General features: G+C 68.6%; 52 protein-coding genes and 1 tRNA gene (2 of these 53 only partly in view). 20 read left to right on the forward strand and 33 right to left on the reverse strand.

Going from position 1 to position 55,541, the window contains the following annotated elements; all coding sequences use genetic code 11:
* On the reverse strand, positions 1-344 hold the 5' portion of the coding sequence (gene fsa, locus E3U25_RS21755; protein WP_036751998.1) for a fructose-6-phosphate aldolase. 310 nt of this gene lie to the left of the window's left edge; the window shows 344 of its 654 coding nt (coding positions 1-344); its start codon is at positions 342-344; the stop codon falls past the left edge of the window.
* A gap of 251 nt (positions 345-595) precedes the next feature.
* On the opposite strand from fsa, the gene E3U25_RS21760 reads away from it, so the two are divergent.
* Positions 596-2,797 carry a primosomal protein N' gene (locus E3U25_RS21760; protein ID WP_116223078.1) on the forward strand — a complete coding sequence of 734 codons (2,202 nt, stop codon included), beginning with the start codon at positions 596-598 and terminating at the stop codon, positions 2,795-2,797.
* Between the two features lie 493 nt (positions 2,798-3,290).
* Here E3U25_RS21760 and katG read toward each other — a convergent pair whose 3' ends face one another.
* From katG to E3U25_RS21815, 11 genes are all read right to left on the reverse strand, one after another.
* Positions 3,291-5,462: a catalase/peroxidase HPI gene (gene katG / locus E3U25_RS21765; protein ID WP_116223077.1), complete on the reverse strand. Its 2,172-nt coding sequence runs from the start codon at positions 5,460-5,462 to the stop codon at positions 3,291-3,293.
* Between the two features lie 253 nt (positions 5,463-5,715).
* Positions 5,716-5,982, reverse strand: coding sequence for a hypothetical protein (locus E3U25_RS21770; RefSeq protein WP_036751990.1), 267 nt, complete (start codon positions 5,980-5,982; stop codon positions 5,716-5,718).
* Positions 5,939-7,393: a cytochrome D1 domain-containing protein gene (locus E3U25_RS21775; RefSeq protein ID WP_116223076.1), complete on the reverse strand. Its 1,455-nt coding sequence runs from the start codon at positions 7,391-7,393 to the stop codon at positions 5,939-5,941. The genes E3U25_RS21770 and E3U25_RS21775 overlap by 44 nt, the downstream gene beginning before the upstream one ends.
* On the reverse strand, positions 7,368-8,591 hold the full coding sequence (nirJ, locus tag E3U25_RS21780) for a heme d1 biosynthesis radical SAM protein NirJ (protein ID WP_036751984.1): 1,224 nt from the start codon (positions 8,589-8,591) through the stop codon (positions 7,368-7,370). Before nirJ ends, E3U25_RS21775 begins: the two co-directional genes overlap by 26 nt.
* 12 nt (positions 8,592-8,603) lie before the next feature.
* Complete coding sequence (gene ahbB, locus E3U25_RS21785; RefSeq protein ID WP_036751981.1) at positions 8,604-9,086, reverse strand: siroheme decarboxylase subunit beta; 483 nt, start codon at positions 9,084-9,086, stop codon at positions 8,604-8,606.
* A complete protein-coding gene (locus tag E3U25_RS21790; RefSeq protein ID WP_116223075.1) occupies positions 9,083-9,556 on the reverse strand; it encodes an Lrp/AsnC family transcriptional regulator in 474 nt (157 codons plus the stop codon). The genes ahbB (E3U25_RS21785) and E3U25_RS21790 overlap by 4 nt, the downstream gene beginning before the upstream one ends.
* Positions 9,553-10,527: a siroheme decarboxylase subunit beta gene (gene ahbB / locus E3U25_RS21795; RefSeq protein WP_116223074.1), complete on the reverse strand. Its 975-nt coding sequence runs from the start codon at positions 10,525-10,527 to the stop codon at positions 9,553-9,555. Before ahbB (E3U25_RS21795) ends, E3U25_RS21790 begins: the two co-directional genes overlap by 4 nt.
* Before the next feature lies 1 nt (position 10,528).
* Entirely contained in the window at positions 10,529-11,680 is a 1,152-nt protein-coding gene (locus tag E3U25_RS21800) for a cytochrome D1 domain-containing protein (protein ID WP_114535023.1), read from the reverse strand.
* Entirely contained in the window at positions 11,677-11,988 is a 312-nt protein-coding gene (locus E3U25_RS21805; protein ID WP_036751969.1) for a c-type cytochrome, read from the reverse strand. Before E3U25_RS21805 ends, E3U25_RS21800 begins: the two co-directional genes overlap by 4 nt.
* Positions 11,981-12,841: a uroporphyrinogen-III C-methyltransferase gene (cobA, locus tag E3U25_RS21810; protein ID WP_072461155.1), complete on the reverse strand. Its 861-nt coding sequence runs from the start codon at positions 12,839-12,841 to the stop codon at positions 11,981-11,983. Before cobA ends, E3U25_RS21805 begins: the two co-directional genes overlap by 8 nt.
* 64 nt (positions 12,842-12,905) lie before the next feature.
* Positions 12,906-14,696, reverse strand: coding sequence for a nitrite reductase (locus E3U25_RS21815; RefSeq protein WP_116223073.1), 1,791 nt, complete (start codon positions 14,694-14,696; stop codon positions 12,906-12,908).
* Between the two features lie 126 nt (positions 14,697-14,822).
* Between E3U25_RS21815 and E3U25_RS21820 the strand changes: the two genes are divergently transcribed.
* From E3U25_RS21820 to E3U25_RS21855, 8 genes are all read left to right on the forward strand, one after another.
* A complete protein-coding gene (locus tag E3U25_RS21820) occupies positions 14,823-16,868 on the forward strand; it encodes a NosR/NirI family protein (protein ID WP_116223286.1) in 2,046 nt (681 codons plus the stop codon).
* A complete protein-coding gene (locus E3U25_RS21825; protein WP_116223072.1) occupies positions 16,865-17,791 on the forward strand; it encodes an FAD:protein FMN transferase in 927 nt (308 codons plus the stop codon). Before E3U25_RS21820 ends, E3U25_RS21825 begins: the two co-directional genes overlap by 4 nt.
* A 74-nt stretch (positions 17,792-17,865) precedes the next feature.
* Complete coding sequence (locus E3U25_RS21830; protein WP_116223071.1) at positions 17,866-18,318, forward strand: c-type cytochrome; 453 nt, start codon at positions 17,866-17,868, stop codon at positions 18,316-18,318.
* A 12-nt stretch (positions 18,319-18,330) separates the two neighbouring features.
* The gene (locus tag E3U25_RS21835) at positions 18,331-19,719 is read left to right on the forward strand and encodes a cbb3-type cytochrome c oxidase subunit I (RefSeq protein WP_036751959.1); all 1,389 of its coding nucleotides are present in this window, start codon (positions 18,331-18,333) and stop codon (positions 19,717-19,719) included.
* 3 nt (positions 19,720-19,722) lie between these two features.
* Positions 19,723-20,535, forward strand: a complete 813-nt coding sequence (locus tag E3U25_RS21840) for a CbbQ/NirQ/NorQ/GpvN family protein (RefSeq protein ID WP_036751956.1) — start codon at positions 19,723-19,725, stop codon at positions 20,533-20,535.
* Positions 20,536-20,549: 14 nt separating this feature from the next.
* Positions 20,550-22,466 (forward strand): nitric oxide reductase activation protein NorD, encoded by a 1,917-nt coding sequence (locus tag E3U25_RS21845; protein WP_181180842.1) that lies wholly within the window; start codon positions 20,550-20,552, stop codon positions 22,464-22,466.
* Entirely contained in the window at positions 22,466-23,002 is a 537-nt protein-coding gene (locus E3U25_RS21850; protein WP_072461085.1) for a cytochrome c oxidase subunit 3, read from the forward strand. Before E3U25_RS21845 ends, E3U25_RS21850 begins: the two co-directional genes overlap by 1 nt.
* 3 nt (positions 23,003-23,005) lie before the next feature.
* Positions 23,006-23,239, forward strand: coding sequence for a cytochrome C oxidase subunit IV family protein (locus E3U25_RS21855; protein ID WP_036751948.1), 234 nt, complete (start codon positions 23,006-23,008; stop codon positions 23,237-23,239).
* A 12-nt stretch (positions 23,240-23,251) separates the two neighbouring features.
* On the opposite strand, the gene E3U25_RS21860 is transcribed toward E3U25_RS21855, so the two are convergent.
* The 7 genes from E3U25_RS21860 to E3U25_RS21890 all read right to left on the reverse strand — a co-directional run bounded on the left by E3U25_RS21860 (position 23,252) and on the right by E3U25_RS21890 (position 29,841).
* Positions 23,252-24,358, reverse strand: coding sequence for a helix-turn-helix transcriptional regulator (locus E3U25_RS21860; protein WP_116223069.1), 1,107 nt, complete (start codon positions 24,356-24,358; stop codon positions 23,252-23,254).
* A gap of 198 nt (positions 24,359-24,556) precedes the next feature.
* Entirely contained in the window at positions 24,557-25,162 is a 606-nt protein-coding gene (locus E3U25_RS21865) for a hypothetical protein (protein WP_116223068.1), read from the reverse strand.
* Positions 25,163-25,323: 161 nt separating this feature from the next.
* On the reverse strand, positions 25,324-25,998 hold the full coding sequence (locus E3U25_RS21870; RefSeq protein WP_036751943.1) for a Crp/Fnr family transcriptional regulator: 675 nt from the start codon (positions 25,996-25,998) through the stop codon (positions 25,324-25,326).
* A 93-nt stretch (positions 25,999-26,091) separates the two neighbouring features.
* Positions 26,092-27,216, reverse strand: a complete 1,125-nt coding sequence (nagA, locus tag E3U25_RS21875) for an N-acetylglucosamine-6-phosphate deacetylase (RefSeq protein WP_116223067.1) — start codon at positions 27,214-27,216, stop codon at positions 26,092-26,094.
* Positions 27,216-28,241, reverse strand: a complete 1,026-nt coding sequence (locus E3U25_RS21880) for an SIS domain-containing protein (RefSeq protein WP_116223066.1) — start codon at positions 28,239-28,241, stop codon at positions 27,216-27,218. Before E3U25_RS21880 ends, nagA begins: the two co-directional genes overlap by 1 nt.
* Complete coding sequence (locus E3U25_RS21885; protein WP_036751936.1) at positions 28,241-29,008, reverse strand: GntR family transcriptional regulator; 768 nt, start codon at positions 29,006-29,008, stop codon at positions 28,241-28,243. Before E3U25_RS21885 ends, E3U25_RS21880 begins: the two co-directional genes overlap by 1 nt.
* Entirely contained in the window at positions 29,008-29,841 is an 834-nt protein-coding gene (locus E3U25_RS21890) for a glucosamine kinase nucleotide-binding domain-containing protein (protein ID WP_072461080.1), read from the reverse strand. Before E3U25_RS21890 ends, E3U25_RS21885 begins: the two co-directional genes overlap by 1 nt.
* Here E3U25_RS21890 and E3U25_RS21895 point away from each other — a divergent pair.
* From E3U25_RS21895 to E3U25_RS21920, 6 genes are all read left to right on the forward strand, one after another.
* Positions 29,840-29,998, forward strand: coding sequence for a hypothetical protein (locus tag E3U25_RS21895; protein ID WP_166435616.1), 159 nt, complete (start codon positions 29,840-29,842; stop codon positions 29,996-29,998). The genes E3U25_RS21890 and E3U25_RS21895 overlap by 2 nt on opposite strands.
* On the forward strand, positions 29,995-30,873 hold the full coding sequence (locus E3U25_RS21900; RefSeq protein ID WP_116223065.1) for an N-acetylmuramic acid 6-phosphate etherase: 879 nt from the start codon (positions 29,995-29,997) through the stop codon (positions 30,871-30,873). Before E3U25_RS21895 ends, E3U25_RS21900 begins: the two co-directional genes overlap by 4 nt.
* A gap of 48 nt (positions 30,874-30,921) precedes the next feature.
* On the forward strand, positions 30,922-32,181 hold the full coding sequence (locus tag E3U25_RS21905; RefSeq protein ID WP_036751928.1) for an ABC transporter substrate-binding protein: 1,260 nt from the start codon (positions 30,922-30,924) through the stop codon (positions 32,179-32,181).
* A gap of 151 nt (positions 32,182-32,332) precedes the next feature.
* Positions 32,333-33,250, forward strand: a complete 918-nt coding sequence (locus E3U25_RS21910) for a carbohydrate ABC transporter permease (RefSeq protein ID WP_036751925.1) — start codon at positions 32,333-32,335, stop codon at positions 33,248-33,250.
* A gap of 10 nt (positions 33,251-33,260) precedes the next feature.
* A complete protein-coding gene (locus E3U25_RS21915) occupies positions 33,261-34,100 on the forward strand; it encodes a carbohydrate ABC transporter permease (RefSeq protein ID WP_036751922.1) in 840 nt (279 codons plus the stop codon).
* Positions 34,101-34,125: 25 nt separating this feature from the next.
* Positions 34,126-35,118, forward strand: coding sequence for an ABC transporter ATP-binding protein (locus E3U25_RS21920; protein ID WP_036751919.1), 993 nt, complete (start codon positions 34,126-34,128; stop codon positions 35,116-35,118).
* Here the strand turns inward: E3U25_RS21920 and E3U25_RS21925 are convergent.
* The 7 genes from E3U25_RS21925 to E3U25_RS21955 all read right to left on the reverse strand — a co-directional run bounded on the left by E3U25_RS21925 (position 35,115) and on the right by E3U25_RS21955 (position 45,323).
* Positions 35,115-36,002: a cation diffusion facilitator family transporter gene (locus tag E3U25_RS21925; protein WP_072461077.1), complete on the reverse strand. Its 888-nt coding sequence runs from the start codon at positions 36,000-36,002 to the stop codon at positions 35,115-35,117. The two genes, E3U25_RS21920 and E3U25_RS21925, sit on opposite strands and share 4 nt — an antisense overlap.
* 109 nt (positions 36,003-36,111) lie before the next feature.
* Entirely contained in the window at positions 36,112-36,369 is a 258-nt protein-coding gene (locus E3U25_RS21930) for a hypothetical protein (RefSeq protein ID WP_147304544.1), read from the reverse strand.
* A gap of 175 nt (positions 36,370-36,544) precedes the next feature.
* Positions 36,545-41,077: a glutamate synthase large subunit gene (gene gltB / locus E3U25_RS21935; RefSeq protein ID WP_114535038.1), complete on the reverse strand. Its 4,533-nt coding sequence runs from the start codon at positions 41,075-41,077 to the stop codon at positions 36,545-36,547.
* A 14-nt stretch (positions 41,078-41,091) separates the two neighbouring features.
* A complete protein-coding gene (locus E3U25_RS21940) occupies positions 41,092-41,874 on the reverse strand; it encodes a hypothetical protein (RefSeq protein WP_243700100.1) in 783 nt (260 codons plus the stop codon).
* A gap of 9 nt (positions 41,875-41,883) precedes the next feature.
* The gene (locus tag E3U25_RS21945) at positions 41,884-43,377 is read right to left on the reverse strand and encodes an NAD(P)-dependent oxidoreductase (protein ID WP_036751906.1); all 1,494 of its coding nucleotides are present in this window, start codon (positions 43,375-43,377) and stop codon (positions 41,884-41,886) included.
* A gap of 153 nt (positions 43,378-43,530) precedes the next feature.
* A complete protein-coding gene (locus E3U25_RS21950) occupies positions 43,531-44,334 on the reverse strand; it encodes an undecaprenyl-diphosphate phosphatase (RefSeq protein WP_181180843.1) in 804 nt (267 codons plus the stop codon).
* Positions 44,331-45,323 (reverse strand): complex I NDUFA9 subunit family protein, encoded by a 993-nt coding sequence (locus E3U25_RS21955; protein WP_114535040.1) that lies wholly within the window; start codon positions 45,321-45,323, stop codon positions 44,331-44,333. Before E3U25_RS21955 ends, E3U25_RS21950 begins: the two co-directional genes overlap by 4 nt.
* 577 nt (positions 45,324-45,900) lie before the next feature.
* On the opposite strand from E3U25_RS21955, the gene E3U25_RS21960 reads away from it, so the two are divergent.
* Positions 45,901-45,985: transfer RNA gene (locus E3U25_RS21960), tRNA-Leu, on the forward strand.
* A 208-nt stretch (positions 45,986-46,193) separates the two neighbouring features.
* Positions 46,194-46,634, forward strand: coding sequence for an NUDIX domain-containing protein (locus E3U25_RS21965; protein WP_116223062.1), 441 nt, complete (start codon positions 46,194-46,196; stop codon positions 46,632-46,634).
* Positions 46,635-46,645: 11 nt separating this feature from the next.
* Here E3U25_RS21965 and E3U25_RS21970 read toward each other — a convergent pair whose 3' ends face one another.
* Positions 46,646-47,917: a PP2C family protein-serine/threonine phosphatase gene (locus E3U25_RS21970; RefSeq protein ID WP_036751898.1), complete on the reverse strand. Its 1,272-nt coding sequence runs from the start codon at positions 47,915-47,917 to the stop codon at positions 46,646-46,648.
* Between the two features lie 119 nt (positions 47,918-48,036).
* Here E3U25_RS21970 and E3U25_RS21975 point away from each other — a divergent pair, with 119 nt between their 5' ends.
* Entirely contained in the window at positions 48,037-48,387 is a 351-nt protein-coding gene (locus E3U25_RS21975) for an Hpt domain-containing protein (RefSeq protein WP_036751896.1), read from the forward strand.
* A gap of 7 nt (positions 48,388-48,394) precedes the next feature.
* Here E3U25_RS21975 and ilvA read toward each other — a convergent pair whose 3' ends face one another.
* Together ilvA and E3U25_RS21985 are read right to left on the reverse strand one after the other, a co-directional pair.
* On the reverse strand, positions 48,395-49,633 hold the full coding sequence (ilvA, locus tag E3U25_RS21980; protein ID WP_116223061.1) for a threonine ammonia-lyase IlvA: 1,239 nt from the start codon (positions 49,631-49,633) through the stop codon (positions 48,395-48,397).
* A gap of 78 nt (positions 49,634-49,711) precedes the next feature.
* On the reverse strand, positions 49,712-50,554 hold the full coding sequence (locus tag E3U25_RS21985; RefSeq protein WP_116223060.1) for a hypothetical protein: 843 nt from the start codon (positions 50,552-50,554) through the stop codon (positions 49,712-49,714).
* Between the two features lie 50 nt (positions 50,555-50,604).
* Between E3U25_RS21985 and E3U25_RS21990 the strand changes: the two genes are divergently transcribed.
* Positions 50,605-51,831 carry an argininosuccinate synthase gene (locus E3U25_RS21990; RefSeq protein ID WP_116223059.1) on the forward strand — a complete coding sequence of 409 codons (1,227 nt, stop codon included), beginning with the start codon at positions 50,605-50,607 and terminating at the stop codon, positions 51,829-51,831.
* Between the two features lie 50 nt (positions 51,832-51,881).
* Positions 51,882-52,415 carry a molybdopterin adenylyltransferase gene (mog, locus tag E3U25_RS21995; RefSeq protein ID WP_116223058.1) on the forward strand — a complete coding sequence of 178 codons (534 nt, stop codon included), beginning with the start codon at positions 51,882-51,884 and terminating at the stop codon, positions 52,413-52,415.
* Here mog and E3U25_RS22000 read toward each other — a convergent pair.
* The 4 genes from E3U25_RS22000 to E3U25_RS22015 form a co-directional block, all read right to left on the reverse strand.
* Positions 52,405-53,004 (reverse strand): nucleoside/nucleotide kinase family protein, encoded by a 600-nt coding sequence (locus tag E3U25_RS22000; protein ID WP_116223057.1) that lies wholly within the window; start codon positions 53,002-53,004, stop codon positions 52,405-52,407. The two genes, mog and E3U25_RS22000, sit on opposite strands and share 11 nt — an antisense overlap.
* A 62-nt stretch (positions 53,005-53,066) precedes the next feature.
* Positions 53,067-53,861: an ATP-binding cassette domain-containing protein gene (locus E3U25_RS22005; RefSeq protein WP_208021261.1), complete on the reverse strand. Its 795-nt coding sequence runs from the start codon at positions 53,859-53,861 to the stop codon at positions 53,067-53,069.
* Positions 53,858-54,931, reverse strand: coding sequence for an ABC transporter permease (locus tag E3U25_RS22010; protein ID WP_072461070.1), 1,074 nt, complete (start codon positions 54,929-54,931; stop codon positions 53,858-53,860). Before E3U25_RS22010 ends, E3U25_RS22005 begins: the two co-directional genes overlap by 4 nt.
* A 90-nt stretch (positions 54,932-55,021) precedes the next feature.
* Positions 55,022-55,541: the 3' portion of a sugar ABC transporter substrate-binding protein gene (locus E3U25_RS22015; protein ID WP_036751878.1), read on the reverse strand. Its footprint extends 500 nt past the window's final position; the window shows 520 of its 1,020 coding nt (coding positions 501-1,020); its start codon lies beyond the right edge, outside the window — the gene reads right to left on this strand; the stop codon is at positions 55,022-55,024.

Consider the following 55,541-nt stretch of genomic DNA (forward strand, 5'->3'; position numbering starts at 1 on the left):
GCCTGCGCGGCGCTGAAGCACAGCGTCACGTTGACCTTGTGGCCCTGCGAGGACAGTGCCTTGCAGGCTTTCAGCCCGTCCCAGGTCAGCGGCACCTTGACGGTGATGTTCGGGGCGATCTTCACTAGGTGTTCGCCCTCGCGGATCATGTCCTCGGCCTTGGCGGCGACGACCTCGGCGCTGACCGGACCCTCGACGATGTCGCAGATCTCCTTGGTGACTTCCAGGATGTCGCGGCCCGATTTCAGGATCAGCGACGGGTTGGTGGTGACGCCGTCCACCATGCCAAGGTCGTTCAGCTCGCGGATGGCGGCGACGTCGGCGGTATCGACAAAGAATTTCATGCGGGGAAGCCCTTCTTGCGGTTTTGCCGTGGGTTTAGCGCATAACAGCCCGCGCGTGAAGTCCGGGCCGCGCGGCTTGCGGGGCAGAGGTCTTGCATGCCACTATCCCCGCCGCATGCAACCGGAGAATGACTTGGAAGCCTTTCAGCCCGATCTCGTCGCCCTGTTGCCGGCCCTGGCCGCCGGACCGTTGCTGGTGGGCAACTGGCCGCTGCTGCTGCTGATCGGCTGGGCCTCGCTGCCGGTCTGAGATGTCCCCGCCGCTTTTCTATTCCCATGGCGCGCGCATCGCGGTGCTGACGCAAGAGGTGGTCGGGGTCCTGGACTATCTCGCGCCCGAGGGCGGCGTGCGGCTGGGCCAGCTGGTGGTGGTGCCGCTGGGTCCGCGCCGGGTGATGGGTGCGGTCTGGGGGCCGGGTGTCGGCGATTTCGACGCGGCGCGGCTGCGGCCGGTGGCACGGCTGGTCGATGCGCCGCCGCTGGCGCCGGGGATGATCGAGTTCCTGACCCGCATGGGCGAATACACGCTGACGCCGCTGCCCTCGCTGTTGCGCATGGCGACGCGGGCGCCGGACCTGGACCAGCCGCCCTCGGCCCGGCGCATCATCCATCGCGCCGGGCCGGTGCCCGCGCGCATGACCGATGCCCGCGCCGCCGTGCTGCGGGTGATCGAGGATCACGGCGGCGCCGGCTTTGCGCCCGGCGAACTGGCGCAGCTGGCCGGGGTCAGTCCGGGCGTGGTGCAGGGGCTGGTCAAGGCCGGCACGCTGGCCGAGGTGCTGGCGCCGCGCGACACCCCCTATCCGCAGCTGGACCCCGCCTTGCCGGGCAAGCCGCTGGCTGCCGACCAGGCCGAGGCGGCCGAGGCCCTGCGCGACGCCTTGCGCAGCCGCGCCTATGGCACCACGCTGCTGCGCGGCGTCACCGGCTCGGGCAAGACCGAGGTCTATCTGGAAGCCGTGGCGGAATGCCTGCGGCAGGGCCGGCAGGCGCTGGTGCTGCTGCCCGAGATCGCGCTTTCGGCCGAGTTCCTGGACCGGGTCGAGGCGCGTTTCGGCGCCCGGCCCGGCGAATGGCATTCCGGCATCACCCGCAGCGAGCGGCGGCGGCTCTGGACCATGGCGGCGCAGAACCATGTCGGGCTGGTGGTCGGCGCGCGCTCGGCGCTGTTCCTGCCCTTTGCCGACCTGGGCCTGATCGTCGTCGATGAGGAGCACGATTCCAGCTACAAGCAGGAGGATGTCGTCTATTACAGCGCCCGCGACATGGCGGTGCTGCGCGCCAGCGTCGAGCAGGCGCAGGTGGTGCTGGCTTCGGCCACGCCCTCGGTCGAAAGCTGGGTGAATGCGGCCACCGGCAAATATCGCCGCCTGGACCTGCGCGCCCGCTACGGCACGGCGGACCTGCCCGAGATGGGCACCATCGACCTGCGCCAGCAAGAGATGGAGAAGGGACGCTGGATCAGCCCCCGCCTGGCCGCCGAGATCGCGGCGCGCCGCGACAGGGGCGAGCAGTCGCTCTTGTTCCTGAACCGGCGCGGCTATGCGCCGATCACCGCCTGCCGCGCCTGCGGCCAGCAGATCGGCTGCGACCATTGCGACGCCCGCATGGTCGAGCATCGCTTCCAGAACCGCCTGGTCTGCCACCAATGCGGCGCGACCAAGCCGATCCCGGTGGCCTGCCCCAGCTGCGGGGTCGAGGGCAAGATGACCGCCATCGGGCCGGGGGTGGAACGGCTGGCCGAGGAAGTGGCCGAGCGCTTCCCCGAGGCGCGGTCGACGGTGCTGTCCTCGGACCTGTTCCATTCGGCGCGGGCCTTGAAGGAGGCGATCGCCGAGATCGGCGCGGGCGGCACCGACATCATCATTGGCACGCAGATCGTCGCCAAGGGCCACAACTTCCCGCGCCTGACGCTGGTGGGCGTGATCGACGCCGACCTGGGCCTGCAAGGCGCCGACCTGCGCGCGGCCGAGCGCAGCTTCCAGCTGATGCGGCAGGTCGCCGGCCGCGCCGGGCGCGAGGGCGGCGATGCGCGGGGGATGGCGCTGTTGCAGACCTACCAGCCCGACCACCCGGTGATCCGCGCCATCCTGTCGGGCGAGGACGAGGCGTTCTGGGATGCCGAGGCGGCGGCGCGCCAGGCGGCGGGGATGCCGCCCTTCGGCCGGCTGGCGGGGATCATCCTGTCGCATCCCGACCAGCCCGTGGTCGAGGATTACGCCCGCGAGCTGGCCCGCCGCGCCGAGCCCCTGCGCGCCATCGGCGCCGAGCTTTTCGGTCCCGCGCCCGCGCCCATCGCCCGCATCCGCGCGCGCTACCGGGTGCGGATGCTGATCCGGGCGCCGCGGCAGGCGCCCTTGCAAGGTGCGATCTCGCAATGGCTGGGCCTGGCGCCGAAGCCGCCCACAAACCTGCGGCTGGCGGTGGACATCGACCCGCAAAGCTTTCTGTAAGCGCAAGCCGCGCCCCGGCCCTGCGGCGGCTCGCATGACCGGCGCAAGCGGCTGGCCGATGCAGCGCCCCGCCCGCATCTTCTTCGCATGGCTGGGCCTGGCGCGGAAATCGTCCACGAACCTGCGGCTGGCGGTGGACATCGACCCGCAAAGCTTTCTGCAAGCGCAAGCCGCGCCCCGGCCCTACGGCGGCTCGCATGACCGGCGCAAGCGGCTGGCCGATGCAGCGCCCCGCCCGCATCTTCTTCGTTCTGCAAATACTCCCCGCGAGCTTTCCTGCAGCGCCGAGATCGCGGATCGGGGCCCGGCCGCGAAAGACCGGCGAGCCTGCATGATCTCCGGCTCCAGATGGGCCGGACCGGGCGGGCGCGGGGGTCGCACCGATCGCGGCATGAAAAATCCCCAGGGACCGTCGGTCCCTGGGGCTGCAATCGTTACCACTACCGAACCCCTGGGCAAGCGTCGCCGGGCGCCGCCCAGGGGTTTAGTCCGGTTACGACCGCAGATCGAAGCGGTCGGCCTCCATCACCTTCACCCAGGCGGCGATGAAATCGGCGACGAACTTGCCGCCGTTGTCGTCCTGGGCATAGACCTCGGCATAGGAGCGCAGGATCGAGTTCGAGCCGAACACCAGATCCAGCCGCGTCGCCGTCCATTTCACCACGCCGGTCTTGCGGTCGCGGATCTCGTAGTGGTCGCCGGCCTTGGCCCAGGTATTGGCCATGTCGGTCAGGTTCACGAAGAAATCCGTGGTCAGCGCGCCTTCGCGGTCGGTGAAGACGCCGTGGCGGGTGCCGCCGTGATTGGTGCCCATGGCCCGCATGCCGCCGACCAGGACCACCATCTCGGGTGCGGTCAGCCCCATCAGCTGGGTGCGGTCCAGCATCAGCTCTTCGGGGGCGACGATATAGTCCTTTTTCAGCCAGTTGCGATAGCCGTCGTGGATCGGCTCCAGCACCGCGAAGCTGTCGGCATCGGTCATCGCATCCGTGGCGTCGCCGCGGCCGGGCGAGAAGGGCACCTCGACCTCATAGCCCGCCGCCTTGGCCGCCAGTTCCACGCCGACATTGCCGGCCAGGACGATGGTGTCGGCGAGGCTGGCGCCGAACTCGGCCGCCAGCGGCTCCAGCACCGCCAGCACACGGGCCAGCCGGTCGGGTTCGTTGCCTTCCCAGTCCTTTTGCGGGGCCAGGCGGATGCGCGCGCCATTGGCGCCGCCGCGATTGTCCGAGCCGCGGAAGGTGCGCGCCGAGTCCCAGGCGGTCGCCACCATCTCGGCCACCGTCAGCCCGCTTTCGGCGATGCGCGCCTTCAGGCCCGCGATGTTCCATTCGCGGTTGCCGGCGGGCACCGGATCCTGCCAGATCAGGTCTTCGGTCGGCGCCTCGGGGCCGATATAGCGCACCTTCGGCCCCATGTCGCGATGGGTCAGCTTGAACCAGGCCCGCGCGAAGACTTCCGAGAAATAGTCCGGGTCGTTGTAGAAGCGCAGCGAGATCTCGCGATAGATCGGGTCCATCTTCATCGCCATGTCGGCATCCGTCATGATCGGGTTGTAGCGGATCGAGGGATCCTCGACATCGACCGGCTTGTCTTCTTCCTTGATGTTGACCGGCTCCCACTGCCAGGCGCCGGCGGGGGATTTCCGCAGCTCCCAGTCATAGGTGAAGAGCAGGTAGAAGAAGCCGTTGTCCCATTGGGTCGGATGGGTGGTCCAGGCGCCCTCGATGCCCGAGGTCATGGTATAGCGGCCCTTGCCCGACTTGTTGGAATTGGCCCAGCCCAGGCCCTGTTCGCAGACATCGGCCGCTTCCGGGTCGGCGCCCAGCAGCTCGACCTTGCCGTTGCCGTGGCATTTGCCGACGGTGTGGCCGCCCGCGGTCAGCGCCACGGTTTCCTCGTCGTTCATCGCCATGCGGGCGAAGGTTTCGCGCACCAGGGCGGCGGTCTTCAGCGGGTCGGGCTGGCCGTTCGGCCCTTCGGGGTTGACATAGATCAGCCCCATCTGCACCGCGGCCAGCGGGTTTTCCATCGAGGTCGCGTCATCGGCATTGCCCATGCGCTCGTCCTGGGGCGCCAGCCATTCCTTTTCCGCGCCCCAGTAGGTGTCCTTCTCGGGGTGCCAGATGTCGTCGCGGCCAAATGCGAAGCCATAGGTCTTGAGGCCCATGTTCTCATAGGCGACGGTGCCGGCCAGGATGATCAGGTCGGCCCAGCTCAGGCGGTTGCCGTATTTCTTCTTGATCGGCCACAGGATGCGGCGCGCCTTGTCCAGGCTGACGTTGTCGGGCCACGAGTTGATCGGGGCGAAGCGCTGGTTGCCGGTGCCGCCGCCGCCGCGGCCGTCGGCGATGCGATAGGTGCCGGCGGCGTGCCAGGACATGCGGATGAAGAGCCCGCCGTAATGGCCCCAGTCGGCCGGCCACCAGTCCTGGCTGTCGGTCATCAGCGCATGCAGGTCGCGCTTGACCGCGTCGAAGTCGAGATTGCGCACCTCGTTGCGATAGGTGAAGTCCTGGAGCGGGTTGGTCTTGCGGTCATGCTGGTGCAGGATGTCCAGGTTCAGCGCATTCGGCCACCAATCCATGTTCGAGGTTCCCATGGCGGTGTTGCCGCCATGCATGACGGGGCATTTGCCCGTCGAGGGAATATCGTTGCCGTCCATGCTAGCTCTCCTTTGCTGGGCCGCGCCGCGGGGCGGCGCTGGTTGACCGGTGCGGATCGCGGCCGTCTTGTGGCTGCGACGGATGGCTCTTTCGAATCTACGCACCTTCTGGAGACAGGTTCTAGCAGCTTCCGAAATTATTGGAATTTATAAGTTTTAATAGTTTTAATAACTTTTTATTATGTAGGGTGCCGCAGTTTCGCGCCCCTTTGCGCCGGCCGGGCGCAGGGGGCCGCCTTTCCGGTGAAAAGGGTCAGTCGCGCGGCCGGGCGCGGTCCATCAGGCTGCGGATCCAGCGCCCCGAGGCCCAGCCCGCCGGCACGCCCAGAAGCAGCGCGGCGCCGGCGGCCTGCATCGGCGGCAGCACCGGCAGGCCGATCCAGCTGGCCAGAAGCGACAGCATGAACAGGTTGATCCAGACCGCCGCCGCCGCGAAGGGATAGAACAGCAGCGCCAGTTTCCAGGCCGGCCAGCCGTCAGTGGCTGGTTCCGTCCTCGAAGGTGATCTTGTTCCAGACATTGTATTTCCCCGAAGGCTTGCGCATCGGCAGCCGTTTCACCTCGTCCAGCGTCCCGGCATCATAGACCACGACCGCGCCCTCGTCCTCCCACAACGAGACCAGGACATGGCTGCCGTCGCGGGTGAATTCGCTATGGGCGAAGGTCTGGCCGGGAAAGGGCGCCAGCGTCTTGACGATTTCCAGCGTCTCCTTGTCGATGACATGCATCTCGTCCTTGTGCGGGCCGAAGAAGACGTCCGCCCAGACATAGGGGCTGGCGGCATGGCCGCGCAGGAAGAAGCCGGGACCGTCGGTCTTGATCTGCTTGACCAGGCTCCAGTCCTGCATGTCGATGACCGAGATCACCCCCTCGCCCAGATGCGGGGTGGCCATGACGCGGCGGCCGCCCCGTTCCCAGGTGATGCCCGAGCCCAGGTGCGGCATCCCCGGCAAGGGCAGTTCCGCCACCTTGTGCCCGTCGTCCAGCTCGATCACCACGCCCTTGTCGCCCGCCCGGTTGGCGCCGATCAGCTGGCGGTAGTCGGGCGAGAAGAAGAAATCGTCCAGCGGCTCGTCGATCGGGATGCGGCGGATGGCCAGGTCGGCGGTCGCCACCTCCCAGATCTCGGGTGCGTCCTTCAGCGCCAGCACGAAGCTGCGGCGCTGCGGCGCCTGGTAGACGGCGCTGACCCGGCTGGGGGTGCCGCCGACCTCGGTCTCGATCAGCCGCAGCGGATTCAGGTCGGCGTCCAGGATGGTCAGGCTTTCGGGCAGGTAGTTCGCGATCGCGATGCGCTGGCCGTCCGGGCTGATGGCGATGTTGCGGCTGTTCAGCGCGGCGCGGATGCGGCCGACCTCGGCCAGCGACCAGATGTCGTATTTCTGCACCCAGCCGTCGCGCGACATGATGTAGACGAAGCGCCCGTCGGGGCTGAACTTCGGCCCGCCATGCACGGCGAAGGGGGTGGCGAAGCGGTCCAGGACCTCGAACGTGTCGCCGTCCAGCACGCTGACGTGATGGTCGCCGGTTTCCACCACCAGGGTGATGTTCAGCGGATCGGCGGCAAAGACCGGCTTGTCCGCCGGGCGGTAGTCGGCATTCATCTCGCGGCTGGCGGCGATCTGCTGGGCGTCCCAATGCGGGCGGTGGTCCAGCGGCGCGGTGACATAGCCGACCAGCGCCGCGATGGCCTCGGGCGACAGCCGGTCGGCAAAGCCCTCCATCTGGGTCGAGACCCGGCCCTGGGCGATCACCGCGTCGATGCCCTTCACCCGCCCCAGCGTCTCGGGGATCAGCGCCGGGCCGGTGCCGCCCAGCCGGTCCTCGCCATGGCAGGCGGCGCAATGCTCGGCATAGTCGGCAGCGGGGTCGGCCTGCGCCGCCAGCGGCAGGGCAAGCAGCAGGCTAAAGGAAACGATGGGCCGGATCATGGCTTTTTCCCCGGAAAGGCGTGACGGCAAGGCGGCCCTGGTCGGCACCTTCTGCGCCGATCTCGGAGCCCGAGAGATAGCAGGCCGGATCTTCGGCCCATGGATCGCCGGTCAGTTGCAGCGCCCGGATGCGGGTATTGCCGCCGCAGACCGCCTGATAGGCGCAGGCGCCGCAGCGCCCCTTCAGCGGCCGCGGCCGGGTGCGCAGCGTGGCCAGGATCGGGTCGTCCCCGGTCCAGATCGCGGAAAACGGCCGTTCCTTGACCGAGCCAAGCGTATAGTCCGACCAATAGGTATCGGGATGGACGCGGCCCTGCGGGTCGATGTTGCCGACCCCGAGCCCCGAGGAATTGCCGCCCCAGGCCTCCAGATGCGCGCGCAGATGCGCGACGGCGGCGGGTGCAAAGCGCGTCTCGGCCCAACGCAGGAAATAGACCGCATCGGCGTCGTTGTTGCCGGTGACGACCTCCAGCGGCTCGCCTTGCTCGACCGCCTGCCAGGCGCGGGCGATCAGCAGGTCCATGGCGCGGCGGGTGCGGGCATGTTCGGTATCCTCGCCCCGGTGCTTGTCGCCGCGCCCGGCATAGACCAGGTGCGACAGGTAGAACTTGTCCACGCCCTCGTCGCGGCACAGGTCCAGCATGGCGGGCAGGTGATGGGCATTGCCCTCGGTGATGGTGAAGCGCAGGCCGACCTTGACGCCCTGCGCCTTGCAGGCGCGCACGCCGGCCAGCGCCTGGTCGAAGGCGCCCTCGACGCCGCGGAACCAGTCGTTCACCGCGCCGATCCCGTCCAGCGAGATGCCGACATAGTCGAAGCCCAGCCCGGCCAGCCGGTCCACGTTCTGCGCATTGATCTTGGTGCCGTTGGTGGACAGCGACAGGTGGCGGAAATCCAGCCGCCGCGCCTCGGCCGCCAGTTCCCAGAAGTCGAAGCGCGACATCGGCTCGCCTCCCGACAGGATCAGCGCCGGGATGCGGAAATCCGACAGATCCCGCAGCACCGCCATGGCCTGGTCATGCGAAAGCTCGCCCGGAAACGGCCGGTCGGCCGAGACGGTATAGCAATGGCGGCATTTCAGGTTGCAGCTGCGCGTCAGGTTCCAGATCACCACCGGGCGGACCGCATCCGGCCGGCTGCGGCGGCGCGGCGGCGAGGGGTCCAGAAGCTGCTGCATGTATTGGGTCAGGCGGAACATGGTTTGCCTTTCTTAGCCGTCCTTCAGGCGCAGGCCGGTCTTTTTCAGGATCCGGGTGGAATAGAGGATGTCGTCGGCCCGGCAGGCGGCGCCCAGCAGCGCGCGGACCTGGGCGCGCTTTTGCTCGACCTCGGCGCGGCTCTGGCCGTGCAGCATGGCGAACAGGTTGTAGCGCCAGACCGGCGCGCGCGGCCGCAGGTAGCAATGCGTCACGAAATCCAGCGCGCCCACCTTTTCGCCAAGGCCGGCCGCCTGCGCGTCCTCGACGTCCCAGACGCTCATGCCGTTCGCGGTCATTCCCAGCGCGTAGTGGTTGGGCGCGATGGCGATGCGGCGGATCACGCCGCGCGCGTGCAGGACCGACAGCCGGGTGATGACCTGCGTCTCGGTGAGGCCCAGGTCGGCGGCGATCCGGGCATAGGGCGCCTCGACCAGCGGCAGCCCGGCTTGCGTCGCGGCGATCAGCCGGCGGTCGGTATCGTCCAGGACCGTCATGCCGCCACCCGAAAGCCGATGAAGAACTCCCGCAGCTTGGGAAAGCGCCAGACGGTCAGCCCGGTCTCGGCCTCGATCTGCCCGGCGGTCTCGGCGATGGCTTCGCGCGTGGCGGTGGCCAGCACGAACCACATGTTCAGGGCATGGTCGCGGGCATAGTTATGCGCCACCTCGGGATGGGCGTTGACCAGATCGGCGATGCGGTCGAAATCCGCCTGCGGTGCGGAAAGCGCGCAAAGGCAGAAGGCCCCGCCCATCGCCGCGGCGTCGTAGAACGGGCCGAAGCGGGTGATGGCGCCGATCGCGCGCAGGCGTTCGAGCCGTTCGATCAGTTCGGCGCCGCTGAGGCCAAGCGCCGCGCCGGCATCGTCGAAGGGGCGGGGGGTCAGTGGAAACCCCTCTTGCAGGCTGTTCAGGATGGCGCGGTCGGTATCGTCCAGCGCCTCGGGGGGCAGGGTCTGGCGGCTCATGCGGCAACCTCGGCGATGACGGCGCCCCGCTGGCGAAAGCAGCGGGTCGAGAACAGGATGCGATGCGGCACGCCTTGCAGTTCGGGCAGGGCGCGGGCCTGGACCAGCACCTCCATCGCCTCGGCGCGCGAGCGGGCGTGGATCATGCAGAACAGCGGCCAGCTCCACAGCCCCGGCACGCAGCGGCGCTGATAGCACAGCGTCACGCCGGGAACCCCGGCCAGCGCCGTGCCGGCGGCCTCGACCGCGGCTTCGGGCAGGCGCCAGACCACCATGGCGTTCTGGGTCCAGCCGAGCGCGCGATGGCGCACGATCACGCCGACGCGGGTCAGGATGCGGGCCTCGGCCAGCGCGCGGATGCGCGAGATCACCTCGGCCTCGCTGCGGTGCAGCGCCTGTCCCAGCGCGACGAAGGGGCGCGGCACCAGCGCCAGCCCGGTGGTCAGCGCCTGCATCAGCGCCTTGTCGCGCGGGCGCAGCGCGGCCAGGTCGGCGGGCCGGTCCAGCGCCATGGTGCGGCGCGGGCCGAGCAGCGGAAAGCCCAGGTCGATGTTGAAGGCCCGCACCAGCGGCAGCGACAAGGGCAGCAGCCCCGTCGCCGTCTCGATCCGGGCCAGGCTTTCCTCCAGCGCGGCGGCATCGGGGGCGGTGGCGACGAACCACAGGTTCCAGTCGCTGCCCTCGCGCAGATAGGCGTGGTTGACGCCGGGCTCGGCCCCGACCAGCGCCGCGACCTTGTCGATGCGCCGCACCGGCACGCGCAGCGCGGCGAGCGTCGAGGCGCCGGCGGTGTTCGGCCGGCAGGTGGCGCCGATGCGGGCGATCAGCCCCTCGTCGCGCAGGCGAGTCAGGCGGGCGATCACCTCGGCCTCGCTGGTGTCGAGGCGGTGGGCGATGGCGGCGAAGGGCCGGGTTTCCAGCGGCAGGTCGCGCTGGAAACCGTCCAGCAGGCGCAGGTCCAGATCATCCATGTCATAACCCCGTGCGATGCGCGCGATCGGTGAAGAAGATGCCCGAGGGCGCGCGGGCCTCGATCTCGCCCAGAACCTCGCGGGTGCGGGTGTCGCGGATCTCGACCCGGTTCTCGTCGCGGACCGACAGCCAGACCTCGCGCCCGCGGGGGGCGAATTCCATGTGCAGCACACCCTTGCCGGGGGTCAGCGTGTCCAGAACCTCGTGGGTCAGCACGTCCACCACCTGCAGCTTGTCGTTGTCGGGCGGGGCGAAGTTCACCCAGACCTCGCGCTGGTCGGGGCGGGCCAGGGCAAAGACCGGCTGGCCGGCCAGCTCGGTGCGGCCGATCTCGGCCAGCCCGTCGGCATCGACCCAAAGCAGCTGGTGCAGCCCCACGGCAGGCAGGGCGAAAAGCCCGTCGGCCAGGGTCCAGCCTTGCAGATGCGGCATCTTGTAGACCGGCAGGTCGGGCTGGTCCTTGCCGTAGTCGGGCAGGAAGCGCGTGACCTTGGGCGGGTCTTGCCACAGGTCGACCTGCGTCAGCCCCTTTTCGCCGAAGAGCCCGACGATATAGTGCCGCCCGTCGCCGGTCAGCAGCGCGTCATAGGGGTTGGCGCCGATGCCTTCCAGCGTCGTCACCGCAGGCTGCGTGGGATCGGCGGAATGGTCGAGGATCCAGACCTCGCCCGTGTCCCAGGTCGCCACCACGAAGCGCGAGCCGGGCGCATCGGCGATGCCCACGGTCTTGGAGCCCATCGGCACGTCCGCCACCAGCTCCAGCGTCTCGGCGTCGAAGACCTTGACGCCGCCCGGCTCGTAATTCGCGACCGCGACCAGACGGCCGTCGTCCGAGATGGCGCCGCCGATGGAATTGCCGGCCTGCACCACGCGGCGGACCACCTGCCGGGTCAGGATGTCGACCTTGGTCAGCCCGCCGTCGCGGCCGAAGACATAGGCGAAGCGTTCGTCGGGGGAATAGACCAGGCTCGCGTGGGACAGGTCGCCCAGCCCCTCGATCCGGCCGAGCGCGGCGCGTTCGCTGCGGTCCACGACCAGCAGCGAGCCGGCCTCGCGCTCGACCACCAGGCCCAGGTCGCCGGTGCCGCGCAACGCGTCGGCCAGCGCCGGGCTGGCGATCATCAGGGCGGCCAGGAATGGCTTGAGCATCATTGCGTCTCCGTCGTCAGAAGGTAATCGGCGATCCAGCGCGCCTCGTCCTCGGTCAGCAGCGGGCGCCAGCCGGGCATGGCGGTGCCGGGCATGCCGTCCAGGATCACGCCGCTCAGATCCTCGGCATCGCGCCCGGCCAGCGCCTGGGCGGTGATCGGCCGGCCGAGCCCGCCGGTCAGCCGCAAGCCGTGGCACGAGCCGCAATCCTGCCGCACCAGATGGCGCAGCTGGTCCTGCCGCGCGGCATCGGGCGGGCCCGCCGCAGCGGTCCCGGCCAGCAGCACCAGCAGGAGCGCCAGCCTAGCCATGCGCCACCAGCCGCCATTCCGGGCGGTAAAGCCCCTGCGGCAGGGCGCAATCCTCGGCCATTGCCGCGACATGGCCGACGATGAACAGCACCGGCGCCGGCAGCGGCTCGCGCGCCAGGGCGGCGGCGATGCCCGACAGCGTGGCGCGCAGCCGCCGTTCCTGCGGGGTGCTGGCCTGCGACACGGCCAGCACCGGCAGGTCGGCCGGCATGCCGTGGCGGATCAGCTGGGCCGCGATCTCGGCCATGTTCGCCGCGCCCATGTAGACGGCCAGCGTGGTCTGCGGATCGGCCAGCGAGGCCCAGTCGAGGTCCAGCGCCGCGTCCCGCGCCCGGTGGCCGGTGACATGGCGCAGCCCGGTCGCCAGCCCGCGATGCGTCAGCGGGAACCGGGCCGAGGCCGCCGCGCCCTGCGCCGCGGTGATGCCGGGCACATAGTCGCAGGGGATGCCGGCGCGGGTCACGGCCTCGAACTCCTCGCCGCCGCGGCCGAAGATGGTCGGATCGCCGCCCTTGAGCCGCGCCACGGCCAGGCCGGACAGGGCCAGTTCGACCAGAAGCGCGTTGATCTCATCCTGCGGCACGGGATGGAAGCCCGCCGCCTTGCCCACCGGGATGCGCCGGACATGGGCGGGGATGCAGGCCATCACCTCGTCCGAGACCAGCCGGTCATGCACCACCACATCCGCCTGCTGCAAAAGCCGCAGCGCCCGCAGCGTCAGCAACTCGGCGTCGCCCGGACCGGCGCCGATCAGATCGACCCTGCCCATCCGTGCCTTGCCCGCTGCCGCATCGTTCAAGTTGCGCGCGGCCATGCCTGGCGCCGCGCCGCCCGTCACCGTCTTGCCGGCCATGTCGAACCCCATTGAAATACTGCCGGGGCGGGGGCGCGAACGCCCCCACCTGGGTTGTGACCGCTCAATAGGTGTCGGTCATGGTGTTGTAGACGTTGAACTTGCCGGTGGGCGTCACCAGCCGCTCGTCCTTGATGACGTGCTTCAGCTCCAGCGTCTTGTCGTCCACCACGACCAGCGCCGATTCCTGGTCCTTGCCGTTCCAGACGCTGAACCAGACCTCGGTGCCGTCCTTGTTGAACTCGCCCTGCACGACGCGGGGCTGGCCCTCGGTGATGCCGGCCCATTCGGCGATGGGCAGGGTGGTGAACTCGGGGTCCGAGCCGTCGCCCGTCATCGCCTTGGTGTCGAAGACCGCGACCGAGCCCGAGATCTCGGCCTCGGGGTTCAGGGTCGCATCGACATAGAGGTATTGCGAATTCGGGTGCGTCTTGATGAACAGCGAGCCGCCCCCCAGCGCCGGGAAGCTGTCCAGGATCTTCCAGGCATTGTCGGGATGGCCTTCGGGATCGGTGCCGATCAGCGCCACCGAATCGTCGCCCATGTGCGAGGTCGCCCAGACCGGCCCGAAGGTCGGGTGGACGAAGTTCGCGCCGCGGCCCGGATGCGGGGTCTGGCCGCCGGTATCCTCGATCGCGACCAGCTTGCCTTCCTTGGTGTCGATCACCACCAGCTTGTTGCGGGCGTTGGCCGCGGTGATGAAGTAGCGGTGCGAGCCGTCCAGGCCGCCGTCGTGCAGGAAGCGCTCGGCGCTGATCTCGGTGGTCTTGAGGTTGTCGAGGTCGGTATAGTCCACCAGCAGGATCTTGCCCGTTTCCTTGACGTTCACGATGAACTCGGGCCGGTAGTGGCTGGCCAGGATCGCGGCGACGCGCGGCTCGGGGTGATATTCCTGCTCGTCATAGGTCATGCCGCGCGTGGACTGGATCTTTCTCGGCTCCAGCGTCTCGCCGTCCATGATGACGTATTGCGGCGGCCAATAGGCCCCGGCGATGGCGTATTTGTCCTCCCAGCCCTCCATCTTCGAGGTCTCGATGGAACGCGCCTCCGAGCCGATCTTGATCTCGGCGACGGTGGTGGGCTCCTTCATCCACAGGTCGATCATGTTGACCTTGCCGTCGCGGCCGATCACGAACAGATAGCGGCCCGAGGCGGACAGCCGGCTGATATGGACCGCATAGCCCGTATCGAGGACCGACTTGATCTCGTAGGTGGCGCCGTCGATCAGCGCGATCTGGCCGGCGTCGCGCAGGGTGACGCTGAACAGGTTTTCCAGATCCCAGTCGTTTTCCTGCTGGGTGGGGCGGTCTTCGGGCGCGACATGCACCTTCCAGGATTCGCGCATCTCCTTCATGCCGAATTCCGGCGGCGCGGCCGGGTCAAGAAGCAGGTAGTTCGCCATCAGGTCGACCTGCTCGGCCGAAAGATCGCCCGAGGTGCCCCAGTTCGGCATCCCCGCGGGCGAGCCGTAGGTGATGAAGCTTTGCAGGTAGTCGAAGCCCAGCTCGCGGGTCAGGTCGGGGGTCAGCGCCTTGCCGGTCGCGCCCTTGCGCAGGACGCCGTGGCAGCCGGCGCAGCGTTCGAAATAGATCTTGTTGGCCTCGTTATACTGGGCATCGGACAGGGCGGGGACGCCCTCGGGGGCGCCCGGCGCCGCGACGTCCTGCTGCGCAAGGTTGTCCAGCGAGGGCTCGTAGCGGTTGTCGGTGCGGGTCTTGTGGTCCTCCAGCGCGGCGGCTGGATCCTTTGGCGGGGCGGCCTGTTCCTGTGCGGAGGCCGCAAGCGGCCCAAGGACAAGGGCCAGGGCTGCCGAGGCCAGAAGGCCGGGTCTGGCGAATGGAGTCCTTTGTCTCATCTGGCTTTCCTATTTGCTGGCGCGCGTTCCCGTCGTTCCTGTGCGGAATTTGCGCGCAAGGCTTTGACCATTGTTAAGGCCGGGCTGCGGCATTCGCGCGATCAGCAGGAAAACCCTGGGATGCGGATGGCGATGCCCGTCAAATATCTTGTTGCACCCTGCCGCCTGCTGGCTGCGCTCCTGGCGCTGGTCCTGCTGATTCTGCCCGCCTGGGCCGAACCGCCCGCCGCCCCCGACGCGCGGCTGGCGCAGGCGCTGTTCGGCGCCGACGGGCCGGTGGTCCTGGACCGCCGCGAAACCCCGGTGCCGGGCTGGAGCGTCAGCCGCGACGGCCGGGCGCTGGGCATGATCGGCTCGACCTGGGAGATCGCGGCGACAACCGGCTATTCCGGCAAGCCGCTGGACGTGCTGGTCGCGGTCACGCCCAAGGGGGTCATCGCCGGCGCCAGGCTGGTGCGCCAGACCGAGCCGGTGCTGAGCCTCGGGATCTCGCAGGCGCATATCGCCGCCTATGTGGACGGGTTCCGCGGCGTCGACCTGTCGCAGGGCCAAGGGCGGGATCGCGGGCTGCCGCCGGTGATCTCGCGCGCGACGGTCTCGACCGGGGTGATTCGCGACGGCATCCTGCGCAGCGGCCGGGTGCTGGCGCAGGCGCAGGGGCTGGGCGGCGGCGGCATCGACCGCGTGGGCTACCGCCCCGCCACCTGGGCCGAACTGCTGGCCGAGGGGGCATTCGGCCATGCCTCGGTCTCGATGGCCGAGGCGGCGCGGGCCTTTGCCGGCGCCAAGGTGCCGGTCGAGCCATCGGAGGCGCCGTTCCTCGACCTTTATGCCGGGCTGATCGACCCGCCGACCGTCGGGCGCAACCTCTTGGGCGCGCAGGACTTCACCGCCGCCGTGGGCGCCTTGCAGCCGGGACAGGCGCTGGTGGCGGTGCTGTCGCGCGGCCTTTACAGCCCGCGCGGCACGGAATGGCGCCGCTCGGGCCGGTTCGAGCGCATCGCCTTCGAACAGGGCGCGCTGCGGATCGAGCCGGGCGACGGCGATTTCGTCATGGCCGAGACGCTGGCGCTGGCCGACGCACCGGCCTTCAAGGAAATCAGCCTGTTCCGGCTGAACATCGACCCTGCCGCCGGCGGCATCGACCCGCGCCGGCCCTTCGACCTGGTGGTGACGGCGACCCGGCCGCTGGCCGCGGGGGGCGAAGGCGCGCTGCCCATCCGCGCCACCATCCGCCTGCCCGCGGCCTATGCCGTCGCCGAGGCCCCCGCCGTCCCGTTGTGGCAGGAGTTCTGGCTGAAGAAGATCCCCGGCATCGCCATCGTCGGCGCCATGCTGTTCGTGCTGGCGCTGATCCTGTTCGGGCAAGAGGCGCTGGTGCGCCGGCCGATGCTGTGGCGGCGCGTGCGGCTGGGCTTTCTGGCCACCACGCTTTTCGTGCTGGGCTGGGGGCTGAACGGCCAGCTTTCGGTGGTGCAGGTGGTGGCCTTCCTGAACGCGCTGCTGTCCGGCTTTCGCTGGGAGACCTTCCTGATCGAGCCGATCATCTTCCTGATCTGGTCCGCCGTCGCCCTGGGGCTGCTGTTCTGGGGCCGCGGCGTGTTCTGTGGCTGGCTGTGCCCCTTCGGCGCGCTGCAAGAGCTGATGAACGCCGCCGCCCAGCGGCTGGGGGTGCGGCAGATCGCCGTGCCCCAGGCCCTGCACGAGCGGCTATGGGTCATCAAGTATACGCTGTTCGTCGCCATCGTCGCGCTGAGCTTCTACAGCATGGAGCAGGCGCTGATCCTGGCCGAGGTCGAGCCGTTCAAGACCGCGATCTCGATGCGCTTCCTGCGCGCCTGGCCCTTCGTGCTGTTCGCGCTTGCGGTGCTGGCGGGCGGGCTGTTCATCGAGCGGTTCTATTGCCGCTACCTGTGTCCCCTGGGCGCGGGGCTGGCGATCCCGGCCAAGCTGAAGATCTTCGACTGGCTCAAGCGCCGCCCGCAATGCGGCCGCGAATGCCGGCTGTGCGAGACGAAATGCACCGTCGGCGCCATCGACCCGCTGGGCCGGATCAACCCCAACGAATGCGTGCTGTGCCTGCGCTGCCAAGTGGTGATGAACGACCCCGGCACCTGCCCGGTGCTCAAGCGCCGCGCCCGCAGTCCCGCCCCGACCGGAGATGCGCCATGAACCGCCGCCGCTTCCTGCTGCTGACCGCCAGCGCCGCGCTGCCCGGCATGGCAGGCGCCGCACCCGCCGCGCCTTCCCAGGAATGGCGGGGCCGCGCCATGGGTGCCGATGTCACCTTGCGGCTGCATGGCGCGGGCCCGGCGCAGGCGCGCGGCTTCTTTGCCGAGGCGGCGTGGCTTTTGGCCCAGGTCGAAAACCTGTTCTCGCTGCATCGCGACTCGGACCTGGCGCGGCTGAACCGCGACGGGCGGCTGCGCTTTCCCGCCGCCGGCATGGTCGAGTTGCTGGCCCTGTCCGACCGGCTGCATCGCGCCACCGGCGGCGCCTTCGACCCCACCGTGCAGCCGCTGTGGCTGGCGCGGGCGCAGGGCGGGGACGAGGCCGCGGCCCGTGCCCTGGCCGGCTGGGATTCGGTCGCCTGGTCGCGGGCCGAGGTGCGGCTGGCCCGCCCCGGCATGGCGCTGACCTTCAACGGCCTGGCGCAGGGCTGGGCCGCCGACAGGCTGGCCGGGGCGGCCGCGCGCCACGGCCTGACCGACCTGCTGATCGACGCGGGCGAGATGCGGGCGCTGGGTGCGCGCGGCTGGCGGGTGGGGCTGGCCGATGCCGCAGGGCGCGAACACCGCCGCATCCGGCTGGGCGACCGGGCGCTGGCGACCTCGTCGCCCGGCGGTACGCTGATCGGCCCGCGCGACCTGCCGCATATCCTGGCGCCGGACGGCGGGGCGCCGCCTTGGGACACGATCTCGGTCAGCGCCGACAGCGCCGCCCTGGCCGACGGGCTTTCGACCGCGCTTTGCCTGATGCCGTCCGAGGCCGCCTGCGCGGCGCTGGCGCGCCTGCCGGGCTGCCGGATCGAGCTGGCGATCCCCGCGCCGCATGCGGAATTTCCCGGCAAGATCTCAAGCTTTTGCCTCGCTTGACTTTCATCAATGATCGACTCACGCTTGCCGGACAGTGAGGTCGTATCGAAAACAACAGATAGGGGACCCGCGTCATGAGCGAAATCATGACCAAGAACATGGCCCGGAACGTCTTCTACGGCGGGTCCATATTCTTCATCCTGATCTTTGGCGCGTTAACCGTGCATAGCCATATCTATGCCCGCACCAAGGCAGTGGATGAAAGCCAGCTCACCCCCTCGGTCGTCGAGGGCAAGCATATCTGGGAACGCAACGCCTGCATTGACTGCCATACCATCCTGGGCGAGGGCGCCTATTTCGCCCCCGAGCTTGGCAATGTGATGAAACGCTGGGGCGTGCAGGATGATCCCGAATCCGCCTTCGAGACGCTGAAGGGCTGGATGGAATCCATGCCCACCGGAATCGAGGGCCGCCGCCAGATGCCCCGCTTCGATCTGACGGACGAGGAATTCCGGGCGCTGTCGGATTTCCTGCTGTGGACCGGCACGATCAACACCCAGAACTGGCCACCGAACGACGCGGGCTGAGGGGGAAAACCGATGAGATACCATTCGCAACGCATCGCCTATGCCTATTTCCTGGTGGCCATGGCGCTTTTCGCCGTTCAGGTGATTTTCGGCCTGATCATGGGCTGGATCTATGTCAGCCCGAATTTCCTGTCCGAATTGCTGCCCTTTAATATCGCGCGGATGCTGCATACCAACAGCCTGGTCGTCTGGCTGCTCTTGGGCTTTTTCGGCGCGACCTATTACATCCTGCCCGAAGAGGCCGAGCGCGAAATCCATTCGCCGATGCTGGCCTATATCCAGCTGGGCATTTTCGTGCTGGGCACGCTGGGCGTGGTCGTGACCTATCTGTTCGACCTTTTCCATGGCCATTGGCTTTTGGGCAAGGAGGGGCGCGAGTTCCTGGAACAACCGAAATGGGTCAAGGTCGGCATCGCCGTGGCCGCGGTGATCTTCATGTACAACGTCAGCATGACCGCGCTGAAGGGCCGGCGGACGGCGGTCACGAACGTGCTGCTGATGGGCCTGTGGGGGCTGGTGCTGCTGTGGCTCTTTGCCTTCTACAACCCGGCGAACCTGGTCCTCGACAAGCAATACTGGTGGTGGGTGATCCACCTGTGGGTCGAGGGCGTGTGGGAGCTGATCATGGCCGCCATCCTCGCCTTCCTGATGCTCAAGCTGACCGGCGTGGACCGCGAGGTGGTCGAGAAATGGCTTTACGTCATCGTCGCCACGGCGCTGTTCTCGGGCATCCTGGGCACCGGGCACCATTACTACTGGATCGGCCTGCCGGCCTATTGGCAGTGGATCGGCTCGATCTTCTCGAGCTTCGAGATCGTGCCCTTCTTCGCGATGATGTCCTTTGCCTTCGTCATGGTCTGGAAGGGCCGGCGCGATCACCCGAACAAGGCGGCGCTGGTCTGGAGCCTGGGCTGCACCGTGCTGGCCTTCTTCGGGGCCGGGGTCTGGGGCTTCCTGCACACGCTGCACGGGGTGAACTACTATACCCACGGCACGCAGATCACCGCCGCGCATGGCCACCTGGCCTTCTATGGCGCCTATGTCTGCCTGGTGCTGGCGCTTGTGACCTATTGCATGCCGCTGATGAAGAACCGCGACCCCTACAACCAGGTGCTGAACATGGCCTCGTTCTGGCTGATGTCCTCGGGCATGGTGTTCATGACGGTGACGCTGACCTTCGCCGGCACGGTGCAGACCCATCTGCAGCGGGTCGAGGGCGGGTTCTTCATGGACGTGCAGGACGGGCTGGCGCTGTTCTACTGGATGCGCTTCGGCTCGGGCGTCGCGGTGGTGCTGGGCGCGCTGCTCTTCATCTATGCGGTGCTGTTCCCGCGCCGCGAGGTGGTCACAGCCGGCCCGGTGCAGGCGCACAAGGACGGCCATCTGGAGGCTGCGGAGTAAGCCATGAACGCCTATGCGAAACCCGAACGGAACGGGGCGGCCGACGCCCCCTTCTACCTGCCGCAGGGCGACGAGGTCGCGGTCTTCGAGGCCGCCGCCGCGAACGACCTGCCGGTGCTGCTGAAGGGCCCGACCGGCTGCGGCAAGACCCGCTTCGTCGCCCATATGGCGGCGCGGCTGGGCCGGCCGCTTTATACGGTCGCCTGCCATGACGACCTGTCTGCGGCCGACCTGATCGGCCGCTACCTGCTCAAGGGCGGCGAGACGGTCTGGACCGACGGTCCCCTGACCCGCGCCGTGCGCGAGGGCGCGATCTGCTATCTCGACGAGGTGGTCGAGGCGCGCAAGGACGTGACCGTCGTTCTGCACCCGTTGACCGACGACCGCCGCATCCTGCCCATTGACCGCACCGGCGAGGAAATCGAGGCGGCGCCCGGCTTCATGCTGGTCGCCTCCTACAACCCCGGCTACCAGAACATCCTCAAGACGCTGAAGCCTTCGACCCGGCAGCGCTTCGTGGCCATGGAGTTCGACTTTCCCGAACCCCGGCGCGAGGCCGAGATCGTGGCCCGCGAAAGCGGCCTCGACCGCGACCGCACCCTGGGGCTGGTGCGGCTGGCGGGCAAGATCCGCGGCCTCAAGGGCCAGGATCTGGAAGAGGGGGTCTCGACCCGGCTGGTGGTCTATGCCGCCAGCCTGGTCGCGCGGGGCATGTCCCTGGACCGCGCCATCGAGGCGGCGATGATCGAGCCCCTGACCGACGATGCCGAGGTCAAGCGCGGGTTGCGCGACCTGGCCGCGGCGATCTTCGGCTAAGGGAGGACGCCATCATGGGCCTGGACCTGGAACCCTGGGAACCCGAGGAAACCGTCGGCAAGCTCTGGCACGTCTGGGCCAGCAGCTTCGGCGCGCCGGAGGCGTTCGAGGATCAGGCGGTGGCGCTTTCCGAGGTCTCGGGGCGGCTCGCGGTGCTGTTCCGGGCCCTGGGCGGCGGCGCGGGGGTCGAGATCCGACCCGCCGCCGCCCAGGCATCGCATCATCGCATCGGCTGGCTTCGCCGGCTGGGCACCCCGGCCGAGATGGTGCCGCGCGCAAGTTTCGACGGCGAGATCCTGCGCCTGCCGGAACGGCTGACGGCGCTGCCCTCGCGCCAGGCGAACGGGGCGCTTTACCTGTGGCTGGCGGCCTGCGCCGCGCATGGCAGCCCGGTGCCGCCGCAGGACGATCCGCTGCGCCGCGACCTGGCGCGGCTGGGCGCGGCGCGCCGGGCCGTCGCGGCGACGCTGGAGGATGCGCCGGGCCTGGCCGGGCTTTACGACGATCTGGCCAGGCTGGTGCTGTCCCTGCGCCCCGACCCGCCGCTGCCCCCGGCCGAGGCGGTGGTCGAGGCGCTGGCGCGCCATCTTCTGGGCGATCCCGCGCCGCTGCCGCCCCTGGCCCGCGACTGGCTGGCCGAGCTGGACGATCCGCAGGCCAGGGCGCCGCGCGACTATCACCCGATGCGGCCGGTGCCGCTTTGGCCCGACCTGGCCCTGCCCGAGACGACGCTGGCCGCGGCGCCGGGCGATGCGCCCGACGGCATCGCCGCCGACCCGGCCAGCGGGCGCATGTTCCGCGCCCGCCGCCGGCAGAGCGACCAGCCGCAGCGCCGCGACAGCCTGATCCTGCACAAGTTCGAGGCCCTGCTGAGCTGGGCCGACCTGATGAACCTCAACCGGCATGTCGACGATGACGATCAGGACGACGCGAAGAAGGCGGCCGAGGATCAGGAAGAACTGGGCCTTGGCCAGGTGTCGAAGGCACCGGCGACGCGTTTGCGGCTGCATCTCGATCTTGCGCCCGAGGATGCGGATCTTGAGGCGGTCGCCGGCATCCGCACCTATCCCGAATGGGATGCGCGGCGCGGCCGCTATCTTGCCGATCATGTGCGCGTGCTGGAAAACCGCGCGCCCGAGCATGACGAGGCGCTGACCCCGGACCCCCGTGCGCAAACCCGCATCCGCGCCGTGCGCCGCCAGTTCGAGGCGCTGCGTCCCGGCCGCGTCACCACCACCGGCCACCGCGACGGGGACGATCTGGACGCCGAGCTGACCGTCCGCGCCGCCGCCGACCTGCGCGCCACCGGCCAGGGCAGCGACCGCATCTGGCGCCAGTCCCGGCCGCTGGCGCGCAACCTTGCGGTGTCGATCCTGCTCGACGTGTCGCGTTCCACCGAAAGCGCGGTGACGGGCCGCGCGGTGATCGAGACCGAGCGCGAGGCGCTGGCGGCGCTGGCCTGGGGGCTGGATGCCTGCGGCGACCGTTTCGCGGTCAACGCCTTTTCCTCGCTGAAGCGCGACCGAGTGTTCCTGACCGCCTGCAAGGATTTCGACGAGCCGATGGGCGCTGCGGTCGAACGGCGCATTGCCGGGCTGCGGCCGCGCTTCTATACAAGGCTCGGCGCCGGCATCCGCCATGCCTCGGCCGGGCTGGCGCAGCAGGCCAGCAGCCGGCGGCTTTTGCTGGTCATCACCGACGGCAAGCCCAACGACCTCGACCATTACGAGGGTCGCCACGGCATCGAGGACAGCGCCATGGCGGTGCGCGAGGCGCGGCGCGCCGGCCATGCCGTGCATGGCATCACCGTGGACCGCGACGCGAAAAGCTGGTTTCCCCGCATCTTCGGCCAGGGTGGCTTTTCGCTGATCCCGCATCCCGACCGGCTGCTGGCGGCCCTGCCGGTGATCTATCGCCAGCTGGTGGTGTGATGCGGGTCCAGGATCTGCCGGGCGAGCCGATCATGTGGGTGCTGATCGCCTCGGAACTGCTGGTCTTTGCCGCCGGCATCACCGCCATGGCCGGGGTGCGGCTGACCGACCCGGCCGGCTTTGCCGCGGCGCAGGCGCAGCTGCATGGCTGGATGGCGGCGCTGAACACGGCGATCCTGGTCAGCTCGGGCTTCTGCGCCGCCCTGGCCGAGCGCGCCTGCCACCGCGGCGACGGCCGCCGCGCGCGCATCGGGCTGGCGCTGGCCGCCCTGGGGGGCGCGGCCTTCCTGGCGGTGAAGGCGGCGGAATATGCCGGCGACCTGCGCGCGGGCCTGGGGATGGAGAGCCATCCGTTCTTCACCTTCTACTATCTGCTGACCGGCTTTCACGCCGCGCACGTGCTGTTCGGCATCGGCGTGCTGGCGCTGGTCGCGATCCGGCTGCGCCCCGAAGAGGTGCAGGCGGGCGCGGCCTTCTGGCACATGGTCGACCTGGTCTGGGTGCTGATCCTGCCGCCGGTCTACCTGCTGGGCTAGGGGATGGAATTGACGCGCATCTGGCTGACCCTGCTGGCGCTGACCGCCGCGACCACGGCGCTGGCCTTCGTGCCCGGCCCTGCCGCGGCGGCGGCGCTGCTGGCGGTGGCGTTCCTCAAGGCCCGCGCGATCCTGGGCGGCTTCCTGCATCTCGGCCGGGGCTCGGGCTGGCGCGCGGCCTTTACCGTGCCGCTGGCGATCTGGCTGGCGCTGGTCTGGGGGCTGCACGTCATATGACGGCCCCGCCGGTCAGCGACCCGGTTCGTCCCGGTCCTGCGGCGGATGGCCATGCGCCAGGTTGACGAGCTGGGTCTGGCTGTTGACCCCGGTCTTGACGAACAGCGCCTTTTGCTGGGTTCGCACCGTCTCGTGCGACAGCCCGGCCGCCTCGGCGATCTGCCTGAGGTTGAAGCCTTGCAGCAACCCGCCCAGCACCCTGCCTTCCGCGGCGGTCAGGTCATGGGCCAGGCGCAGCCGGTCGCGCTTTTGTTCAAGGTCCAGCCCGTGCAGCCCCGGATCGACCGCCAGCATGACGCAGGGGCCAAGCAGCAGTTCCGACAATTCGTCGCGGCGGATGCGGACCATGGTGATCGTGGCCTGCGCCGTCCTGAACTCTGCCAGCTTGCGCCCGGCGTGGTTGCGAGACAGCATCTCGCCCAGGCAGTCGTCGGCGGCCTGATCGACCAGCCCGACCGTGCCAAAGGGCGATTGCCGGACCGCCTGCCAAACCTTGTCCGAGAGTTGCGCGGCCGGCGACACCGGCAGGATCTTGCGATCCGCGCCGACGATCATCACCCCAAGGTCCAGCGATTGCGACAGCACCGCGGGCAGTTCCGCCAGCGCGCCCAGCCCCGAGCCACGGCGACACCAGGCCATGGCCCGGTGCAGATGTGCGGAAATCCGGTTGAAGGTTTGCGACCATGCCTCGATCAGCGCGGACTGGCCCAGCGGGGCCATGATCGTCAGCGTCGCGGTGCCCGAACGCCGCGCATCCAGCAGCAGCCCCGCCGCCGTGTCCAGCCCCAGCGGCCTGAGGAAACCATCGTGGAATTCGGTGCGCAGCAATTCGTCATGCGGCACCAGCCGATGCGCCGGCATGGACTGGCGCGACTGGGCCGCCATCGCCCGCTCCATCCAGGGGTTGCGGTGGGTATAGTAGTCCACATATTCCGCCAGCGCTTTTTCCGGCGCGCTGTTGTGCAGGATGGAGCAGCTGCCGTCGGCGCCCTGGTAGAACATCGCCCCCATGCCGCCCGGCGTTGCGCGCTCGATCTCGGCCAGGAAGTCGCGCCAGCTGCGCTCGCCCAGAAGGATCGCATAGATCAGGTCGGTCAGCCGTTCCTCGATGCCGTTCATGGACCGCCTGAAATGCCCCGCCTGCCTCTTGCTTTGCAGCCCTTGCCGCGGGCAGGGGGCGGGCCTTGTCCGGCCCGCGCATCCGACCCGGACGGGAATGCCGGGGTCGATGTTATTTTCGGATCCGCCCAGGTCAAGCGCCGATACCGGGCAAGGCCATGTTTTGGCCGCATTTTCGACAGCGCCGCGCCCCGCCGGCTACGCGGGGCAGCTGGCCATCCACCCGTCCGGGGCATAGGCACAGGACTGATTCGCGGTCTGCCTTGCCTCGCTGGCCAGGCGGCGGGTGTCCTGCAAGGCGGTCGGGATGCTGGCGACGCATTCGGCGTCCCCGGCCGCCCTGGCCTCGGCCAGGCAGGTTTCCAGCACCGCGATGCCTCTGTTCGCGCCGCACCATGCCATCTTGGCCGAGACATGGACCGAGCTGCCGCCATGCGCGCCCAGGGCGAGCAGCCGGTCGGAATAGTCGCGAAGCCGGCTGCTTGCCGCGCGGCCTTGCGGCCGCTGTTCGCATTTCCCGGTGCCGGGCCGGGATGCGCCTGCCGAGGCCGCAGCGGGCGTGTCCAGCGTGGCGGTTGCGCTTTGGATCGGCGACCCCGTGGCGGCGGGCGCAGCCTCGGCCGCCGAACGGCGCTGGGCGGCATCGTTCAGGCTGGCGGTCGCGACCTGAAGCCCGGCGTCGCGATAGGCATCCCCGCCGAAGGCCGCCCCCGGCAGGCCCACGGCCGCGGTCATCTCGCTCTGGTTCACCTGGTCGGCGGTTGCGGGGTCCGGCCCGGAGGTGTCGCAGGCCGACAACAGCATCAAGGGCGCCAAGGCACTGGCAAGAGCAAAGCCGCGGTGCGTTTCAACCTTTCCATGGAAAGCAATGCACCGTCGCTATCGCGCAACCGCCGGCGGACCTTCACCCGATGGGGCGAGGGCCGGCGCGGCGCGCGGTGATTTCCAATGCCGGGGGCGGCGGGTCAGTCCATGGCCAGCATGCGCAATTCGGCGATGTCGGCGATGGTGGCCTTGTCGGCCTCGACCTCGACGCCGTGCTGGCGCAGCCGGGCGAAGGCGCGCGACAGGCTTTCGGGCTGCATGCCCAGGTGCCCGGCGATCAGGCGCTTGTTATAGGGCAGCCGGACTTCGGCCGGGCCGGCCACGGCATCCGACAGGTCGGCCAGGAACTGCGCCACCCGCTGCACCCCGGTATGGGCCTTGAGCTTTTCGATCTGGTCCACCAGCCCTTGCAGATGCACGAAGGTCGAGGCGAGCAGGCCGATGGCGAATTCCTGATTCTCCAGCAGAAGCTGGCGCAGCCGCGCCCCGTCGATCTGCAGGACCGTGCAGTCCGACACCGCCTCGGCCGAGACGGGATAGGGCGTGCCGCGCAGCGCCATCGCCTCGGCGAAGCTGCGGTTGCGGCCCAGGATCGCCACCACCGCCTCGGACCCGCCGGGGGTCAGCCGCGACAGCTTGATGAAGCCGTTCAGCACGATGAACACCGCCCGCGCCGGATCGCCTTGCAGGAAGATGGTCTCGCCCTCGCGATAACTGCGGCGCTGGGCGTCCTTCAGCAGCTTGTCGCGCACTTCGGGGGCCAGCCCGTTCAGCAGAACGGATTTCTTCACCGCCTCGGGCAGGGGGGCGTTCATCGCAGCCTCATCCTTGGTTTCGCGCGGGGCCGAGTGTCGCACGAGCGGCGGGCGAGGAAAAGACCGTGCGTTCCACTCGGCATTTGCCGGCCATCAGGGCGACAGCCAATGCTCGCGCAAGGCGAAATCGCGGTCCAGCAGCACCAGCTCGGCCGGCCGGCCGGGGGCCAGCGTGCCATGACGGTCCTGCAAGCCCAGCAGTTCCGCGGGAATGGCCGAGGCCATGCGCAGCGCGCGTTCGGGCGCGATGCCGACCTGGCGGACCAGCACGGCGACGGCCTGCGGCAGCGTCAGGTCGGCGCCGGCCAGCGTGCCGTCGGCCAGCGTCAACCGCCCATCGCGGCGCAGCACCTTGCGGCCGCCCAGTTCCATCTCGGTCAGATCGGTGCCGGCGAAGGCCATGCAGTCGCTGACCAGGAAGATGCCCTCGGGCCGCGCCCCCAGCGCCAGCCGCATCACCGCCGGATGGACGTGGATGCCGTCGGCGATCAGCCCGGCGCCCGCCTCGCCGGCCAGCACCGCGCCCACCAGCCCCGGCGCGCGGTTGCCGATCTGGCTCATGGCGTTGAACAGATGCGTGGCGCAGCGGGCACCGGCGGCAAAGCCGGCCTGCGCCTGTTCGAAACTGCAATCGCTGTGGCCCAGGCTGACCACCGCGCCGGCTCCGGCAAGGGCGGCGATCTGCTGCGGGCTTGCCGCCTCGGGCGCCAGCGTCACCATCAGCGCCGGCAATTGCCGCGCGGCCTCGCACAGCCGGTCCAGGTCGTCCTCGGCCATCGGCCGGATCAGCGCCGGGTCGTGCGCGCCCTTGCGGCGCGGGTCGAGATGCGGCCCCTCCAGATGCAGGCCCAGGAAGCCCGGCACCTGTGCCTTGGCCGCCGCGATCCCCAGCGCGATGACATGGGCGGTGGCCGCGGGCGTGTCGGTGATCAGCGTCGGCAGCACCCCGGCGGTGCCAAGCGTGCGATGCGCGGCGCAGATGCGGCGCAGCCCGTCCAGGTCGGTCGTGCCGTCCAGCATCAGCCCGCCGCCGCCGTTCACCTGCAGGTCCAGGAAGGCCGGGGCCAGGATGCCCGTGACCGCCCGCCGCCCCTCGGCCGGGGCCTCGGGCTCGGGCAGGATGGCGGCGATCTCGCCCGCCTCGATCACCAGCGCATGACCGTCGAGGAAACGCGCGCCGTCGAAGATGCGGGCGCCGGTCAGGACCTCGCGCGCCATCACACCGTCTCCGTCACCTTGCGCAGATGCGGCGGCGTGTCGGGGTCGAAGCCGCGCCGCCGCGCCAAGCCCTCGATGAAGGCGTAGAAGCCGGCGATGGTGACAAGCGGCGCCACCAGCGGATGCAGGCCGGGGACCGAGGGCAGGGTGACGGCGCCGCCGACCTCGGTGCCGGTGACGAAGACATCCGCGCCCTGCGCCGCCAGCCGCTCGGCCGTGGCCTTCAGCTGGGGCAGGGCGGCGTCCTCGATCCCCAGCGCCAGTACCGGAAAGCCGGCCTGCACGATGGCGGCGGGGCCGTGCAGCACCTCGGCGGCCGAATAGGCCTCGGCATGGATGCCCGAGGTTTCCTTGAACTTCAGCGCCGCTTCGCAGGCGATGGCGAAGCTGGGGCCGCGGCCGAGGACAAAGGCCGACGATGCCCGTGCCAGCCGCGCCGACAGCGGCGACCAGTCCAGCGCCACGGCCTGCGCCAGCCCTTCGGGCAGGGCGGCGACGGCGTCTTGCAAGGCGTGATCCTGCCGCCATTCCGCCAGCAGCGACAGGCCGGCCAGCACCGAGCAGACGAAGGTCTTGGTGGCGGCGACGCTTTTCTCCTCGCCCGCCTGCAGGGGCAGGCAATGGGCCGAAACCTGCGCCATCGGGCTGTCGGAGACATTGGTGATGGCGATGGACAGCGCCCCGCCCTGGCCCGAGGCGCGCATCATCTCGACCCCGTCCGGGCTGCGGCCGGATTGCGAGATGCCGATGCAGGCCGCCTTGCCCAGCCGCAGGGGCCGGCGATAGATCGAGGCGATGGAGGGCCCGACCGAGGCGACGGGCACGCCTGCCTCAAGCTCGATGGCGTATTTCAGATAGGTCGCGGCATGGTCGGACGACCCCCGCGCCACCGTCACCACCAGGTCGGGATCCTTGCGGCGCAGGGCGCTGGCGGCATCCAGCACCGCGTCGCGCGAACGGTCAAGGAAACGGGCGGCGGCTTCGGGGATCTCGGCCACTTCGCGCGCCATATGCGTCTGGCTCATCACGGGTTCCTTTCGCCTTCCGGGGCAAGTTTCAGTTCCACGGCGAAGTCATAGGCATCGCCGCGATAGAGCGAGCGGGTGAACTCGACCACCTTGCCCGAGGGCAGGTAGGAGATGCGTTCGATCCGCAGTCCGGCCACGCCGGGATTGACGCCCAGCAGCTCGGCGTCCTTGGCGTTCAGGTTCGCGGCCGAGATGCGCTGCACCGCCCGCACCGGCCGCAGCCCGCGGCCTTGCAGCACCGCGTAAAGCGAATCGGTGACGCCTTCGGGATCGGGCAGGATCGCTTGCGACAGCGAGGCGCGCTCGATGGCCAGCGGCACCCCGTCCGAGCTGCGCACCCGTTCCAGCCGCGCCACCTTTTCGCCGACGCCCAGCCCCAGCGCCATCACCTCTTCGGGGGCGGGGGCGTGCAGGCCGCGCGCGATCCAGCGGCTTTCGACGCTGCGGCCGCGCCGGGCCATGTCCTCGGTAAAGGATGTCAGCAGCGACAGCGCCTGTTCCAGCTTTTCGACCCTGGGCGCGACGAAGGTGCCCGAGCCGCGCCTTTGCACCAGCTGCCCCGAGGCGACCAGCTCCGCCACCCCCTTGCGCACGGTGACGCGCGACAGGCCGGTCATCGCCGCCAGCTCGCGTTCCGACGGCAGGCTGTCGCCCGGCTGCAGCCGCCCCGAGGCGATGGCCTCGGCGATCAGCCGGTGCAATTGCAGGTAAAGCGGGCCGCCGCCGGTTTCCTCGAAAGCCTCGGGGGTGAACAGCTCGCCCATCATGCCTCCTGCCGGGCCAGGTGCAGCGCGCCGTCGAGGCCCGAGCCCCTGGGCGGCTGGATGGGCCACAGCCCCTGCAGGCGGGCGGCGTAATGCGCGCCAAGCCCGCCCAGGAACACCACCGGCAGGTCGCGGCCGGCCTGCAAGGTGTCGATCATGGCGCGGATCTCGGCCACGGCCGCGGCAAAGATGCGCTCGCCCGCCGGGTCGGTGCCGGCGGTGATGCGCGGCGCGAATGCGGCGAATTCGGCGGGCCGGGCGCGGAAGCCGAAGGAGATCACCCCCTCGATCCCGCCCAGCTCGTCCAGGACGGCTTGCAGCAGCGGGCTCATCGGCGCGAAGCCGTCCTCGGCGCGCAGGGCCTCGGACAGAAGCGCCCGGCCCAGCACCGCGCCGCTGCCCTCGTCGCCCAGGACGAAGCCGCGCCCGCCATATTGCCGCATCTCGCCGCCGATCTGGACCGCAAAGACCGAGCCGGTGCCCATGGCGGCGACGATGCCGTCCCCGCCCCCCAGCGCGCCGGTGGCGGCAGTGACGGCATCGGTGACGATGCGCGTGCGGCGAAAGGGCAGCATGGCCTGCAGGCTGCGGGCGGCGGCGGTGACATTGGCGCCGGCCAGGCCCAGCACGGCGGTCAGTTCGTCCAGGTGGCCCCGCCCGGCGTCCTGAAGCGCGGCGCGGGCGGCGGCGAGGATATTGGCGCAGGCCCCCTCGGTCTCGACCGAGATATTCGCCGGCCCCGCTGCGCCCCGGCCGATGATCCGGCCCGAGCCGTCCGCGATGGCGGCGCGGCAGCCGGTCCCTCCTCCGTCTATGCCCAGGAAATATGACATGGCGACTCCCTTTGCAGGCAAGATACCAAAACAATACCAAATGGGAAGGGTTAATTTGAGTTTCCCCAAGAAACGCCGATTTTCGGCCTTTTTGAAGAAAGGGGTTTACAAGTGGTATTGTTTTGGCATTATCAACGGAACAGGGGGAATCACATGACCGCATCCGGCACCGAGGCAAGGCATCCGGCATCGACAGGGCTTCACGCGCGCCCCGGCGGCGACGTGCTGCGCATCCTGCTGGAGGCGCAGGTCGCGGCGCTGGCTGCGTTGCAGCCCGCCTTGCCGGCGCTGGAACGCGCGGCCGAGGCCGCAGCAGAGACGCTGCGCCGGGGCGGCAAGCTCGGCTATGCCGGGGCCGGTTCCTCGGGGCTGATGGCGCTGGCCGATTGCCTGGAACTGGCCGGCACCTTCGGCATCGCGCCCGAGCGCACGCCGATGATGTTCGCCGGCGGGACCGAGGCGCTTTTGCACCTGCAAGGCAGCGTCGAGGACGACCCGCGGCTTGCGCTGGCCGACCTGGACCGTTCCGGGCTGGCGGCGGGGGATGTGCTCTTGTGCCTCTCGGCCTCGGGGCGCACGCCCTATGCGCTGGCGATCTGCGCGGCGGCGCAGGAGCGGGGCGTGACCGTGGCCGGCCTAGCCAATGTGGCGGGCTCGGCCCTGCTGGAACGCGCCGACATCCCGGTGCTGATCGAGACCGGGGCCGAGGTGGTTTCCGGCTCGACCCGCATGGGGGCGGCCACGGCGCAGAAGGTGGCGCTGAACATGCTGTCGGTGCTGGTGGCGATCCGGCTGGGCCATGTCCATGACGGCTACATGGTCAACCTAGTGGCCGACAACATCAAGCTGGTGGACCGCGCCGCCCGTATCGTCGCCGCCGTGGCGGGGGTCGGGCGCGACGCGGCCGAGGCGGCGCTGTCGCGCACCGGCGGCGCGGTGAAGCCCGCGATCCTGGTCGCGCGCGGCATGGCGCCTGATATGGCCAAGGCGCGGCTGGCCGCAACCGGGGGCCTGCTGGCCCCGCTGATCTGATTGCAACCGGAGGGTCCGCGAGAGACCCGATGCCGAAGGGAGAAGACCATGACCAAGACCATCCGCCTGGCGCTGCTGGCCAGCACATTGCTGACCGGCGCCGCCTGGGCCCAGGACGTGACGCTGACCATCGAGAGCTGGCGCAACGACGACCTTGCCATCTGGCAGGAAAAGATCATCCCGGCCTTCGAATCGGCCAATCCCGGCATCAAGATCAATTTCGCGCCCTCGGCGCCGCCGGAATACAACGCGGTGCTGAACTCCAAGCTGGATGCGGGCTCGGCCGGCGACCTGATCACCTGCCGGCCCTTCGACGCCTCGCTGGAGCTGTTCAAGAAGGGCAAGCTGGCCGACCTGAGCGACCTGGCGGCGATGGCGAATTTCTCGGACGTGGCGAAATCGGCCTGGCAGACCGATGACGGCGCCCAGACCTTCTGCGTGCCGATGGCCTCGGTGATCCACGGCTTCATCTACAACAAGACCGCCTTCGAGGAACTGGGGCTGACACCGCCGAAGACCGAGGCCGAGTTCTTTGCCCTGCTCGACAAGATCAAGGAGGACGGCACCTATATCCCGATGGCCATGGGCACCGCGGACCAGTGGGAGGCCGCGACCATGGGCTACCAGAACATCGGCCCGAACTACTGGAAGGGCGAGGAGGGCCGCAAGGCGCTGATCGAGGGCACGCAAAAGCTGACCGACGAAGGCTGGGTCGCGCCCTTCCGCCAGCTGGCGAAATGGAAGGACTACCTGGGCGACGGGTTCGAGGCGCAGACCTATCCCGACAGCCAGAACCTGTTCACGCTGGGCCGCGCCGCGATCTATCCGGCCGGGTCTTGGGAGATCGGTGTCTTCGGCCCGCAGATCGGCGGTGCCTTCGAGATGGGCGCCTTTCCGCCCCCCGTCCCGGCCGAGGGCGACACCTGCCATATCAGCGACCATACCGACATCGCGCTGGGCATGAACGCGGCGACGCAGCACCCGGAAGAGGCGCGGAAGTTCCTGGAATGGGTCGGTTCGTCCGAGTTCGCCACGCTTTACGCCAATGCGCTGCCGGGCTTCTTCTCGCTGAATTCGGCGCCGGTCGAGATGGAGGATGCGCTGGCCAAGGAATTCGTCTCCTGGCGCGAGAGCTGCGAGCCCACCATCCGCTCGACCTACCAGATCCTGTCGCGGGGCACGCCGAACCTGGAGAACGAGACCTGGACCGCCTCGGCCAATGTCATCACCGGCACCGAGACGCCCGAGGCCGCGGCCGAGCGGCTGCAACAGGGCCTGGCCTCGTGGTACGCGCCGCAGCAGAACTGAGCCTCGGCCGGGCCTGACGGCCGGAAGTCAATGTGGCCGGGCCTGGTGGCCCGAGGTGAAATGTTGCCGGGCCTGGCGGCCCGGCGGTGGCGGGGGGCTTTCCGCCCCCCGCACCCCCCGAGGGTATTTTTCAACGGAGAAGGAGGGCGTCATGGCGCAGCGGAAAGCGTTTCGCTGGCATATCGCGGTGTTTCTTGCGCCCGCGGTGCTGGTCTATACCGCCATCATGATCGTGCCGCTGTTCGGGACGCTGAACCTGTCGCTGTTCAACACCGGCGAGGAGGGCCGCGTCTTCGTCGGCCTGCGGAATTTCGCCACGCTGTTCGGCGATCCGCGCTGGTCGGCGAGTTTCTGGAACGCGCTGGGCAACAACGCCTGGTTCTTCCTGGTCCATATGCTGGTGCAGAACCCGGTCGGCGTGGCGCTGGCGGCGCTGCTGAGTTCGCCGCGGCTGCGCGGCGCGGCCTTCTATCGCACCGCGATCTTCATCCCGACCATCCTGAGCTTCGTCATCGTCGGCTTCGTCTGGAAGCTGATCCTGTCGCCGATCTGGGGCATTGCGCCGGGCATGCTGGACGCCGTCGGGCTGAAGAGCCTGTTTGCGCCCTGGTTGGGCCGCGAGGGCACGGCGCTGACCACCCTGGCGCTGATCTCGGTCTGGCAATTCGTCGGCATCCCGATGATGCTGATCTATGCCGCGCTGCTGTCGATCCCCGACGAGGTGATCGAGGCGGCCGAGATGGACGGCGTCACCGGCTGGTCGCAGTTCTGGAAGATCAAGCTGCCGCTGATCCTGCCCTCGATCGGCATCATCTCGATCCTGACCTTCGTCGGCAATTTCAACGCCTTCGACCTGATCTACGTCACGCAAGGCGCATTGGCGGGGCCGAATTTCTCGACCGACATCCTGGGGACGTTCCTTTACCGGACCTTCTTCGGCTTCCAGCTGCAGATCGGCGACCCGCACATGGGCGCGACCATCGCCACCGCCATGTTCGGCATCATCCTGCTGGGCGTCGGCTTCTACCTGTTCGCCATCCAGCGCCGGCTGCGCCGCTATCAGTTCTGAGGGGAGAGCCATGAGCCAAGCCCGCCATTCCACCGCCCGCAGCCTGGCTGCCCATGCGGTGCTGATCCTCTATACCGTGATCGCGCTGTTTCCGGTCTTCGTCGTGGTCATCAACAGCTTCAAGAACCGCCGCGCGATCTTTGCCGATCCGCTGGCCGTGCCCACGGCGGAAAGCTTCGACCTGGTCGGCTATCGCACGGTGCTGGCGCAGGGGGATTTCCTGCTTTACTTCCAGAACTCGCTGGTCGTGACCGTGGCCAGCCTGTTCTTCGTGCTGCTGTTCGGTGCCATGGCGGCCTTCGCCCTGTCGGAATACCGCTTTCGCGGCAACATGCTGATGGGGCTTTACCTGGCCTTGGGGATCATGATCCCGATCCGGCTGGGCACCGTCGCCATCCTGCAGATGATGGTCGCATCCGGGCTGGTCAATACGCTGACGGCGCTGGTGCTGGTCTATACCGCGCAAGGGTTGCCGCTGGCGGTGTTCATCCTGTCCGAGTTCATGCGCGGCGTCTCGGACGACCTGAAGAACGCGGGCCGCATCGACGGGCTTTCGGAATACACCATCTTCTTCCGGCTGGTGCTGCCCTTGGTGCGGCCGGCCATGGCCACCGTCGCCGTCTTTACCATGATCCCGATCTGGAACGACCTGTGGTTCCCGCTGATCCTGGCGCCGAGCGAGGCGACCAAGACCGTCACCCTGGGCAGCCAGGTCTTCATCGGCCAGTTCGTCACCAACTGGAATGCGGTGCTGGCGGCGCTGAGCCTCGCCATCCTGCCGGTGCTGGTGCTTTACCTGGTGTTCTCGCGCCAGCTGATCCGCGGCATCACCGCCGGCGCCGTCAAATGATCCGTCTTGCAGCAAGGAGACCCCGATGGGAGCCCTGACCCTTACCCAAGTCACCAAGTCCTTCGGCACCACCCAGGTCATCAAGGGCGTGGACCTGGCGGTCGAGGATGGCGAGTTCTGCGTCTTCGTCGGCCCCTCGGGCTGCGGCAAGTCCACGCTTCTGCGCATGATCGCCGGGCTCGAGGACGTGACCTCGGGCGACGTGGCCATCGACGGCGCGCGGGTGAACGACCTGGCCCCGGCCCGGCGCGAGATCGCCATGGTGTTCCAGAGCTATGCGCTTTACCCGCATCTGACCGTGCGCGACAACATGGGGTTGGCGTTGAAACAGGCCGGCACGCCCAGGGCGCAGATCGAGGCGGCGACCGGCAAGGCGGCCGAGATGCTGGCGCTGGCGCATCTGCTGGAGCGGCGCCCGGCCGAGCTGTCGGGCGGCCAGCGCCAGCGCGTCGCCATCGGCCGCGCCATCGTGCGGCGCCCGAAGCTGTTCCTGTTCGACGAGCCGCTGTCGAACCTCGACGCCGCGCTGCGCGTGCAGACCCGGATCGAGATTGCCCGGCTGCATCGCGAACTGGGCGCGACGATGATCTATGTCACCCACGACCAGGTCGAGGCGATGACGCTGGCCGACAAGATCGTCGTATTGCGCGGCGGCGTGGTCGAGCAGGTGGGCCGCCCCATGGACCTTTACAACGATCCCGACAACACCTTCGTCGCCGGCTTCATCGGCAGCCCGCAGATGAATTTCCTGGACGCCGGCAAGCTGGGCCTGCGCTCGGCCCGGCTGGGCATCCGCCCCGAGCATCTGGTGCCGGGCGGCGGCCAGATCGGCGGCCGCGTCAGCCATGTCGAAAAGCTGGGCGGCGAGACGCTGGTCTATGTCGCATCCGAGGACCACGGCCTTTTGACCGTGCGGCTCTTCGGCGAGCAGGACTATGCCGTGGACGAGGTGGTCGGGCTGGGCTTCGAGCCGAACCGCGCCTTTCACTTCGACGCCGAGGGGCGGCGGCTGCGCTAGATCACCACAACGCCGGAATGCTTGGCCTTGTGTTCCGGCTCGACATGGATGGTGATGAACGCGCCGGGCAGCTTGCGCTTGAGCGCCTGTTCGATGCGGTCGCAGATGTCATGGGCGGCATCGACCGTGGTCTGGCCGTCCACCACCAGGTGGAAGTCGATGAAGGTGCGCGGCCCGGCATGGCGGGTGCGCAGGTCATGCGCCTCGATGGCGCCGATGGCGGTGTCCGAGATGGTGGCGCGGATCTCGGCCAGCGTGTCCTCGGAAACCGCCTCGTCCATCAGGCCCGAGAGCGAGCTGGCCATGACTTTCCAGCCCGACCACAGGATGTTCAGGGCGACCAGCGCCGCCAGCGCCGGGTCCAGCACCGCCCAGCCGGTGAGGACCGCCAGGGTCACGCCCGCCACCACGCCCACGGACGAGATCACGTCCGACAGGAGATGCCGCCCGTCGGCGACCAGCGCCGGCGATTTCAGCCGCCCGCCGCGGCTGATCAGCACCCAGCACCACAGCGCGTTCAGCACGCTGGCCAAACCGTTGACCAGCAGCCCTTCGAGCGGCGCATCCAGCATGCGCGGGTTCTGGAAACCGTGCCATGCCTCGCGCAGGATCAGCAGCGCGGCGACGATGATCATCACCCCCTCCAGCACGGCGCTGAAGAACTCGGCCTTGTGATGGCCATAGGGGTGGCCGCGGTCGGCGGGCTTGGCCGCGACCCGGATCGCGATCAGCGCGGCGACGGCGGTGGCGACGTTCACCGTGCTTTCCAGCGCATCCGACAGCAGCGCGACCGAGCCGGTCAGCCACCAGGCAAGCGCCTTCAGCGCCAGAACGACCAGCCCGACGAGGATGCTGCCGAAGGCGATCTTTTCGGTCGCAGACATGGGCGCTTCCTTTTCCGAATCCGTCGCGCCGGGGTTTTATCCGGGTTGGCGGCCAGGGCCAACCGGCCTTGCGGGAAAGTTGCGTGCTGCGGGAAAGGGGGCGCCCCGGTCAGGCCCGGAAGGTGCGTGCCGCCGGGTTGCCCGAACGGGGACGCGCAGCCCCGGCATAAAGATCCGAGGATTTTTCCAGCTGGCCGCGCTGGATCTGATGCGGTTCGGCCGGGATCCTTCTGGCCGCCCATGCGTCGGCGGCGAAAAGGGCGCAGACGCCCGCGCCCAGGAAGCCGAGGGCCGAGACCCACCAGGGCAAGCCCAGGATCATCGACAGGATTGCGGCTCCTAGGCTGGCCAGCACGCTTGTGAACATGATCCCCGTCGGCTCCACCAACTGAACAGTATAGTTCACATAGCATGCCCGAAGCGCGATTCAACGGAAGTGTTTCGGGTGGAGCGGCATTTGTCCGGATGGCCGGGGGTGCCGGTGGCCGGGATGGTCCCTGGCGCAGCTAAAGGAAAGGGGGCCCGCAGGCCCCCGATCCGTCCTATTCCGCCGGCACCGCCGCCAGATCCTCGACCGGGGCGATGGGATACTGCAGATGCGGCAGCATCTCCCTGGGGCAGACTTGCAGGAAGTTCGCCTTTTCGTCCTCCCAGTTCTGCAGGATCTCCTCGGCCCGGCGCGAGCGGGTCTCTTGGTGGTGCCGCTCGATCAGGTCGCGCAGCTGCTCTTCCCAATGTGCCTGCGTTACCGGGCACAGGACCAGCGTCTCGGCGTTGATATAGTCGCGCGCCAGCCCCTCCGGGTCGTAGAGATAGGCCATGCCCCCGGTCATGCCGGCACCGAAGTTCGCGCCGATCCGGCCCAGGATCACCGCGACGCCGCCGGTCATGTATTCGCAGCCGTTCGAGCCGCAGCCCTCGATCACCACCTTGGCGCCCGAGTTCCTGACCGCGAAGCGTTCGCCCGCGCGGCCGGCGGCGAAGAGATGGCCGTCGGTCGCGCCGTAAAGCACGGTATTGCCGATGAGGGTGTTCTCGGCCGCCTTCAGCGGGCTGCCCATCGGCGGGCGCACGACGATGGTGCCGCCGGACAGGCCCTTGCCGACATAGTCGTTGGCATCGCCCGAGACCTCGATCTTCAGCCCCGGCGCGGCGAATGCGCCCAGCGACTGGCCCGCGCTGCCGGTCAGCCGCACGGTCAGGTGATCGGGTTGCAGCTTGTTGCGCATGCCGAAGGTCTGCACGATCATCGACGAGGTGCGCGTGCCCACCGTCCGCTGCGTGTTCCTGACCGCATAGGAAAGCTGCATCTTCTCGCCGTCCGAGAAGAAGCGGCCGGCATCGCGGATGATCTCGGCGTCCAGCGTGTCGGGCACCGCGTTGCGCGGCTTCGAACGGTCGTAGACGATCTTTTCCGAGCCATCGACGGTGATGAGCAGCGGGTTCAGGTCCAGGTCGTCCAGCGACTTGTCGCCGCGGCTGACCTGGGTCAGCAGGTCGGCGCGGCCGATCACCTCGTCCAGCGAACGCGCGCCGATGCTGGCCAGGATCTCGCGCACCTCGGTGGCGTAGAAGGTGATCAGGTTCACCACCTTGTCGGCCGAACCGTTGAACATCGCGCGCAGCTTTTCGTCCTGGGTGCAGACGCCGACCGGGCAGGTGTTCGACTGGCACTGGCGCACCATGATGCAGCCCATGGCGATCAGGGCGGCGGTGCCGATGCCGTATTCCTCGGCCCCCATCATCGCCGCCATGACGATGTCGCGCCCGGTGCGCAGGCCCCCGTCGGTGCGCAGCGTCACCCGGTCGCGCAGGCGGTTCATCGCCAGCACCTGATGCGCCTCGGTCAGGCCCATCTCCCAGGGCAGGCCGGCGAACTTGATCGAGGTGGCCGGCGAGGCCCCGGTGCCGCCGTTGTGCCCCGAGATCAGGATCACGTCGGCCTTGGCCTTGGCCACGCCCGCCGCAATGGTGCCGACGCCCGAGCTTGCCACCAGCTTCACCGTGATCTTGGCGCGCGGGTTGATCTGCTTGAGGTCATAGATCAGCTGCGCCAGATCCTCGATCGAATAGATGTCGTGGTGCGGCGGCGGCGAGATCAGCGTCACGCCCTTGGTCGAATGCCGCAGCCGGGCGATCAGGTCCGTCACCTTCATGCCGGGCAGCTGGCCGCCCTCGCCGGGCTTGGCGCCCTGGGCGACCTTGATCTCCAGCTCCTCGCAGGCGTTCAGGTATTCGGCGGTGACGCCGAACCGGCCCGAGGCGACCTGCTTGATCTTGGCGCAGGGGTTGTCGCCATTGGGCAGCGGGTGGCTGTGGGCCGGATCCTCGCCGCCCTCGCCCGAGTCGGATTTCGCGCCGATGCGGTTCATGGCGATGTTCAGCGTCATATGCGCCTCGGGCGACAGCGCGCCCAGCGACATGCCCGGCGTCACGAAGCGCTTGCGGATCGAGGTGATCGATTCCACCTCTTCCAGCGGCACCGGCTTGCCCAGCGGCTTGATGTCCAAGAGGTCGCGGATATGGATCGGCGGGTTCGCCCGCATGGTCGCGGTGAACTGCTTCCAGATGTCGTAGGACGCCTTTTCGCAGGCCAGCTGCAACAGCCGCATGGTATTGGCTTCCCAGGCGTGCTTCTCGCCCGAGCGGCGCGCCTTGTAGAAGCCGCCCACCGGCAGCAGATCGACCAGGGCCGCGCGGAAGCCCTTGGCATGGGCCTCTTCCAGCTTGGCTTGCAGCCCGTGCAGGCCGATGCCCGAGATGCGCGACTGCATGCCGGGGAAATATTCCGCCACCATGGCGCGGGAAAGCCCCACCGCCTCGAAGTTCAGCCCGCCGCGATACGAGGACAGGACCGAGATCCCCATCTTGGCCATGATCTTCAGCAGGCCCGCGTCGATGGCCTCGCGATAGCGGGTCATGATGTCGATCAGGTTGCCGTCCAGCAGCCCGCGCTCGATCCGCTCGGCCAGGGTGTCCTGCGCCAGATAGGGGTTCACCGTGGTCGCGCCGCAGCCGATCAGCACCGCGAAATCATGCGGGTCCACGCATTCCGAGGCGCGCACGTTCAGCGAGCAGAAGGTCCGCAGCCCCTTGCGCGTCAGCCAGCTGTGCACCGCGCTGGTCGCCAGGATCATCGGCACGCCGACGCGGCTGGCCGAGATGCCCTCGTCGGTCAGGATGATATGGCCGTTGCCGGACCGCACGGCATCCTCGGCCTCGGCGCGGATGCGCGCCAGCGCCTCGCCCAGGGCATCGGCGCCGCCATCGACCGGGAAGGTGCAGTCGATCTGCGTCGCCTGGTCGCGGAACATGCGGGTCAGCTCCTCGAACTCGCCATTGGCGAGGAAGGGGCTTTCCAGCATGGTGATCTCGGCATGGGTCGAGCTTTCCTCAAGCACGTTCTTGAGGTTGCCGAAGCGGGTGCGCAGGCTCATCACCCGGCTTTCGCGCAGGCTGTCGATGGGCGGGTTCGTCACCTGGCTGAAGTTCTGCCGGAAGTAATGCGACAGCGGCCGGAACTGGCGCGACAGCACCGCGGGCGGCGTGTCGTCGCCCATCGAGGCCAGCGCCTCCTTGGCGTCCTCGGCCATCGGGACCAGCATCTGCTCGACCAGCTCGACCGTATAGCCGACGGCGATCTGGCGGCGGTGCAGTTCCTCGCCGACATGCAGCGGGGTCTCGGGCAGCTTGGCCATCAGCTCCGAGGGCTGGACGACCTTTTCCACCCAGTCGCCAAAGGGCTGGCTGGCCGCCAGGTGGTCCTTGATCTCGCGGTCGTGGTAAAGCTTGCCCTCGGCCATGTCGACGGCGATCATCTGGCCCGGACCCAGCGCGCCCTTTTCGCGCACGGCGGTCTCGTTCACCGGGACCATGCCGGCCTCGGAGCCCGCGATCAGCAGGTTGTCGCCGGTCACGACATAGCGCAGCGGCCGCAGCCCGTTGCGGTCCAGGCCGCCGCAGACCCAGCGCCCGTCGGTCATCGCCAGCGCCGCCGGCCCGTCCCAGGGCTCCATGATCGAGTTGCAATAGGCATACATGTCCGCCCAGGCCTTGGGCATGTCGGTGGTGGCCTTGGACCAGGCCTCCGGCACCAGGATGGTCTTGGTCATCGGCGCATTGCGCCCCGAGCGCACCAGCACCTCGAACACCGCGTCCAGCGCCGCGGAATCGGACGAGCCGCCGGGGATGATCGGCTTGATGTCCTCGGCCATCTCGCCGAAGGTCCGCGAGGCCATGCGGATCTCGTGGCTGCGCATCCAGTTCGAGTTGCCCTTGAGCGTGTTGATCTCGCCGTTATGGGCCAGCATGCGGAAGGGCTGCGCCAGCCACCATTGCGGGAAGGTGTTGGTGGAATAGCGCTGGTGATAGATGGCAAAGGCGGATTCGAAGCGCTCGTCCTTGAGGTCGGGATAGAACTCGGCCACCTGTTCGGCCAGCATCATGCCCTTGTAGATGATGCTGCGGCAGGACAGCGTGCAGATATACATGCCCGCGATCTGCGCCGCCACCGCCGCCTTCTCGATCCGGCGGCGGATGATGTAAAGCTCGCGCTCGAACTGCTCGTCGTCGATGTCCTTGTCGCAGCGGATCAGGATCTGCTCGATCTCGGGGCGGGTGGCATTGGCCTTTTCGCCCAGGACCGAGGTGTTCACCGGCACGTGGCGCCAGCCGTAGATGTAATGGCCCATGCGCAGCACTTCGGATTCCACGATGGTCCGGCAACGCTCCTGCGCGGCGAAATCGGTGCGCGGCAGGAAGACCTGGCCCACGGCGATCAGCTTGTCGTGGTCGGGCTCGTGCCCGGTGCGGCGCACCTGGTCGTAGAAGAAGGGCACCGGGATCTGCACATGGATGCCGGCGCCGTCGCCGGTCTTGCCGTCGGCGTCCACGGCGCCGCGGTGCCAGATCGCCTTCAGCGCGGTGATGCCGCTTTCCACCACCTTGCGGCTGGCCTTGCCGTCGATGCTGACGACCAGCCCGACCCCGCAGGACGAATGCTCGTCCTCGGCACGGTAGAGCGAATGTTCCGCCATCCAGTCGCGGCGGGCCTGTTCCTGCTGTTCCCAGCTCATCTGTTCACAGTCCTTCACGTCCGTGCCTCCTTCGTAAGCTGCCACAGGATGTCGGCGCCCTGGCCGCCCACCATCTGCAGGTCGCAATCATATTCCGGCTTGGTCGAGCCGAAGCCGGGCTGTCCGGGGAACGAGAACGTCACCGGGCTGTCGTTGGTCTGCTGCACGGCGCCGGTCCAGTCCTCGGAGGTCTCGACCCCGCCGTAGAACCGCCCCTGCGCGCGGCTGATGAATTGCTGGCCGCGGCGCTGGATCAGCACCTGGCCGGATTCGCCATAGGTGGTCAGCTCGAAGCGCGTGACCTCCAGCGTCACGCCGTCGATCTGCACCTTTTCGCCGGTCAGCTCGTCATGGCCCACATGGCGCAGCCGCTCGCCGCTGTTCGAGCGGGTCCAGAAATCGAAATCGTCGCGCCCGGTCTCCAGCAGCGTGCTGAACGAGGCATGGTCCTGCGCCTCGTCCTCCAGCAGGTCGGTCAGGCCGCTGCGCAGGTCGGTGCTTTCCATCCAGCGCGTCTCGCGGTCGATGCGCGATTGGAAGGTCGGGCCCTCGGGGGTGAAATAGGTCACCCGCTGGTCCCCCGGCGCATCCGAGCCGCAGCGATAATGCTGCGAAACGCTGCAACCGCGGTTCTGCACCGTGATCTCCAGCTTGCAGCCGGAAGGCGGGGTGAAATTCGCCGCCGCGGCGGGCAGGGCAGGAAGCGTCAGCATGGCTGCCATTCCTGCCGCCAGCGCCATGCCGCGCGCCATCGGCGCGGCGCCGGGTGCGGGGCTGGGGCGTGGTTGTCGTGCCATGGCCGCCCCCTATTCGGCCGCGACGCGGGCGGCACCCGACAGGTAGCCGGCGATGCTGTCGGCGGCCTCGCGGCCGTCGCGGATCGCCCAGACCACCAGGCTGGCGCCGCGCACGATGTCGCCCACGGCAAAGACGCCGGGCAGGCTGGTCTGGTGCGTCTGGTAATCGGCCTTGATCGTGCCCCAGCGCGTGACCTCCAGCCCATCGACGCCCCAAAGCCGCGGCAGTTCCTCAGGCTCGAAACCCAGCGCCTTGATGACCAGCTCGGCCGGCTCGTCGTAATCGGCGCCCTCGATCAGTTCCGGCGACTGCCGGCCCGAGACATCGGGCTGGCCCAGCCGCATCCGCTGCACCCGCACGGCGCTGATGGTCGGGATCTCGCCGGTGTCGTCGACGTCGCGTTCCTGCGCGACCATCGCCTCGCCGGTGACATGGCCGGTAAAGGCGCCGGGGGCGGACAGCCAGACGAACTCGACGCCCTCTTCCTCGGCGTTCTGCACCTCGCGCTGGCTGCCGGGCATGTTGGCCCGGTCGCGGCGGTAAAGGCATTTCACCGATTGCGCGCCCTGGCGGATCGCCGTCCTGACGCAATCCATCGCGGTGTCGCCGCCGCCGATGACCACGACGCGCTTGCCCTTGGCGTTCAGCTCGCCATCCTCGTAATCGGGTATCTCGTCGCCCAGGTCCACCCGGTTCGAGGCGGTCAGGTAATCCAGCGCCCGCACCACGCCCTTGGCGGCGGCATTGTCGATGTCCAGGTCGCGGGTCTTGTAGACGCCGGTCGCGATCAGCACCGCGTCATGCTTGCCGCGGATGGCATCGAAGCTGATGTCCTCGCCGACATTGACGTTCAGCACGAAGTCCACGCCGCCCTGGGCCAGCTGCTCGGTGCGCCGCTCGACCACCTGCTTTTCCAGCTTGAAGCCGGGGATGCCATAGATCATCAGCCCGCCGGCGCGGTCGTGGCGGTCATAGACCGTGACCTGGAAGCCCATGCGGCGCAGCCGGTCGGCGGCGGCAAGCCCGCCGGGCCCGGCGCCGATGATGCCGATGGATTCCGGCCGTTCCTGCATCGGCACGACCGGGGTGATCCAGCCCTGCTCCCAGGCGGTGTCGGTGATGTATTTCTCGATGGCGCCGATGGTGACGGTGCCGTGGCCGGACTGCTCGATGACGCAATTGCCCTCGCACAGCCGGTCCTGCGGGCAGATGCGGCCACAGATCTCGGGGAAGGTGTTGGTCTCCTGGCTGCGCAGATAGGCTTCCTGCGTGCGGCCCTCGGCGGTCAGGCGCAGCCAGTCGGGGATGTTGTTGTGCAGCGGGCAATGGCTCTGGCAATAGGGCACGCCGCATTGGCTGCAGCGGCTGGCCTGTTCCTTGGCCTTGGCCTCGGCGAACTCGCGATAGATCTCGTGGAAATCTTCCGAGCGGGATGCCGCGTCACGCTTTTCGGGCATCTCGCGCCCGATGGTGACAAATTTGAGCATCTTCTGCGTGGCCATGGCTGCGCGTCCTTCGATGACGAGGGTGTTCACAGCCTGATAAGACAGGCTGCCGTCAAAGAAAAGTCAGCACAGTTGACCTAATTAACGATTCTTCCGATCCGCCTTCACTTTTTCATGCTGCAAATGCGAAAAATGGGTCAGTATTGTTTACTATCCTGCCTGCAAAGCCAGCAGAACCACGGCCCCGACCACGATTCGCCACCAGGCGAAGAAGCCGTAGCCATAGGTCGAGACATAGTTCAGCAACCCCCGCACCACGACCACGGCGGCCAGGAAGGCGCAGACGAAGCCCAGCACGATGTTCCCGGTCGCCGCTGCGTCCAGGATGTCGCGGTTCTTGTAGAGGTCATAGACGAAAGCGCCCAGCATCGTCGGCATGGACAGGAAAAAGCTGAATTCCGCGGCAGAACGCTTGTCCGCGCCCAGAAGCAGGGCACCGACGATGGTCGCCCCCGAACGCGAGACGCCGGGAATCATCGCCAGGCACTGGATGAAGCCGATCTTCAGCGCCATGGGCAGCGGGAAATCCTCGGCCGAGAAATGGCGCGGCCGGGTCGCCATCCGGTCCACGAACAGCAGCACCACCCCGCCGACGATCAGCATGATGGCGATCAGGGCCGGGGTTTCGAACAGCACTTCCTTGATGATGCGATGCGCCAGCACGCCGATCACCACCGCGGGCAGGAAGGCCAGCAGCACCGCCAGGATGAAGCGCCGCGCGCGCGGGTCATGCGGCGCGCTGGTGAAGATCCGCCACAGCCGCCCGGAATAGACGCCCAGGATGGCCATGATGGCGCCCAGCTGGATCAGCACCTCGAAGGCGCGGCCAGGCGAATCGAAGCCCAGGAAATGCCCGGCCAGCAGCACGTGGCCGGTCGAGGATACGGGAATGAACTCGGTCAGCCCCTCCAGCAGACCAAGGGCGGCGGCAACGAGGGTGTTGTGGTCCATCAGCCGTTGCGCAGGTTCTTCGCCGAGGCGGTGATCGCCTCATATTGCCCCGAGGACCGGAAGCGCCACAGGTATTGCGCGATGATCGCGGGGGCGGCGGTCGGCTCGATCCCCAGGTCGGCAAAGGTCTTTACCTGTTCCGAGACCCGGTTGGGCCGGCGCAGCAGCCGGGCCTGGTCGCGGGTCATGATGCGGTTGGTCAGAAGCCCGCCGCTGACGGTCTGCACCGTGTCCAGCACCGATCCCATCACCCCGCCCAGCCAATGCGGCAGGCCGACGATGGCGCGGCGGCGGCCGGTCGCGACCAGCACCTGCTGCGCCACCTCGCGCATGGTCAGTACATCGGGGCCGCCCAGCTCATAGATGCCGGGCCGGGCCTGTCCCGCGGCCGCCATGGCGGCGGCCTGGGCCACGTCCTCGACATAGACCGGCTGCATCGGCGTCCTGGCGCCCGGCACCAGCAGGATCGGTCCCAGCCGGGTCATCGAGGCGATGCGGTTGTAGAAATGATCGTCCGGCCCGAACATGACCGAGGGGCGCAGGATCACCGCATCGGGGCGATGCGCCAGCACCGCGGCCTCGCCCCGGCCCTTGGAGGCGGCATAGCGGCTGTCCGAATCCGGGTCCGCGCCGATGGCCGAGACATGCACGAAATGCCGGACGCCGGTTTCGGCGGCGATGCGGGCGATGCGGCCCGCGGCTTCTTCGTGGATGGCGTCGAAGGTGTTCCTGCCTTCGCGCACCATGATGCCGACGCAGTTGATCACCGCATCCGCATCGGCCATGCAGGCGGTCACGGACAGGTCGTCGCGGACGTTGCAGGGCACCGGCTCGACCTGGCCGGGCGCGCCATAGGTGCGCACCACGCCGGCTTCGTTCGGGCGGCGGACGGCGACGCGGATGCGCCAGCCCTGGGCGGCCATGATCCGTGCGATCTGCCGGCCCAGGAATCCAGACCCGCCATAAATGGTGACAAGCTTGGCTGCGGACATGCGGCGCTCCCTTCGTGCGTGCTTGATCGTTCAATACCCAAGCCTTCCGCCAGCGGCAAGCCGTGGCCGCCGGCCTGCGACGATCGGGTCCGCCTTGCCGGCCTGTCCCGGCGTGCGCCGCGCCCTTTCTACGGCCGGGCGAGGGCGGCAAACGGGCCCGGCATGAAAGGCCTGTCAGGTCGCGCCATGGAGGAGGTGCGGCCTCGCTGCCGCGGCCGCTCGCGCAAGGTAGTCGCCATGGGGTCATGGCGACCGACATGGGCGGCCTGCTCTCGGTCGCCCGGGCGGGGCTGTGTGGATGACTTCGACCGCGGGAGGATCGAGCGGGTCTGTATAAGGCGAAGGGGGTGGTTCATGCCGGGCCATCCGGCTGAAGGGGGCCGGGGCCGCCTGGCCAGGGCGCGGCTTTCCGGTGCCGCCAGCCCATGGATTGCGGCCCAGAACAAGGCCAGGGCGAGGGCCTGGGCGAGGGCGTGAAACGGGGGCGTGAAAAAGATTTGCGGCCGGGCGCAGATTTTTGTCGATCCCCCGTTGACACCCCCTGCGGCTGGGCTTAATCACCCGGCTCACGCGACCTGCCCAGGTGGCGGAATTGGTAGACGCGCACGGTTCAGGTCCGTGTGCCGCAAGGCGTGGAGGTTCGAGTCCTCTCCTGGGCACCATGAACAAAAGCCGCGCAAGCCCTTGGGTTTGCGCGGCTTTTGCTTTGCGCGGCAGGGGCCCTTTCGGGCGGGCCTTGCCGCCGGTGGCGCGGTTGCATGAGTATTTGGGGAACGAAGAAGCCATGCGGAGCCGCGAAGGGCGTCGCCATGGCCTTCCCGGCCAGGAAGGGTGCCGGCAAGGCGCCGTGGGGAAAGGAAAGCAAGCCGCATGATACCGCGTTTCGGATCGCCGCCGGGGCGTCGCGCCTATCGCCTGCGTCCGGGGGCCTATGGCCTGCTGATCCGCGACGGTGCGGCGCTGCTGACCTTCCAGCAGGCGCCGCAGCCGGAGTTCCAGCTGCCCGGCGGCGGCATCGACCCCGGCGAATCGCCGCTGGCCGCGCTGCATCGCGAGGTGCGCGAGGAGACCGGCTGGAGCATCGGCAATCCGCGCCGCTTCGGCGCCTACCGGCGCTTTTGCCATATGCCGGATTACGGGTTCTGGGCGGAAAAGCTCTGCACCCTCTGGCTGGCGCGTCCGGTGGCGCGGCTGGGCGCCCCCGCCGAACCGGGGCATGAGGCGCATTGGGTGCCCCTGCGGCAGGTCGTGGAACTGTTGCCCGATCCGGGCTCGCGCGCCCTGGTGCGGGCGGCGTTGCGGCGGATCTGAGCCGCGCCTGCTCAGCCCCATGGGTGGTCGCCGTTCCTCTGCCGCTCGACCAGCACGGCCGAGATGTCGTCGCTGCGCCGGCCGCCGGCGTAATGCGCCGCCGACCAGCAGATCGATTCCAGCAGCGCATCGCCGCGCAGCGTCGCATTGGTGCGCAGGATGGCGTTCAGTCCCTCCTCGCCCAGGGGTTCGCCGCGCGCGTTCTCGCTTTCGGTCAGCCCGTCCGAGCTGATGAACAGCCTGTCGCCGGGGCCGAGCGCCAGTTGCACCTCGTCATATGCGGCATCGGGAAAGACCCCCACGGGCAGGCCGCCGCCGCCGATCCGCTCGATGCGGCCGTCGGCGTGTTGCAGCACCGGATGGGGGTGGCCCGCCTGCACCAGCCGCAGCTGGCCGGTCAGGAAATCCAGGTCGGCATAGACCATGGTGAAATAGGATTCGATGCGCAATTCCTCGATCATAAGCGTGTTCAGGTGGCGCAGGACTTCGGCCGGGGGGCGGGCGTCGTAAAGGCCCAGATCGGTGATGCGCAGCGCGATGTTCTGGTCCGTTCCGCCCGACAGTAGCGCCGCCAGCCGGGCGCAAAGCAGCGCCGAGGCGACGCCATGGCCCGCCACGTCCAGCGCGAACAGCCCGATGCGGCGGGCGTTGATCGGGAAGAAGCCGACCAGGTCGCCGCCGATATGGCCGGCCGGGCGCATCAGCAGCGACAGGTCGAAATCGCCGTAGCGGCCATGGCGTTCCCGCACCAGCCCCTGCTGAAGGCGCTGCGCCTCGCGCAGGTCGCGGTCGATCGCGGCCTGGGTTTCGCGCAGCTGGGCCAGGGTCGCGCTGAGCTGGGCATTGGCGCTGCGCAGGCTTTCCTCCATGCGCAGGATGCGTTCGCTGGCGGAAAGCCGCGCCAGCAGTTCGGCGCCCGAGACCGGCTTGGTCAGGAATTCGTCGGCGCCGGCGCGCAGCCCCTGGGCGATGTCCTTCTTGTCGTTGCGCGAGGTCAGCAGGATGAAATAGCCATAGCGGTCCGACTGCATCTCGCGGAAGCGGCGGCAGAATTCCAGCCCGCTTTGCCCCGGCATCATCCAGTCCGAGATCACGATGTCCGGCCGCCGTTCCAGGCAGATGCGCATCGCCTCGTCGCCGCTGGCCGCCTCGACCACCTGGTAGCCGGCGCGGATGAGCTGCACCGCCAGGGTCCGCCTTTGCGCCCGGCTGTCGTCGACAAGCAGCACCAGCCGCATGCTGTGCGGTATCGTCGTCGCGGCCTGGGGATCGAGGATCATCATGCGCCACGGTCTAGACCACCGGGTCTGAATGTTCCGTTAATCCAGACAATTTTCGCGATTAACACGTCATAGATGAAATTGCTGTTATGAAGGCCGGGTGATTCTTCCGAGGGTTGTCCATGCTGGATTGGAACCGTATCAACGAACTGCGCGGGGAGGTCGGCGATGACGAATTCCAGCTGATCCTGGAGCTGTTTCTGGACGAGGTGGAAGGCGTCATCATGCGCCTGTCGCGCCGGGACGTGCTGCAGCTGGAAACCGACCTGCATTTCCTGAAGGGATGTGCCTGGAATCTGGGCTTTACCGATTTCGGCAATCTTTGCGACGCGGGCGAACGCAAGGCCGCCGGCGGCCGGGCGGCCGAGGTCGATGTCGAATCGCTTCTGGCCAGCTATTCCGCGTCGAAACAGGCGCTGATGCGGCAACTGGACGCGGCGCTGCGCCCCGACAGGCGGGCGCGCCTTGCCTGAGCGTCGGTCAGATCAGGAATTCCGCCAGCACCGGGTCGCGGGTGATGTCGCGATAGCCGATCCCCGCCGCCTCCAGCCTTTCGCACAGCCGGGCGAGGTTTTCCGGCGCGGTGGTCTCGATGCCGATCAGGACCGAGCCGAAGTTGCGCGCCGATTTCTTCAGGTATTCGAAGCGGGCGATATCGTCCTCGGGGCCAAGCAGCTGCAGGAAGTCGCGCAGCGCGCCGGGCCGCTGCGGCATGCGCAGGATGAAATAGCGCTTGAGCCCCGAGAAACGCTGGGCGCGTTCCTTGACCTCGGGCAGGCGTTCGAAGTCGAAATTCCCGCCCGAGCAGATGCAGACCACCCGCTTGCCGGCGAGATCCGGGATGTCGCGCAGCACGTCCACCGCCAGCGCCCCGGCCGGTTCCAGCACGATGCCCTCGATGTTCAGCATCTCGAGCATGGTAGCGCAGATGCGATCCTCGGGCGCGGTATGGACGCGCTCGGCGTCGAAACCGGCAAGCGCGGCAAAGGGCAGGTCGCCGATCCGCGCCACGGCGGCGCCATCGACGAAATTGTCCACGGCGGGCAGGGTCACGGGGGCGCCGGCCAGCAGCGCCTCGCGCAGGCTGGCGCCGCCCTCTGGCTCGGCGAATTCGGCGCGGGTGCCGGGGCCCAGTTCGGCCAGCAGCCGGGTGACGCCGGCGGCCAGCCCGCCGCCGCCGACCGGCAGGACGACGACATCCGGCGCCCCGCCCAGTTGCTCGAGCAGTTCCAGCCCGACCGTGGCCTGCCCCTCGATGATGTCCGGGTCGTCGAAGGGCGACAGGAAGGTGGCGTCCTGCGCGCGGGCGAAATCCTGCGCCGCGGCCAGCGTCTGGTCGAAATAATCCCCGGTCAGCACGATCTCGATGGCGCCATTGCCGAAGATGCGGGTCTTGTCGATCTTTTGCCGGGGCGTGGTGACGGGCATGAAGATCGTGCCGCGGGTGCCGAAATGGCGGCAGGCATAGGCCATGCCCTGCGCGTGATTGCCGGCGCTGGCGCAGACGAAATGCCCCTGCGGCCCGGCGCCGATCTTGCGCATGGCGTTGAAGGCGCCGCGCAGCTTGTAGCTGCGCACCGGCGTCAGGTCTTCGCGTTTAAGCCAGATCTCGGCGCCGTATTTGGCCGAGAGGTGGTCGTTCTTCTGCAAGGGTGTCGGCTCGAAAAGGTCGCGCAGCGCGATCCCGGCCTGGCGGACAGAGGCGGCAAAGTTTTCCATGACCGGCGAATGGCGCGAAAAGCGGCGGTTGGCAAGTGGGGATGGCTTGCCGCCCTGGGCGATGCCCGCCCGCCCTGGCTAGCGGGCGGCGTCCATCTCGCAGGGCAGGACGACGGGCTGCGCGGTATCGGGCATCCAGGCAAGCACCTGCGTATCGGAAAGGAAGGTGACGGCAAGGGGCCGGGACGGCATGGAAGGGAACGCGCATCGGTAGCTTTCCTGCCCATCCAGCGCGCGGACGGTGCCGGGCAGGTCGGGCATGATCGCCAGCGATGATGCCAGCGGCATCGCGATCATCGCGCTGAGCGGCAGGACAAAGGCCATCGACCGCAGGGCTGCGCCGCCGCCCCCCGTCAGCATTTGCAAGGTAAACAGCCCGAACAGCAGCAGCATGAGCAGCGCCCCGACCCCGGCGAAGGTCAGCCAAAGGCTCATGACCGCGGTCAGCATGTCCAGGCTCATCGGAAAGGCGTCGGGCGAAACCCCGAAACTGTCCGCCAGGATGTCGCGCGCGCTCAGCCGGGCAAGCATGGCCATGCCAAGCGGAATGGCGATGGTCAGCCCCAGCCTGAAACCGGGCCAGCGCTGCAGGCTACCCATGATCGCGATGGCCCAGCCCAGCACCGCGATGCCGAAGGCCAGCGTCAGCACGGCAAGGGCGACGGGATCATGCCAGGCGGGCAGCGGCTTGACCAGCAGCGGCGGCAGGAAAAGGACCGCGGCGATGATCGCGCTGAGCCACCAGCAGTCGCGAAAGACGCGCCGCAACAGCGCGCCCGCCTGGTCCATGAAGGCATCGCGCGCCCGCCGCAGCCTGCGCCGGCACAGGATGACCCTGCTCCGGGCCCCGTGCCGAAATCCCCCCGGTTTGCCGGAAAAGCCCTGCCTGCGGTTGGGCCGCGCCCCGCTCTTGTCGGTCATCGGAAAACATCCTATTGCAACATCAACTCAAAAAACGGGGGCCATATCGCATGTCCGACGCGCCGAAGAAAGTCGTCCTTGCCTATTCGGGCGGGCTCGACACCTCGATCATCCTGAAATGGCTGCAGACCGAATATGGCTGCGAGGTCATCACCTTCACCGCCGACCTGGGCCAGGGCGAGGAGCTGGAGCCGGCGCGCCAGAAGGCTGAACTGCTGGGCATCAAGCCGGAAAACATCCATATCGTCGACGTGCGCGAGGAATTCGTGCGCGATTTCGTCTTCCCGATGTTCCGCGCCAATGCGGTCTACGAGGGGCTTTACCTGCTGGGCACCTCGATCGCCCGCCCGCTGATCTCCAAGCACCTGGTGGAAATCGCGCATCGCCACGGTGCCGATGCCGTGGCCCATGGCGCCACCGGCAAGGGCAACGACCAGGTCCGGTTCGAACTGTCGGCCTATGCGCTCGACCCCTCGATCAAGGTGATCGCGCCCTGGCGGGAATGGGATCTGACCTCGCGCACCCGGCTGATCGAATTCGCCGAAGAACACCAGATCCCGATCGCCAGGGACAAGCGCGGCGAGGCGCCCTTCTCGGTCGATGCCAACCTGCTGCACACCAGCAGCGAGGGCAAGGCGCTGGAAAACCCCGCCGAGGAAGCGCCCGACTACGTCTACCAGCGCACCGTCAGCCCCGAGGACGCGCCCAACCAGCCCGAATACATCGAGATCGGCTTCGAGCGGGGCGACGCGGTCTCGATCAACGGCGAGGCGCTGTCGCCCGCCACCATCCTGACCGCGCTGAACGAATACGGCCGCAGGCACGGCATCGGCCGGCTCGACTTCGTGGAAAACCGCTTCGTCGGCATGAAGTCGCGCGGCATCTACGAGACCCCCGGCGGCACCATCCTGCTCGAGGCGCATCGCGGCATCGAACAGATCACGCTGGACAGCGGCGCCGGCCATCTTAAGGATTCGATCATGCCGCGCTATGCCGAGCTGATCTACAACGGCTTCTGGTTCAGCCCCGAGCGCGAGATGCTGCAGGCGCTGATCGACAAGAGCCAGGAACATGTGACCGGCACCGTGCGGCTGAAGCTCTACAAGGGCAGCGTCCACACGGTCGGCCGCTGGTCGGACCATTCGCTCTACAGCGAAAAGCACGTCACCTTCGAGGACGACGCCGGCGCCTATGACCAGAAGGACGCGGCGGGCTTCATCCGGCTCAATGCGCTGCGGCTGAAGCTGGTGGCGAACCGCAACGCCAAGTTCAAGTAAGACCCACCGGCCGCGGGCAGCCCCCCGCGGCCTTTTTCATGAGGCCCGCCATGTCCCGTCCCGCCCATATCGCCATCGTCACCGTCTCGGACCGCGCCGCCAGCGGCGAATACGAGGACAAGGGCGGTCCGGGGGCCGAGGACTGGCTGCGCGCCACCATCACCTCGCCCATGGACATCACGCGCCGCATCATCCCCGACGGGCGCAAGATCGTCGCCGAATGCCTGCGCGACCTGGCCGACGACCAGGGCGCCGACCTGATCCTGATCACCGGCGGCACTGGCCCGGCGCCGCGCGACCAGACGCCCGAGGCCATGGCCGACGTGATCGAAAAGGAACTGCCCGGCTTTGGCGAGGAAATGCGCCGCGCCAGCCTGCGCGAGGTGCCGACCGCCATCCTGTCGCGCCAGACCGCGGGCATCCGCGGCGCCTCGCTCATGATCACCCTGCCGGGCAAGCCCTCGGCCATCGCCACCTGCCTCGACGCGGTTTTCGCGGCGGTGCCCTATTGTCTCGACCTGATCGGCGCGGCCTGGATCGAAACCGACCCCGGCCGCATCAAGGCGTTCCGGCCTAAGAAATAGGCGCGGGCCGGACCCGCAGATCGGCGGGCAGCGATTCGCGCAGCACCAGTTCGGCATTGCCGAGGTCGTTCTCCAGATGCGCCATCACCTCGGCCGGCGAACGCCCCAGCCCCTGCCAGCGCGCGGTCAGGCGCCGGCGCAGCTCCTCCATCGGCACGTCCAGCATGACCGACAGATCCCAAAGCCCGGCCAGTTCGCGCCAGGGCGCGCGGTCCAGCAGCAGGTAGTTGCCCTCGACCACCACCAGCCGGTGCCCCGTCTCGACGCGGCCGGCGCCGGCGATGGCCAGGTCCAGGCCGCGGTCGAAGACCGGATGGACCACCTCGCCCCCCGCCTTCAGTCGCCGCACCAGCGCGACGAAACCCGCGGCGTCAAAGGTCTCGGGCGCGCCCTTGCAGCCGCGCAGCCCGTCCGCCTCCAGCAGCCGGTTGTCCAGGTGGAACCCGTCCATCGGCACCAGAACCGCATCCTCCAGCCCGGCCACCAGCTGCGCGGCCAGGGTCGATTTTCCCGATCCGGGCGCACCCAGGATGGCCACGATCCGCCGGCCAGGGCCCAGCCTTGCCACAAGGTCCAGTATTTCTTCCATGCAAAAATATCCTGGGGGGGAGTCCGAAGGACGGGGGGCAAAGCCCCCCGCAGCCGCGCCGTTCAGGCCGCCGTTGCCACCTCGTCCGGCACCTTTGCCCCGGTCATGAAGGCCACCGCGTCCGACATGGAATAGTCGTCCGGCCGGATCACGCAAAGCCGCCGGCCCAGCCGGTGGATATGGATGCGGTCCGCCACCTCGAAGACATGCGGCATGTTGTGCGAGATCAGGATGATCGGGATCCCGCGCGAGCGCACGTCGCGGATCAGCTCCAGCACGCGCCGGCTTTCCTTGACGCCAAGCGCCGCCGTCGGCTCGTCCAGGATCACCACCTTCGAGCCGAAGGCGGCGGCGCGGGCCACCGCCACGCCCTGGCGCTGGCCGCCCGACAGCGTTTCGACCGCCTGGTTGATGTTCTGGATCGTCATCAGCCCCAGCTCGGTCAGCTTCTCGCGGGCGAATTTCTCCATCGCCGGCCGGTCCAGCTTGCGCAGCCACTTGCCCATGATGCCGGGCTTGCGCAGCTCGCGCCCCATGAACATGTTGTCGGCGATGGACAGGGCCGGCGACATGGCCAGCGTCTGGTAGACGCATTCGATGCCATAGCCGCGCGCATCCAGCGGGCTGGCAAAGCGCACCGGCTTGCCCTCCAGCGTGATCTCGCCCTCGTCGGGCTGGACCGCGCCCGACAGCGCCTTGATCAGCGAGGACTTGCCCGCGCCGTTGTCGCCGATGACCGCCAGGATCTCGCCCGGCATCAGGTCGAAGTCGCAATGGTCCAGCGCGGTGACCTTGCCATAGCGTTTCACCAGCCCGCGGGCTTTCAGAAGCGGTTCCCCGGAAATGTTCGCGTTCATGCCGATGCCTTTCTGATCCATTGATCCACCGCCACGGCGAGGATGATGAGCAGGCCGATGAGGAAGAAGGTCCATTGCGGATCGGTGCCGACCATCTTCAGCCCCATCTCGAACACGCCGACGATCAGCGCGCCGAAGAACATGCCGACGATGGATCCGCGGCCGCCGAAGAGGCTGATCCCCCCGATCACCACCGCGGTGATGGACTGGATATTGCCCAGCTGCCCGGTCGAGGCCGAGGGCGAGACCGAACCGAAGCGGCCGATCATCACCCAGCCCGCGATGGCGCAGAAGAACCCGGCCAGCGCATAGACCTGGATCAGCACCCGCCGGGTGCGCACGCCGGCCAGTTCCGCCGCATCCGGGTCGTCGCCCACCGCATAGACATGCCGGCCCCAGGCGGTATGGCGCAGGACGTAGGCCAGGATGGCGACCAGCGCGACCATCAGGAACACCGCGTAAAGGATCTTCACCCCGCCCGGCTGGATGGAATAGCCCCAGAATTGCAGCGCCGGCGCCTCGGCGGCGATGGCCGACGAGCGGATCGTCTCGTTCGCGGAATAGATGTAGTTCGCGGCCAGGATGATCTGCCAGGTGCCCAGCGTCACGATGAAGGGCGGCAGCTTGATGCGGGCGACCAGCCAGCCGTTGGCAAAGCCCATGGCGGTGCCCGCCGCCAGCCCCAGCGCGATCGAGACCGGCGCCGGGATGCCGTAGCGGAATGTGAACTGCCCCATCAGCACCGAGGAAAACACCGCGATGGCGCCGACCGACAGGTCGATCCCGGCGGTCAGCACCACCAGCGACTGCGCGCAGCCCAGGATGCCGACGATGGCGATCTGCTGCAGGATGGTGGACAGCGTCACCGCCTTGAAGAAGTTCGGCGACAGCAGGCCAAAGACGATGATCGCCGCGACCAGCACGATCATCGGCACGGCCGAGGGCGTCATGTGCAGCCAGTGCTGCAGGCGCTTCAGGGCGGTTTTCTGTTCGTGGAACTCGGCAACCTTGTCCGAGGCGCCTTGCAGGCCCTCCTCGTAGCCGGCGGCCGTCTTGGTGTCGGATGACATGGACGGTCTCCCCCCTTGCAAGACGCCGTGCAGGGCGCCGCTGCCTGTGGTCAGGGCGAGGTTTCCCCCGCCCTGCGGTTCAGTCGAGGCTCAGCCCCAGCAAAGCTCGGCGCCGCGGGCCGAGTCGATGGATTCGATGCCCTCGGCCGGCTTGTCGGTCACCAGCTGCACGCCGGTATCGGTGAAATCCTTGCCCTCGGTCGGCACGGGCTTGGTGCCGTCCTTGGCGAAGGCGGCGATGGCCTCGATGCCCTGCGACGCCATGTCCAGCGGATATTGCTGCGAGGTGGCGCCGATCACGCCGTCCTTGACGTTCTGCACGCCGGGACAGCCGCCATCGACCGAGACGATCAGCACGTCGCCTTCGCGCCCGACGGCCTTCAGCGCCTCATAGGCGCCGGCGGCGGCCGGTTCGTTGATGGTATAGACCAGGTTGATGTCGGGATCCTTGGCCAGCAGCGTCTCCATCGCCTTCAGCCCGCCTTCCTCGTTGCCCGAGGTGACTTCGTGGCCGACGATGCGCGGGTCAGTCTCGTCGCCCCATTTCTCGGGGTCGCCCAGCTCGATGCCGAAGCCCTGCAGGAAGCCCTGGTCGCGCAGCACGTCGACC

The organism is Paracoccus versutus, from assembly GCF_029909795.1.
GTDB classification, from domain to species: domain Bacteria; phylum Pseudomonadota; class Alphaproteobacteria; order Rhodobacterales; family Rhodobacteraceae; genus Paracoccus; species Paracoccus versutus.

Bases quoted from the DNA above. Each gene is read 5' to 3' on its own strand.
- E3U25_RS21760 (WP_116223078.1), top strand. From the start codon at position 596: ATGTCCCCGCCGCTTTTCTATTCCCATGGCGCGCGCATCGCGGTGCTG.
- katG (WP_116223077.1), bottom strand. From the start codon at position 5,462: ATGGACGGCAACGATATTCCCTCGACGGGCAAATGCCCCGTCATGCAT.
- E3U25_RS21770 (WP_036751990.1), bottom strand. From the start codon at position 5,982: ATGTCTGGAACAAGATCACCTTCGAGGACGGAACCAGCCACTGACGGC.
- E3U25_RS21775 (WP_116223076.1), bottom strand. From the start codon at position 7,393: ATGATCCGGCCCATCGTTTCCTTTAGCCTGCTGCTTGCCCTGCCGCTG.
- nirJ (WP_036751984.1), bottom strand. From the start codon at position 8,591: ATGTTCCGCCTGACCCAATACATGCAGCAGCTTCTGGACCCCTCGCCG.
- ahbB (WP_036751981.1), bottom strand. From the start codon at position 9,086: ATGACGGTCCTGGACGATACCGACCGCCGGCTGATCGCCGCGACGCAA.
- E3U25_RS21790 (WP_116223075.1), bottom strand. From the start codon at position 9,556: ATGAGCCGCCAGACCCTGCCCCCCGAGGCGCTGGACGATACCGACCGC.
- ahbB (WP_116223074.1), bottom strand. From the start codon at position 10,527: ATGGATGATCTGGACCTGCGCCTGCTGGACGGTTTCCAGCGCGACCTG.
- E3U25_RS21800 (WP_114535023.1), bottom strand. From the start codon at position 11,680: ATGATGCTCAAGCCATTCCTGGCCGCCCTGATGATCGCCAGCCCGGCG.
- E3U25_RS21805 (WP_036751969.1), bottom strand. From the start codon at position 11,988: ATGGCTAGGCTGGCGCTCCTGCTGGTGCTGCTGGCCGGGACCGCTGCG.
- cobA (WP_072461155.1), bottom strand. From the start codon at position 12,841: ATGGCCGGCAAGACGGTGACGGGCGGCGCGGCGCCAGGCATGGCCGCG.
- E3U25_RS21815 (WP_116223073.1), bottom strand. From the start codon at position 14,696: ATGAGACAAAGGACTCCATTCGCCAGACCCGGCCTTCTGGCCTCGGCA.
- E3U25_RS21820 (WP_116223286.1), top strand. From the start codon at position 14,823: ATGGCGATGCCCGTCAAATATCTTGTTGCACCCTGCCGCCTGCTGGCT.
- E3U25_RS21825 (WP_116223072.1), top strand. From the start codon at position 16,865: ATGAACCGCCGCCGCTTCCTGCTGCTGACCGCCAGCGCCGCGCTGCCC.
- E3U25_RS21830 (WP_116223071.1), top strand. From the start codon at position 17,866: ATGAGCGAAATCATGACCAAGAACATGGCCCGGAACGTCTTCTACGGC.
- E3U25_RS21835 (WP_036751959.1), top strand. From the start codon at position 18,331: ATGAGATACCATTCGCAACGCATCGCCTATGCCTATTTCCTGGTGGCC.
- E3U25_RS21840 (WP_036751956.1), top strand. From the start codon at position 19,723: ATGAACGCCTATGCGAAACCCGAACGGAACGGGGCGGCCGACGCCCCC.
- E3U25_RS21845 (WP_181180842.1), top strand. From the start codon at position 20,550: ATGGGCCTGGACCTGGAACCCTGGGAACCCGAGGAAACCGTCGGCAAG.
- E3U25_RS21850 (WP_072461085.1), top strand. From the start codon at position 22,466: ATGCGGGTCCAGGATCTGCCGGGCGAGCCGATCATGTGGGTGCTGATC.
- E3U25_RS21855 (WP_036751948.1), top strand. From the start codon at position 23,006: ATGGAATTGACGCGCATCTGGCTGACCCTGCTGGCGCTGACCGCCGCG.
- E3U25_RS21860 (WP_116223069.1), bottom strand. From the start codon at position 24,358: ATGAACGGCATCGAGGAACGGCTGACCGACCTGATCTATGCGATCCTT.
- E3U25_RS21865 (WP_116223068.1), bottom strand. From the start codon at position 25,162: ATGCTGTTGTCGGCCTGCGACACCTCCGGGCCGGACCCCGCAACCGCC.
- E3U25_RS21870 (WP_036751943.1), bottom strand. From the start codon at position 25,998: ATGAACGCCCCCCTGCCCGAGGCGGTGAAGAAATCCGTTCTGCTGAAC.
- nagA (WP_116223067.1), bottom strand. From the start codon at position 27,216: ATGGCGCGCGAGGTCCTGACCGGCGCCCGCATCTTCGACGGCGCGCGT.
- E3U25_RS21880 (WP_116223066.1), bottom strand. From the start codon at position 28,241: ATGAGCCAGACGCATATGGCGCGCGAAGTGGCCGAGATCCCCGAAGCC.
- E3U25_RS21885 (WP_036751936.1), bottom strand. From the start codon at position 29,008: ATGGGCGAGCTGTTCACCCCCGAGGCTTTCGAGGAAACCGGCGGCGGC.
- E3U25_RS21895 (WP_166435616.1), top strand. From the start codon at position 29,840: ATGGCGACTCCCTTTGCAGGCAAGATACCAAAACAATACCAAATGGGA.
- E3U25_RS21890 (WP_072461080.1), bottom strand. From the start codon at position 29,841: ATGTCATATTTCCTGGGCATAGACGGAGGAGGGACCGGCTGCCGCGCC.
- E3U25_RS21900 (WP_116223065.1), top strand. From the start codon at position 29,995: ATGACCGCATCCGGCACCGAGGCAAGGCATCCGGCATCGACAGGGCTT.
- E3U25_RS21905 (WP_036751928.1), top strand. From the start codon at position 30,922: ATGACCAAGACCATCCGCCTGGCGCTGCTGGCCAGCACATTGCTGACC.
- E3U25_RS21910 (WP_036751925.1), top strand. From the start codon at position 32,333: ATGGCGCAGCGGAAAGCGTTTCGCTGGCATATCGCGGTGTTTCTTGCG.
- E3U25_RS21915 (WP_036751922.1), top strand. From the start codon at position 33,261: ATGAGCCAAGCCCGCCATTCCACCGCCCGCAGCCTGGCTGCCCATGCG.
- E3U25_RS21920 (WP_036751919.1), top strand. From the start codon at position 34,126: ATGGGAGCCCTGACCCTTACCCAAGTCACCAAGTCCTTCGGCACCACC.
- E3U25_RS21925 (WP_072461077.1), bottom strand. From the start codon at position 36,002: ATGTCTGCGACCGAAAAGATCGCCTTCGGCAGCATCCTCGTCGGGCTG.
- E3U25_RS21930 (WP_147304544.1), bottom strand. From the start codon at position 36,369: ATGTTCACAAGCGTGCTGGCCAGCCTAGGAGCCGCAATCCTGTCGATG.
- gltB (WP_114535038.1), bottom strand. From the start codon at position 41,077: ATGAGCTGGGAACAGCAGGAACAGGCCCGCCGCGACTGGATGGCGGAA.
- E3U25_RS21940 (WP_243700100.1), bottom strand. From the start codon at position 41,874: ATGGCACGACAACCACGCCCCAGCCCCGCACCCGGCGCCGCGCCGATG.
- E3U25_RS21945 (WP_036751906.1), bottom strand. From the start codon at position 43,377: ATGGCCACGCAGAAGATGCTCAAATTTGTCACCATCGGGCGCGAGATG.
- E3U25_RS21955 (WP_114535040.1), bottom strand. From the start codon at position 45,323: ATGTCCGCAGCCAAGCTTGTCACCATTTATGGCGGGTCTGGATTCCTG.
- E3U25_RS21965 (WP_116223062.1), top strand. From the start codon at position 46,194: ATGATACCGCGTTTCGGATCGCCGCCGGGGCGTCGCGCCTATCGCCTG.
- E3U25_RS21970 (WP_036751898.1), bottom strand. From the start codon at position 47,917: ATGATGATCCTCGATCCCCAGGCCGCGACGACGATACCGCACAGCATG.
- E3U25_RS21975 (WP_036751896.1), top strand. From the start codon at position 48,037: ATGCTGGATTGGAACCGTATCAACGAACTGCGCGGGGAGGTCGGCGAT.
- ilvA (WP_116223061.1), bottom strand. From the start codon at position 49,633: ATGGAAAACTTTGCCGCCTCTGTCCGCCAGGCCGGGATCGCGCTGCGC.
- E3U25_RS21985 (WP_116223060.1), bottom strand. From the start codon at position 50,554: ATGACCGACAAGAGCGGGGCGCGGCCCAACCGCAGGCAGGGCTTTTCC.
- E3U25_RS21990 (WP_116223059.1), top strand. From the start codon at position 50,605: ATGTCCGACGCGCCGAAGAAAGTCGTCCTTGCCTATTCGGGCGGGCTC.
- mog (WP_116223058.1), top strand. From the start codon at position 51,882: ATGTCCCGTCCCGCCCATATCGCCATCGTCACCGTCTCGGACCGCGCC.
- E3U25_RS22000 (WP_116223057.1), bottom strand. From the start codon at position 53,004: ATGGAAGAAATACTGGACCTTGTGGCAAGGCTGGGCCCTGGCCGGCGG.
- E3U25_RS22005 (WP_208021261.1), bottom strand. From the start codon at position 53,861: ATGAACGCGAACATTTCCGGGGAACCGCTTCTGAAAGCCCGCGGGCTG.
- E3U25_RS22010 (WP_072461070.1), bottom strand. From the start codon at position 54,931: ATGTCATCCGACACCAAGACGGCCGCCGGCTACGAGGAGGGCCTGCAA.